General features: G+C 63.3%; 34 protein-coding genes and 1 tRNA gene. 7 read left to right on the plus strand and 28 right to left on the minus strand.

What is annotated here, in order from left to right:
• The 8 genes from EBBID32_RS19725 to EBBID32_RS19760 form a co-directional block, all read right to left on the minus strand.
• The coding region (locus EBBID32_RS19725) for a UvrD-helicase domain-containing protein (protein WP_037492072.1) at positions 1-2,789 on the minus strand (2,789 nt) is incomplete at its 3' end.
• On the minus strand, positions 2,770-5,739 hold the full coding sequence (addB, locus tag EBBID32_RS19730; protein WP_006965072.1) for a double-strand break repair protein AddB: 2,970 nt from the start codon (positions 5,737-5,739) through the stop codon (positions 2,770-2,772). The genes EBBID32_RS19725 and addB, both read right to left, overlap by 20 nt.
• Complete coding sequence (locus EBBID32_RS19735; RefSeq protein ID WP_006965073.1) at positions 5,732-6,442, minus strand: nucleotidyltransferase family protein; 711 nt, start codon at positions 6,440-6,442, stop codon at positions 5,732-5,734. Before EBBID32_RS19735 ends, addB begins: the two co-directional genes overlap by 8 nt.
• A complete protein-coding gene (locus tag EBBID32_RS19740; protein ID WP_006965083.1) occupies positions 6,439-7,425 on the minus strand; it encodes an aminoglycoside phosphotransferase family protein in 987 nt (328 codons plus the stop codon). The genes EBBID32_RS19735 and EBBID32_RS19740 overlap by 4 nt, the downstream gene beginning before the upstream one ends.
• Complete coding sequence (gene tsaE, locus EBBID32_RS19745; RefSeq protein WP_006965088.1) at positions 7,422-7,880, minus strand: tRNA (adenosine(37)-N6)-threonylcarbamoyltransferase complex ATPase subunit type 1 TsaE; 459 nt, start codon at positions 7,878-7,880, stop codon at positions 7,422-7,424. The genes EBBID32_RS19740 and tsaE overlap by 4 nt, the downstream gene beginning before the upstream one ends.
• Positions 7,873-10,218, minus strand: a complete 2,346-nt coding sequence (locus tag EBBID32_RS19750) for a sensor histidine kinase (protein ID WP_006965089.1) — start codon at positions 10,216-10,218, stop codon at positions 7,873-7,875. Before EBBID32_RS19750 ends, tsaE begins: the two co-directional genes overlap by 8 nt.
• Before the next feature lie 169 nt (positions 10,219-10,387).
• Positions 10,388-11,806 carry an adenosylhomocysteinase gene (ahcY, locus tag EBBID32_RS19755; RefSeq protein ID WP_006965090.1) on the minus strand — a complete coding sequence of 473 codons (1,419 nt, stop codon included), beginning with the start codon at positions 11,804-11,806 and terminating at the stop codon, positions 10,388-10,390.
• Positions 11,807-11,959: 153 nt separating this feature from the next.
• On the minus strand, positions 11,960-12,520 hold the full coding sequence (locus EBBID32_RS19760; RefSeq protein ID WP_037492081.1) for a YqgE/AlgH family protein: 561 nt from the start codon (positions 12,518-12,520) through the stop codon (positions 11,960-11,962).
• 120 nt (positions 12,521-12,640) lie between these two features.
• Between EBBID32_RS19760 and EBBID32_RS19765 the strand changes: the two genes are divergently transcribed.
• A complete protein-coding gene (locus EBBID32_RS19765) occupies positions 12,641-13,123 on the plus strand; it encodes a peroxiredoxin (protein ID WP_037492083.1) in 483 nt (160 codons plus the stop codon).
• Between the two features lie 73 nt (positions 13,124-13,196).
• Positions 13,197-14,651: an AMP nucleosidase gene (locus EBBID32_RS19770; RefSeq protein ID WP_006965095.1), complete on the plus strand. Its 1,455-nt coding sequence runs from the start codon at positions 13,197-13,199 to the stop codon at positions 14,649-14,651.
• Here the strand turns inward: EBBID32_RS19770 and EBBID32_RS19775 are convergent, their stop codons facing one another.
• The 7 genes from EBBID32_RS19775 to EBBID32_RS19805 all read right to left on the minus strand — a co-directional run bounded on the left by EBBID32_RS19775 (position 14,652) and on the right by EBBID32_RS19805 (position 22,811).
• Positions 14,652-15,803: a GGDEF domain-containing protein gene (locus tag EBBID32_RS19775; protein ID WP_006965097.1), complete on the minus strand. Its 1,152-nt coding sequence runs from the start codon at positions 15,801-15,803 to the stop codon at positions 14,652-14,654.
• A gap of 31 nt (positions 15,804-15,834) precedes the next feature.
• On the minus strand, positions 15,835-17,712 hold the full coding sequence (locus EBBID32_RS19780; RefSeq protein WP_006965099.1) for a M2 family metallopeptidase: 1,878 nt from the start codon (positions 17,710-17,712) through the stop codon (positions 15,835-15,837).
• Positions 17,713-17,766: 54 nt separating this feature from the next.
• Complete coding sequence (locus tag EBBID32_RS19785; RefSeq protein ID WP_006965101.1) at positions 17,767-18,528, minus strand: alpha/beta fold hydrolase; 762 nt, start codon at positions 18,526-18,528, stop codon at positions 17,767-17,769.
• Between the two features lie 44 nt (positions 18,529-18,572).
• Positions 18,573-19,211 carry a DUF2238 domain-containing protein gene (locus EBBID32_RS19790; RefSeq protein ID WP_006965103.1) on the minus strand — a complete coding sequence of 213 codons (639 nt, stop codon included), beginning with the start codon at positions 19,209-19,211 and terminating at the stop codon, positions 18,573-18,575.
• Positions 19,212-19,218: 7 nt separating this feature from the next.
• On the minus strand, positions 19,219-20,244 hold the full coding sequence (locus EBBID32_RS19795) for an aspartate-semialdehyde dehydrogenase (RefSeq protein WP_006965105.1): 1,026 nt from the start codon (positions 20,242-20,244) through the stop codon (positions 19,219-19,221).
• Positions 20,245-20,389: 145 nt separating this feature from the next.
• Positions 20,390-22,618 (minus strand): S9 family peptidase, encoded by a 2,229-nt coding sequence (locus EBBID32_RS19800; protein ID WP_006965107.1) that lies wholly within the window; start codon positions 22,616-22,618, stop codon positions 20,390-20,392.
• Between the two features lie 118 nt (positions 22,619-22,736).
• Positions 22,737-22,811: transfer RNA gene (locus tag EBBID32_RS19805), tRNA-Val, on the minus strand.
• Positions 22,812-22,949: 138 nt separating this feature from the next.
• Between EBBID32_RS19805 and EBBID32_RS19810 the strand changes: the two genes are divergently transcribed.
• A complete protein-coding gene (locus tag EBBID32_RS19810; protein ID WP_006965112.1) occupies positions 22,950-23,066 on the plus strand; it encodes an entericidin A/B family lipoprotein in 117 nt (38 codons plus the stop codon).
• A 15-nt stretch (positions 23,067-23,081) separates the two neighbouring features.
• Here the strand turns inward: EBBID32_RS19810 and EBBID32_RS19815 are convergent, their stop codons facing one another.
• On the minus strand, positions 23,082-23,273 hold the full coding sequence (locus tag EBBID32_RS19815; RefSeq protein ID WP_006965114.1) for a hypothetical protein: 192 nt from the start codon (positions 23,271-23,273) through the stop codon (positions 23,082-23,084).
• A gap of 172 nt (positions 23,274-23,445) precedes the next feature.
• On the opposite strand from EBBID32_RS19815, the gene hslV reads away from it, so the two are divergent.
• Complete coding sequence (gene hslV, locus EBBID32_RS19820; RefSeq protein WP_037492075.1) at positions 23,446-24,012, plus strand: ATP-dependent protease subunit HslV; 567 nt, start codon at positions 23,446-23,448, stop codon at positions 24,010-24,012.
• Positions 24,013-24,117: 105 nt separating this feature from the next.
• Entirely contained in the window at positions 24,118-25,419 is a 1,302-nt protein-coding gene (gene hslU / locus EBBID32_RS19825; protein ID WP_006965118.1) for an ATP-dependent protease ATPase subunit HslU, read from the plus strand.
• Positions 25,420-25,525: 106 nt separating this feature from the next.
• Here the strand turns inward: hslU and proS are convergent, their stop codons facing one another.
• From proS to phaR, 3 genes are all read right to left on the minus strand, one after another.
• Complete coding sequence (gene proS / locus EBBID32_RS19830) at positions 25,526-27,052, minus strand: proline--tRNA ligase (protein WP_037492077.1); 1,527 nt, start codon at positions 27,050-27,052, stop codon at positions 25,526-25,528.
• A gap of 86 nt (positions 27,053-27,138) precedes the next feature.
• Complete coding sequence (locus EBBID32_RS19835) at positions 27,139-27,483, minus strand: hypothetical protein (protein ID WP_006965121.1); 345 nt, start codon at positions 27,481-27,483, stop codon at positions 27,139-27,141.
• Positions 27,484-27,487: 4 nt separating this feature from the next.
• Positions 27,488-28,060 (minus strand): polyhydroxyalkanoate synthesis repressor PhaR, encoded by a 573-nt coding sequence (gene phaR, locus EBBID32_RS19840; RefSeq protein WP_037492079.1) that lies wholly within the window; start codon positions 28,058-28,060, stop codon positions 27,488-27,490.
• On the opposite strand from phaR, the gene EBBID32_RS19845 reads away from it, so the two are divergent.
• The gene (locus tag EBBID32_RS19845; protein WP_006965125.1) at positions 28,059-29,147 is read left to right on the plus strand and encodes an alpha/beta hydrolase; all 1,089 of its coding nucleotides are present in this window, start codon (positions 28,059-28,061) and stop codon (positions 29,145-29,147) included. The genes phaR and EBBID32_RS19845 overlap by 2 nt on opposite strands.
• A gap of 49 nt (positions 29,148-29,196) precedes the next feature.
• Entirely contained in the window at positions 29,197-30,369 is a 1,173-nt protein-coding gene (locus tag EBBID32_RS19850) for an acetyl-CoA C-acetyltransferase (RefSeq protein WP_006965127.1), read from the plus strand.
• Positions 30,370-30,425: 56 nt separating this feature from the next.
• On the opposite strand, the gene EBBID32_RS23810 is transcribed toward EBBID32_RS19850, so the two are convergent.
• The 9 genes from EBBID32_RS23810 to EBBID32_RS19885 all read right to left on the minus strand — a co-directional run bounded on the left by EBBID32_RS23810 (position 30,426) and on the right by EBBID32_RS19885 (position 41,136).
• Positions 30,426-30,575: a DUF2256 domain-containing protein gene (locus tag EBBID32_RS23810; RefSeq protein WP_006965129.1), complete on the minus strand. Its 150-nt coding sequence runs from the start codon at positions 30,573-30,575 to the stop codon at positions 30,426-30,428.
• 18 nt (positions 30,576-30,593) lie between these two features.
• Positions 30,594-32,183: an MFS transporter gene (locus EBBID32_RS19855; protein WP_006965131.1), complete on the minus strand. Its 1,590-nt coding sequence runs from the start codon at positions 32,181-32,183 to the stop codon at positions 30,594-30,596.
• A 167-nt stretch (positions 32,184-32,350) separates the two neighbouring features.
• The gene (locus EBBID32_RS19860; protein WP_006965133.1) at positions 32,351-33,040 is read right to left on the minus strand and encodes a DUF2490 domain-containing protein; all 690 of its coding nucleotides are present in this window, start codon (positions 33,038-33,040) and stop codon (positions 32,351-32,353) included.
• A 206-nt stretch (positions 33,041-33,246) separates the two neighbouring features.
• A complete protein-coding gene (locus EBBID32_RS19865; protein ID WP_006965135.1) occupies positions 33,247-35,247 on the minus strand; it encodes an acetyl-CoA carboxylase biotin carboxylase subunit in 2,001 nt (666 codons plus the stop codon).
• A gap of 224 nt (positions 35,248-35,471) precedes the next feature.
• Complete coding sequence (locus EBBID32_RS24305) at positions 35,472-35,723, minus strand: hypothetical protein (protein ID WP_156022629.1); 252 nt, start codon at positions 35,721-35,723, stop codon at positions 35,472-35,474.
• Positions 35,720-36,721 (minus strand): biotin synthase BioB, encoded by a 1,002-nt coding sequence (bioB, locus tag EBBID32_RS19870; RefSeq protein ID WP_006965137.1) that lies wholly within the window; start codon positions 36,719-36,721, stop codon positions 35,720-35,722. Before bioB ends, EBBID32_RS24305 begins: the two co-directional genes overlap by 4 nt.
• On the minus strand, positions 36,721-38,874 hold the full coding sequence (gene scpA / locus EBBID32_RS19875) for a methylmalonyl-CoA mutase (RefSeq protein WP_006965139.1): 2,154 nt from the start codon (positions 38,872-38,874) through the stop codon (positions 36,721-36,723). The genes bioB and scpA overlap by 1 nt, the downstream gene beginning before the upstream one ends.
• Before the next feature lie 189 nt (positions 38,875-39,063).
• Positions 39,064-39,501, minus strand: coding sequence for a methylmalonyl-CoA epimerase (mce, locus tag EBBID32_RS19880; RefSeq protein WP_006965141.1), 438 nt, complete (start codon positions 39,499-39,501; stop codon positions 39,064-39,066).
• A 102-nt stretch (positions 39,502-39,603) separates the two neighbouring features.
• Positions 39,604-41,136 carry an acyl-CoA carboxylase subunit beta gene (locus EBBID32_RS19885; protein ID WP_006965143.1) on the minus strand — a complete coding sequence of 511 codons (1,533 nt, stop codon included), beginning with the start codon at positions 41,134-41,136 and terminating at the stop codon, positions 39,604-39,606.
• Between the last annotated feature and the right edge of the window lie 149 nt (positions 41,137-41,285).

Here is a 41,285-nt window from a genome sequence, read left to right on the forward strand (position 1 = left end):
GGGGCGGGCCGGCGCAGCCAGTCTGGCATGTCCGCCGCCGTGCGTTCCTCTACCGTTTCCGGCTCCGTCTTCCTGGACGGTAAATCCTCGGTCCCGCGCCAGCGCCGGGTCGCGCCCCAGATCGGATCGGCTTCCCATTCCGCGCCCAGCGATACCATCGCCCCATCGACCGCCGCGAACCAGCTTTCGGGCTTCACCTCGCCCCTAGCCCTTGGTCCCAGCGATCCGGCGACGATCAACTTCTCCTCCGCGCGGGTGAGTGCGACATAGAGCAGTCGCCAATGCTCCTCCCGCTCGATCGCGGCGACCTCTTCCGCGACCTTGCCAATCGGTCCCTGCCGCTCCGGCTTGCGCGGGGCCAGGATCGGCAGGCCGTTCCACAACAGCGAATCCGCGCGATTGCCCGCATCGGGATCAAGGCAGGCGTCGGCCAATATAACGATCGGGGCCTGCAACCCCTTGGCCCCATGCACCGTCAGCAGCCGCAGCATGTCGCCCTGCGCCGCGGCATCGCGGACTATGTCGACTTCGCCCCGGTCGAACCAGTCGATGAAGCGCTGGAGCGAGGGATGGTCGTCACTCTCGAACGCCAGCGCGGCGTTGAGCAATTCCTCGATCGGATCGACCGCTTCCGCCCCCAGTCGCTCGATCAGGCGGCGACGGCCATCCATCGGGCCGGACAGGATCGCCTCCAGATAGCGATAGGGCGTCGTGAAATCCGCCACCGCCAGCAGATCATGAAGGGGTTTGAGTGTCGCATCGTCCAATGTCTGTTTCAGATGCTGCCAAAGCCCGGTCTTGCGCCCGATCAGCCGGTGCATCAGCTCGTCCTGGGTCCATCCAATCAGCGGGGAAACCAGCAGCGATGCCATGTTCAACTCATCGTCGGGTTGCACCGCAAAGCGCAGCGCGGCGAGCAAATCGCGCACCGCCAGCGGCGCGTTGAGCCGCAGCCGGTCGATCCCGGCGACCGCCACCTTCTCCTCATAGAGCCGCGCCACGATCAGCCGCGCCAGTTCGCTGCGGCGACGGACCAGGATCATGATGTCGCCTGCCCGCACCGGCCGCCCCCGGCTTTCGAGCATCACACCGTCGTCGATCCATTGTTTGATCTGTTGCGCGATTTTCTGCGCCAGCACCCGCTCCTGATTGGCGATCCAATCCTCCTCGCCCTCGGCATCCTCGGACAGGTTGGCTACGACCGGTTTCCACAATTGCACTTCGCCGGGATGCCGGTTGGCGCTGATATGATGGACGTCGCCCGCCTCCAGCCCCAACCGCTCGGCGCGCAGGGTCGAAATGGTGCGGTCCACCACGTCCAGCACCGCCGGGGTAGACCGGAAACTGCGGTCGAGCGATAGATCATGAAAATCATGCCCGCTATTGTCCGCGTCCCGCTGGAACAGGATTTGCGCGGCGGCGAAATTGGCCGGACTCGTCCCCTGAAATCCAAAGATCGCCTGTTTGAAATCGCCCACCGTGAAGATGGTTCGCACCTTGTCGCCCGGCTGCCACTCGGCGGCAAAAAATTCCTCCGCCAGCGTTCGCACGATCCGCCATTGCGCCGCATTGGTATCCTGCGCCTCATCCACCAATATATGGTCGATGCGCTGGTCCAGCTTGTAGCGGATCCATTCGGCGATTCCGTCCTGCTCCAGCAGGGCTGCGGCGCGGGCGATCAGATCATCGAAATCCACCGCACCCGCCAGCCGCTTGGCCTGCGCATAGGCACGCGCATAAGCCCGTCCGGCGTGGAGCGCCTGCCCCAGCAGTGCGGCATAATCGGCGCGCAGTTTCATAGCGATCAGCGCGTTGGTGCAATCATAGAGCCGCGTCGCCATCTCGGCATAGCCGTCCATCGACGGGACATAGCCCTTGGTCAGCAGGATATCACCGTCCGCCTTCGCCCATGCACGATGCAGGTCGGTGAGGGTAGCGGCGCGTCCAACCGGATCGAGCGCACGCCATGCGGCAATCCGGTCGCACCGTTCCAGCCCGCGCCCCTTGCCCCATTGGACATTGGCCTGCACGATCCGATCGAGCATCCGCATGTCGAACACAGCATCGTCACACTGATCGGCCAGCCATTGGTCAATGTCGCCCTCAGGCAACCCCAACTCCGCCATGATCCACGGCATAATCGCATCCGGCAAGGCGTCGAGCGCTTCAGCCTTTGCAGCACAGCGCAGCAGATAGCTCTCCGCCCCGCCCTCGCCCAACCGCAGGCTGAGCGCCTGCAACGCCGCGAACAGCGCTTCGTCGCCCGTCTCATGCGCCCGCACCACCATGTCCGCCAGCGTCTGCCGGGCAAGGTTGGTCTGCTCGCGCTGATCGAGCGGACTGAAACCGGGGGTTAGCTCCGCCTCCAGCGGAAAGGCGGTCAGCAATTGCTGGCAAAAGCCGTGGATCGTCTGGATCCGCAGCCCGCCGCCGGTCGATTCCAGCACTTCGGCAAACAGCCGCCGGGCAAAATCGCGCGCATCCGGCCCGGACTCTTCGCCCAGCGCCTCCAGATCAGCGAACAGCCCCTTGTCATCCATCTGCACCCAGGCGGCGAGCCGGTCATGGATACGGTCGGCCATTTCCGCCGCGCCCGCCTTGGTAAAGGTCAGGCACAAGATATTCTCCGGCCGCACCCCTTGGAGCAGCAGGCGAAACACCCGCGCGGTCAGCACATGGGTCTTGCCGGTCCCCGCCGACGCCGAAAGCCAGACATGGGCGTCGGGCGCAGCGGCGCGGGCCTGATTACCCAGCAAGGGTTGCAGCCCCTTAGCCATCGTCGCGGCCATACCATTCCTCCAGCCGCATCAGCTGGTCATAATCACCATAATTGGCGACTTCGGGGTTGATCTCCGCTCGGAAGGGCGTGGTGCCGAGCAGGAACGCCTGCGCCAGCTCCTCAAACTGCGCATAGACGTCCATCGTGAAGTCGGCGGTGACGATCTTGTCGCGCTTGCCCAGCGGATCGACCGGGCTTTCGCGATAGCCGAACTGGTCGCCCTTCTTGGCCAGCGACCAATATTCAAAGCCGCCCGCGACTTTCTTGCCCTCGACCCCTTCAAACCCGCCATGTTCCGCAATCACCCCCAGCAGGCCCAATTGCAGCGCAAAGCCGGCCTTGACCTGCCGCGCGCTCGGTGGCTTGCCCGTCTTGTAATCGATGATGCCCAGCGTGCCGTCTGGCAGCCGGTCGATCCGGTCAGCCTTGCCCATCAGCGTGACGTCGGCAATCTCCGCCCGCCCTTCCTTCTCGACAGCAAGGATAGTGCGCCCCTCCACCTTGTCCCGCACCACTTCGGCGGCAATCCAGCGGATCGCCTCGATCAGGCGCGGTTGCCACAGGGCGCGCAGCAGGGGATGGACTTCGGGCCGGTCGAACATGGCGCGGGCGCGCGCTTCCAGATCATCGGGGTCGAGTGTCCCGGCCACCGCCCAATGCTGGAGAATGTCATGCACCGCCGTCCCGCGCCACGCTGGCCCGGCATCGGCATCGACCGGATCAAGCCGCGCCAGCCGCAACACGCGCCGGGCGTAGAAGGCGTAAGGGTCCGCCTTCAACCGGTCGACATCGGTAACAGGAATGACGGTCGGACGCGCCGAAACCGGTGGCGCGGGCGCGGGGCGACTGGCGGGGGTGTGCATGGCAGGCGTGTCCAGCGCCCGTGCGAGGGCAGCATAGCGATCCGCCACCTTCCATTGCGGCCCGGCCATCGCCTTCAATCGCAACCAGAGACGCGACGCGACCGCCGGGCCGCCGCTCCCGCGTTTGGCGCGGGTGATCAGCACATGCGGCGCGCCCAGCGCACTGGCAAAGTCATGCGCGGCAAGCCCGATCCGCGTCTCCACCCTCGGCAACCCCAATTCCCGCCGGATGCGCGGCGCCAGCCATGGGTCGGGCGCTGGCAGGCCTGGCCATGTGCCTTCGTTGAGGCCGCCCAATATCATCAGGTCCGCCTGCACCAGCCGCGCCTCGATCAGCCCCAATATTGCGATGCGTGGATGGCCGCCCTGTGGCGGACGCACCGACACGCCGCCCAACATATGGTCGAGCAGCACCGGCAGCGCGCGAATGTCCGCCTGACTCGGGCCTTCGTCCGCTGCGGCCTCCATCTCGGCAAACAGGTCAGCGGCGGCATGGCCCTGATGCCCGGCCCACACGGCATCGCCGGTCAGCGCCCCCGCCTGCTCCCGGATCGCGGCCAGTTGCCCGGCCAGATCAGTCGCGACCGCAAAGGCCCGTTCCAATGGTTCCAGCAGCGCGCGGGCGGCTGGCCACCAGTCGCGCACCTGATCGCGCAGGACGCGCTGCCGGTCATCCTCAAACGGGATCAGCAGCATGTCGATGCCCACCAGCCCCGCCTGCGGACGCGGCCGACGCAACAGAAGGTCGAGCGCCCGCACGCCATCCAGCCACGCCAACCGACCCGCCCCGCGCATCACCAGCGGATGCTTGAGCAGGGTCAGCAACGGCACCGGTGCAAACCGTTCCGCCACCGCCTGCGCCATCGCGATCAGCAAAGTACCGGGCGGCAGGCGCGACAGCGGCAGGCCCGCCGAATCGTCCGCCTCGATACCCCAGCGTTTCAGATGTGCCGACACCCGCGTCGCCAGTTGCCGGTCCGGTGTCACCAGCGCGGCGGTCCGTTTCTCCGTCTCCAGCGCCTCGCGCAGCGCAATGGCTATGGCCTGCGCCTCCTCGCCCGGCGTCGCTACCTCCAGCGCGGCAACGCCCGCCAGCGAACGGTCCGCCGTCTTGAGGTCGCGCCATCGGCTGGTAAGCTTCGGCGGCAATATCGCGTTGGAAATATTGCGCCCACGCACCGCCCGCGCATCATGCTCGCTGCCCCAGCGCCATTGCGCCACATCGTCGCGCGTCGCACTCATGGCGTGGAGCAGGCGTTTCAGCGCATATTGCGGATGGCTCTCATGACCGGAGGGGGCATGGCCGGTGACCGGATCAGGATCGAACGGCCCGATCGCGTCCCACGCCTCATCGTCCATATGCTGGTCCAGCCCGGCGAACACCACCATGCCGCCGGGCATTTCGCCGATCCGCCGCAGCAGGCCCGCGACGGCTGGCGCGGTGGTGGAAATGCCCGCCGCCACGACGAACCCGCCAGGCGGATGGTCCCGCCAGCGCGCCGCCAGCCGGTCGAACAGCCGGTTGCGCCGCTCGGTCAGGTCCATGCAGCCCAGCCGCGCCAGTTCGTCCGGCCAGCGGGCGATAACGATCTCGAACAGATGCAGCGACGTCTGCCAGTGCCGCGACAGTTCGTCGGACAAGGTCAGATCACGCAAGGCCGACACCGGCACCCGCTCCACCTGCATCTGGTCCAGCACCGCGCCCAGCGCCTGCCCCAGTTGCAGCGCCTGCCCCGCGTCAATGTCGCCCTTCACCTGCTGCACCATGCGCGCAAGGATCATCTGGCGACGCATCGGCGCAATCGCAGGGGGCAGCGCTTCCCCCTCCCCCAGCGGATCGAGCGCGCTACCGACCTGCTCGCCAATGTCGGGGTCGCCGATCGCAACCAGCCGGGGCAACAGCAATCCGCCGCCCGACGCCCGCACAAACGCATCGCTGACCGCCCGCACCGCACGGTTGCTGGGCAGCAGGATCATGCCCTGCGCCAGCGCCATCGGATCGCCGCCATGGCGCGCCAGCAGGCCCGCAACCAGCGCGTCGGAAAAGGCGCGATGCGCCGGAATGGAAAACAGCGCGGGGCGTTTGCGATCACCCATGGGTGATCATGGATTCCACGACAGGGATGGCTTTGGGCGTGCCGACATCGAACCACAGCCCCTGATGCGAGACGCCGTAAAGGCGGCCCGCCTCGATCGCGCGGTTCCAGAAGATATTGGTCGAAAACACGTCACCGGGCGGATCGCACAATAGCGAAGGCGCCATGATCTGCACACCGGTGAACACAAAGGGCGCGACATAAGCGGTCTTGCGCCGGGTCAGGCCACCAGCCGCGTCCATATGGAAATCGCCCGGTCCGGTATGGCAATGGGCGCGGGCCAGCGGCACGAGCAGCAGCAGTGCATCCATCCTGTCCGGATTCCAGATGCGCTGCATCATGCCCAGCGTTTCCTGCGGCCCGTCGATCCACAGATTGTCGCTATTGGCGCAGAAAAAAGGCTTGTCGCCCAGCAAAGGCGCGGCGTGGATCAGGCCGCCGCCCGTCTCCAGCAACTTCGCCCGCTCGTCGGACACGACAAAGTCCATACCGCCCTTGCGCGTGCGCAGATGCGCCTCGACCGTGTCGGCGAGATAGTGGACGTTGACCACTACCTTGCGTATGCCACCCGCCTCCAGCCGATCCAGCGCATGGTCCATCAGCGGCTTGCCTGCCACCTTGACCAGTGGCTTGGGTCGTGTGGCGGTCAGCGGACGCATCCGTTTGCCAAGGCCAGCGGCCATCAGCATCGCGGTATCGATCATGCCGGGTTAAACTCCGCAAGCGCATCATGACGCTGATCGGCGGGAATGTTCGCGGCAAACCACAGCGCCACCGGGGCCAGCGCCGGATGGGCCAGGTCCCGCTCCAACAGCCCCCACATGCGCGGCAGGAAGCTCAGATAGCGCGGCTTGCCGTCGCGCTGCCACAGGCGGGTGAAGATGCCGATGATCTTGGCGTTACGCTGCGCCCCCAGCACCGCATAGGCGGCGTCGAAATCGGCGGGCGGACTGGCAATCGCCTTATAGCGCGCCAGCATCGCAGCCTCGACCTGAGGCGGCACGTCGCGGCGGGCATCCTGCAACAGCGATACCAGATCATAGGCGGGATGCCCGGCCAGCGCGTCCTGAAAATCGAGCAGGCCAAGCCCGTGGGATGTCGCCCGGTCGATCAGCATGATATTCTCAGCATGATAGTCGCGCAGCACAGTGACGGTCGGGCTGGCGGATTGCTCCACGATCGGCAGCACCGCGTCCCACGCCGCGACATAGGCGTCCTCATCCACAGGCAGGCCGATCGCCCGGCAATACCATTGCGTCAACAACCCGACTTCGCGCTGATAGACTGCGCGATCATAGGGCGGCACCGGCGCGGCGGGCAGGCGGTGCAGGTCGGCCAGCAGGTCGATGGCGCGGCCATAGACCGCCAGTTCCGCATCCGGCTGATCGTCAACATGTTCCTTGACCCGCAGGTCGCCGAAATCCTCGATCAGGACCAGCCCCTGCTCCAGATCGCGCGCCAAAATCTGCGGCGCGGCAAAACCGTCCGCCAGCAAATGTTCGGCAATGGCAATGAACGGTCGGGGATCTTCATGCGGCGGCGGCGCGTCCATCAGTACCGCGCGGCGTCCGCCGTCGATGACGCGAAAATAGCGGCGGAAGGATGCGTCTCCGGCCAGCGGCACGATGGCGGCATCGCCCCATCCGGCTTGGCCAAGGAAAGCGGGCGCGGCGGCGGGGGGGATCATATCTGTGACCATCGATCCGTCCAAGCGTCGGGCACGTCCGCTGTCAAGCGCCGAGCGCCATCCGCCTCCATCGCGATGCTCAAACGCAACGCATGGGACCAGAGCCGCGATCCCAGCCGGTCGGGCCATTCGACGATCAGCAAACTGTCCATCAGATAGTCCCCCAGCGCCAGTTCCTCGGTATCCTGCGGCGTATCGAGCCGGTAGAGATCGACATGGGCCACTGGCAGCCGCACTTCGGGCACGTCATAGGGCTGGACGATGGCAAAGCTCGGACTGGGCGCCTCGCCCGCCAGCCCCAGCGCTTCCAATATGCCGCGCGCCAGCGTCGTCTTGCCCGCACCAAGCCCGCCTTCCAGCGCGATCACATCGCCGATTCGCACATGGCCGGCGATCGACTTGCCAAGGTCCAGCATCGCCGCTTCATCGGCCAGATGCACCGTTGCCTCAGCCACGGGGCAGCTCAATCACCACCATCGTCCCCTGCCCGGTCTGCGATACCAGTTCCAGCGTGCCGCCATGCGCCTGCGCCAGTTGGCGGGCCAGAGGCAGGCCGATCCCGGCCTTGCCCCCGGTACGCGCCTGTCCGGCGCGTGCGGCGGGATCGAACAGCAGTTTCTGCTGGGCGGCGGGGATGCCCGGCCCATTGTCGGAAATGACGATCCGCGCCCGATCCGCCCCGCCGTCGCCATGCAGCAGGACGCGCGCGCTCTTGCCGCAATAGCGGACCGCATTTTCCAGCAAATGGTCGATCGCCTGGCCGATCCGGCGGGCGTCGCCCTGCACCTGACCCAGACTGGCCTCTATCGTCACCGCCAGATCGATCCCCTTCGCGTTCGCATCGGCGCGGACGCGATCGGCGCTCGCGCGGGCGACGGCCGCCAGGTCGACAGGCGCACGGTCGATGGGCAAGGTTCCGGCCTCGCCCTGCGTCAGGTCCAGCACATTGTCGATCAGCATCGACAGGCGACCGGTGCTTTGCAGGATGCCGTCGACATACTCCTTGGCCGAAGCGCTCAATTCCCCGGCATAGCCTGCGCTCATCATCTCGGCGAAGCCGGCGATCGTGGTCAGCGGAGTGCGCAATTCATAGCTCATATTGGTCACGAAGGCGGTCTTGACCTCATCGGCTTGCTCCAGCGCCACATTGCGGTCCCGCAGCACCTGTTCCACCCGGCGACTGTCGGTGACGTCGAGCATGGTGAACAGCGCATTGCCATCGGGCAGCGGAATAGCGGCAAATTCAAAGATGCGCCCGTCGGCAAAACCGACATGACCGATCCGCTGCTTGCGCTCCACCGTCGCAGCGCGCACCAGTTCGCGCACCAGATTGGATTGTTGCGGCTTGGCCAGCCGCTCCTGCACCGCGCGCATCAGATCGTCGATACGCGGATGGGTCGCCAGCATTTCCTCATCCGCGCCCCAGACGGTTCGGAACCGGCTGTTCCACATTTGAAGTCGGCCGTCGGAGGAAAAGACACCGATTGACTCGAACAAATTGTCGAACGTCGCCGTCCGCACCCGCAGCAGCGTGTCACGCGCGCTCGATAGCTGTACCTGCTCGGTACGATCCTCGAAAATCAGCAGCAACCCGCCATCGGGCAGCGGTTGGGCATAGACGCGCAAATGAGTGCCGTCCTGCAACAGCCAGTTTTCCTCGACCGGATCGGGTGACAGGAACCAGTCGCGCCGTTCCCCGCGCCAGGCGGGAAAGTCGCGATGTTCGGGCAGGCGGCGGGCGTCGCGCATTTCATCCAGCACCCGCTCGAACAATGGGGCGTCGGCCAGTTGCTCCTGATGCAGGGCAAACAGGCTGATGAAAGGCTGGTTCCAGAAACGCAGCGCCCGGTCGGGACCAAATCGGGCGACACCAGCGGACAGGCGATCGAGCAGGTCGCGCTGGGCGGCCTCCAGGCGGCGATGCTCGACCCGCGCCTGTTCCAGTTCATGCTGGTCGACAGCGTAGCCCGCCACCCCGGCCTCCCCCAGCGGCACATCGACCACGCGCATGGTGCGGCGTTCGCCGTCGATCGTGGCAGGCACCATACGCTCGACCGGTTCGCCGCGCGCCAACGCATCGGCAGCGGCAGCTTGCGGCGTCAGGCCACTGACCGGCTCGACCAGTTCGACCCCGCTGCCGATCACTTCGCGCGCATCCGTGCCATCCACCGCGCGGACATAGGCGCTATTGACCAGGCTCAGGCGCAGGTCGGGGGTGCGGTGCCACATCGGGAAGGGCGCGGCCTCGACCAGCCCCGCCAAAGCCTCCAGCGCGTCGCGCAACTGGTCGACCTGGCCTTTGAGCGCCTGTATTTCAGACTGGCTGTCGGTCGCGTCGAAAATCCACAGCACGACGCCGCCGTTGGATGCCAGACCGGGCGCGGCGGGCGCGCCGCGTACCAGCAACAGGCGCGACGATCCGACACCGCGCACCGGCAGGGCAAAGCTCTTGCCCGCCTTTTGCGCCGACGCGATCTCGCGCGCCAGCGTGGCGGCATCTTCCGGTTCCAGTCCCCCATCGGCGGCGGTCAGTTCAGACGAAAAGGTAGGGACGCGAGGCTTACCCAGCCATTTGGCAAGGCGGTCGGCGGCCTCCAGTCTGCCATCAGGATGGATCACCACCGGCGCGGCAGGCGCCGAGGCGAGCAACATGGCAAGGCGATCAAGCTTGCCCTGCGCTTGCATCCCTTCGCGGCGCATCCGTTGACCGGTGACAAGCGCCCACACGGCTCCACCGAGCCACAGGGCCAGCAAGATACCCAATATGATCGCGGCGATGGGGGTCAGCGTCATTGCGCCCTCTGCTCCCATTTCAGCCGAACCTGCCTGTCGCTGTCCATAATCGCACCCGGACTAACGCAAGTCGGGCGCAGCGGGAAGCGGGCGATGCAAAGAATTGCCCTTGCCGATGAAGAGGATCAACGGAAAAGGGGGAAGGCAGCGCCCTCCCCCTCTTGCCAGATCAGTAGCGGTAATGGTCGGGTTTGAACGGACCTTCGACCGGAACGCCGATATAATCGGCTTGGCGCTGGCTCAGCTTGGTGAGCTTCACGCCCAGCTTTTCCAGATGCAGTTCGGCGACCTTCTCGTCCAGATGCTTGGGCAGGACATAGACGTCGTTACCATATTGCTCGCTCTTGGTCCAAAGTTCGATCTGTGCCAGCGTCTGGTTGGTGAAGCTGGCCGACATGACGAAGCTGGGGTGGCCAGTGGCGTTCCCCAGATTGACCAGACGGCCCTTCGACAGGACGATGATCTTCTTGCCGTCGGGGAACTCAACCTCGTCCACCTGCGGCTTGATCTCGGTCCACTTCATGTTGGCCAGGCCAGCAATTTCGATCTCGCTGTCGAAATGGCCGATGTTCGACACGATCGCCATATTCTTCATCGCGCGCATATGATCGACGGTCAGCACGCCTTCATTGCCGGTCGCGGTGACGAAAATGTCGGCGCGCGGCGCGGCCTCTTCCATCGTTACGACTTCATAGCCTTCCATCGCCGCCTGCAACGCGCAGATCGGATCGACTTCGGTCACCAGCACGCGCGCGCCGCCATTGCGGAGCGAAGCGGCAGACCCCTTGCCGACGTCACCAAAACCGGCGACGCAGGCGACCTTGCCGGCCAGCATCACGTCGGTGCCGCGACGGATCGCGTCCACCAGCGATTCCTTGCAGCCATAAAGATTGTCGAACTTCGACTTGGTGACGCTGTCGTTCACGTTGATCGCGGGGAAAGGCAGCTTGCCCTTCTTGGCCAGCTCATACAGGCGATGAACGCCGGTGGTGGTTTCTTCCGACACGCCCTTGATTGCTGCGACCGTCTTGGTCAGGAAACCGGGACGTTCGGCCAGTACGCGCCTGAGCACCGAACAGAAGATTTCCTCTTCCTCGTTCGAGGGCGTGAACAATTCTTCACCGGCCTCGACCCGCGCGCCCCACAGCGCGAACATGGTGGCGTCGCCACCATCGTCCAGGATCATGTTGCAGACGCCTGACGGATCATTGTGCCAGTCGAAGATGCGCTCGACATAGTCCCAATATTCCTGGAGCGTCTCGCCCTTGATGGCAAATACCGGTACACCGGATGCGGCGATGGCGGCGGCGGCATGGTCCTGCGTGGAATAGATGTTGCAGGTCGCCCAGCGGACCTGTGCGCCCAGTGCAGTCAGCGTTTCGATCAGCACGGCGGTCTGGATCGTCATGTGGAGCGATCCGGTGATGCGCGCGCCTTTCAACGGCTGCGACGGGCCGAATTCCGCGCGCAGGGCCATCAGGCCCGGCATTTCGGTTTCGGCGATATCCATTTCCTTGCGGCCGAAATCGGCCAGGGCGATATCGGCGATCACATAATCCTGCGCCAGGGTGGCGGAAGCGGTGGCCACGGTCGTGTCTCCGTAAACTTGAAATTATGCCTGTACCGCTGGAAAAGTCCGGGCGGCGGCGATGGCAAGCGCTTTACCAACCGTCGCCGCCCGTGGCAACTCAATATAAAGATTTCTTTATGTACTAGCCCTGATGGCCGATCGAAACCTGCGTCAGGCCGATCCTGCCCCAGGTACCAGATGGGACGAATCTACGCCGGCTGCCGCATAGGACGCTGCCCATTTGCGGTTGGTCGGCACATCGAACAGCAGATCGGCATTGCCCGGTGCCAGGAACCAACTGTCGCCCGTCATCTCCCGCTCCAGCTGCCCTGCGCCCCATCCGGCATAGCCCAGCGCTACGAGGTAGCGGCTTGGCCCGCGCCCCTTCGCAATCGCCTTCAAAATGTCGAGCGAGCCGGACAAACCCCATTGCCCGCCCACCTGCACCATATCCTGACCCGACCAGTCGAGCGAATGGAGTACGAACCCACGCCTCGGCTCGACCGGACCACCGCGCAGCACGGGCCGGTCGGGAATCGCGCTGCCGTCAATGTCGAAGCTGTCGAGCAGGCCATGCAGGCTCACCCCCTCCATCTCCTCCCCTACCGCAATGCCCATCGCCCCTTCGGCATCGTGGACGCATAGCGCGACTACGCTATGATCGAAGCGCAGGTCAGCCATGCCGGGAAGCGCGAGCAGGAAATGCCCGCCAAAGAATGTCGTCTGGTCCATCATCGGAATATAGACAAACACTGGATGATGCCAAGGATCACGCGGCATATTCCGTCCCGGCTCTTGACAGTGCGTCCGGCAGCAACGACCTGCGCCATCGTCAGTTTCAGGAGAATGATGATGACCATTGCCAAGGGCGACCGCCTTCCCAGCACGACGTTCACGAAAATGACCGAGGACGGCCCGCAGGCCGTGGCGTCGGAGGAATATTTCGCTGGTCGGACGATTGCGGTTTTTTCCGTTCCCGGCGCATTCACGCCGACCTGCTCGGCCAAGCATCTGCCCGGCTTCATCGACAAGGCCGATGCGCTCAAGGACAAGGGCGTCGATGAAATCGCCTGCACCGCCGTCAACGACGCATTCGTCATGGGCGCATGGGGCAAATCGGCGGGTGCCGATGGCAAGGTGACGATGCTGGCCGATGGCAATGGCGATTTCGCGCAGGCCGTGGGCCTGACCATGGACGGCAGTAAATTTGGCCTTGGCCAGCGCGGCCAGCGTTTCTCGATGATCGTTAAGGACGGCGTCGTTACCGAACTGAATGTCGAAGCCCCCGGCGACTTCAAGCTGTCGTCGGCCGACCATATGCTGGGCCAGCTCTGATTGAAAAGTACGGCGCGCGCTTTTGATCGCGCGCCGACTTTCCTCCGTCATGCAACTGCGTTAACAGGGGGCGATGACACAAAGCATCGGCAGCGCAACGGTCGCGCAACTGGACCGCCTCTATCAGACATCCATCGACACATTACGCGACGCCATGCGCGCCTATGGCCGCGATGGCAGCATACCGCCGCCGCAAGCGCGGCAGGACCAGCGCTTCTGCTATCCCGAATTACGCATCATCTATCATGGGGACAGCGCCGCGCCGCCGCCCGGTCGTTCCTTCGCCCGCCTGTCCAAGCCCGGCCGCTACGTCACCACCGTCACCCGACCCGCGATGTTCGGCGACTATCTCGCAGAACAGATCGACCTGCTCGTCCGCGATTATGGGGTGGAGGTCGAAACCGGGCTGAGCCATCAGCAAATCCCATTCCCCTATGTGCTGGACGGTCTGGACATGGGGGCGCTCGACGGCACACCGCCGACCGAACTGGCGCGATACTTCCCCGCCACAGAACTGGCCGAGATTGGCGACGAGATTGCCGATGGCCTCTTCATGCCCGATGCGGATGGTGAGCGGCCGCTGGCGCTGTTCGACGGGCTGCGCACGGACTTTTCGCTCGCGCGCCTCAAACATTATACCGGTACGCCAGCCGAGCATGTGCAAAGCTACATCCTGTTCACCAACTATCACCGCTATGTGGATGAATTTGTCGCCTGGGCCTGCGCGGAATTGCAGCGGGAGGGCAGCCGCTTCACTGCCCTGTCGGGTGCTGGCGGCGTCTATGTGACCCCCGAAACCGCCGATCCTGCGCGCATGATAGCGGACAGCGCCTGGCGCAGGCATCAGATGCCGGCCTATCATCTGATTGCGCCCGACGGCAGCGGCATCACGCTAGTCAATATCGGTGTCGGCCCATCCAATGCCAAGACGATCTGCGATCATCTGGCGGTCCTGCGCCCCGAAGCCTGGCTGATGATCGGCCATTGCGGCGGCCTGCGGCCCAGCCAGCGGATCGGCGACTATGTGCTGGCCCACGCCTATCTGCGCGATGACAAGGTGCTGGACGCCATGCTCCCGCCCGAAATCCCGGTCCCGGCAATCGCCGAAGTGCAGGTGGCGATGGCGCAGGCGGCCGAAGCCGTGCTGGGCGGCCGTGACCCGGAGGATTTCAAGCGTCGCCTGCGCACCGGCACCGTGGTCACCACCGACGATCGCAACTGGGAATTGCGCTATTCCAGTTCCGCCCTGCGCTTCAGCCTGTCGCGCGCGGTCGGGATCGACATGGAATCAGCGACCATCGCGGCGCAGGGCTATCGGTTCCGCGTTCCCTACGGCACATTGCTGTGCGTGTCCGACAAGCCTATTCATGGCGAACTGAAACTGCCGGGCCAGGCCAACCGCTTCTATGAGGAAGCGATTGCCAGCCATTTGCGCGTCGGGCTGATGACCTGCGAATTGCTGCGTGAAGGGGGCGCGAAACTGCATAGTCGCAAGCTGCGCGCGTTCAACGAACCCCCATTCAGATAATCAGGCAGCGTTGCGCCAGATAGCGACCCGGTCCTTGCCGTCGCGCTTGGCGTCGTAAAGGGCAGCGTCAGCGCGGGCGACCAGATCATCAAGTTGTTCGTCGCCCGCCTGCAATTCCGCCACACCAAAGCTGGCGCGCAGGTGCGCGCGCGGGGCGCTGGGCAGGATCAGGCAGCCAATCTCCGCGCGCACCCGCTCCATCACGTCAGCGGCGGCAGCCGCGTTCGTCTCGACCAGCAACAGGCCGAACTCGTCGCCGCCCATGCGCGCCACAATGTCGCCGCGGCGCACCGCGCTGGTCAGCAACTGGGCAAAGCCGCGCAATGCGGCGTCCCCGGTGATATGGCCATGGCCGTCATTCAGCGCCTTGAACCCGTCAAGATCGCACACCACCAGCGCCAGCGGCCGATCGTAGCGGCGGGCATTGGCGATGGCGCGCACTGCCGCCTCATCCAGCCCGCGTCGGTTGAGAACATTGGTCAGCGGATCATGCCGCATCTGCCGTCGCAACTGGTGCGCCAGATCACCCGCCACCACCATGACGGCCGCTACGCCCGTGCCGACATAGATGGACGGCAGGCCCAGGCCCAATATGGCGCGATAGGCCACCAGTCCCGCCCCCGGTGCCCGCCCCAGATCGGCAGCGGCGCTGATCGCCAGCGACGACTGGAACAGCGCGAACATCAGGAACATGATGAAAAATGCCATTTCCGGCGCGTTGAACCGCCGTTCGCGCGGCCAGAGCGAAGCAGCCGAACAGAGCATCAATATGCCGACATAGCCGGGCACGATCATGCCCTGAAGGGACCGGTCTTGGATCATGGCCGCATAGATGCCGCCGACGGCCACAACCGATCCTGCGGCGATCATCAATCGCCATGGCACGCTTTGCCCCGACCGCTGACGCACGCCTACGACCACCAATGTACCGCTGACGACGATGCAACTCGCGGCGAGCGCCATCAACGGGCCGCTTTTCAAGACAATACCACCGGCATTGGCGATCCATTGCATCATCGCAGCACTATAGGAGAGCGCCCAGCTCAACACATGACGCTGGCGTCCAAAGTGTAACCACGCCACCCCCATCGCCAGCGCCATGATGACGCTGGTGAAGAAGAGCAAAGCAATAATGATGATCGCCGGGTCCATGCGCCGGGCCTTTAGTAAATTTACTTGACGATTACCAGCCGCATGACTTGCCCTTATTCTGCTGGACCAGCCATTTCTGCAACGGCGCGAAATAGGCGGTCATCGCCTTGCCCGAAATCTCGCGCGTGCCAGTGAAGGCCTGCAATGCATCGGGCCAGGGTTTGGATGCGCCCATTTCCAGCATAGCGTTAAGTTTCGCCCCTACCGCTTTGTTTCCATAGAAAGAACAGCGATGCAGCGGCCCCTTCCAGCCCGATTGCTTGCAGGCCGCTTCATAGAATTGCTGTTGCAAAATGCCCGCCAGGAAATAGCGGGTATAGGGCGTATTGCCCGGAATATGGAACTTGGCGCCTGCGTCGAACTTCGTTTCATCACGGGACACGGGCGGGACGATGCCCTGATACTGGCGGCGCAGGTCGGTCCAGCCCTTTTCATACTGACTCTGGGGAATAGTGCCGTTGAACACCCCCCAGCGCCACTTGTCGACCAGTAGGCCGAACGGCAGGAAAGCCACCTTGTCCATCGCCTGCCGCAGCAGCAGGCCGATATCCTTGTCCGGTCCCGGCACCTTGGCGGCGTCGAGCAGGCCGATCTTCACCAAATAGTCGGGCGTGATCGACAGCGCGACGAAATCGCCGATCGCTTCGTGGAACCCGTCATTTGCCCCGTCCAGATACAGCGGCTTCTGTTTCTGGTAGGCGCGCTGATAATAATTATGGCCCAGCTCATGATGGATAGTCACGAAGTCGTCGCTATTGACCTTCGTGCACATCTTGACCCGTATGTCGTCCTTATTGTCCAGATCCCAGGCCGACGCATGGCAGACGACTTCGCGGTCGAGCGGCTTGATGAACTGGGTGCGATCCCAGAAGGTCGCCGGCAGCGGCGCAAAGCCAAGCGAGGAATAAAAGCCCTCACCAATCTTGAACATCTGCTTTTCCCAATAGCCGCGTCGCTGCTGTTCGGGGGTATCGGGCGTATCGACCTGACCGGGGCGGGTTTCGACATAGCCCTTGGCCTTCAATAATTCGCCAACATCATAACCCAGATCGCCCGCGCCCTTGGGGGCCACGACATCATAGATATTGCCCCAGGATTGCGCCCACATATTGCCCAGCAGATCGGCGCGGATCGGGCCGGATGCAGGCTGCACCGCGTCGCCATATTTTTCATTCAGCTTGGCGCGGGTATAGCAATGAAGCTGGTCGTAGAGCGGCTTGACCTCTGCCCAGATCTTGTCGGTCAGCTTGGCGAAATCATCGGCGGGCATGTCATATTTGGACCGCCACATAGCGCCTGTATCGGCAAAACCCAGCTCCTTGGCCCCGGCATTGGCAATGTCGACCAGCTTGGCATAATCGCCGCGCATCGGCGCGCCCACATTGTCGTGCCAGCTGACCCACATTTCCTTCAGCTCTTCGGGGTTGCGGTTATTGCCCATCTGCTCTTCAATGTCGCTGCCATTGATCGGCTGACCTTTCAGCGTCCCCTTGCCCTTGCCATAGGCCGACTGGAGCCGGGTCGCGAGATCATTCAGTTCCTGCGCCGCGCCCGGCGCAGTCGGCGCGGGCAAGGTCAGCGCCGTGCGCAGCAGATCCAGTCGACGCTTCGTTTCAACGGACAGGCCCGTCGCGGTGGCATATTTGGCCGCTTCCAGCGCATAATCGACATTCATCGACGTGCGGATTGCGCCGAAATAGGCGGCGACCGCATCGCTATCATCGCTCAGATAGGTCGAGTTGACCCAGTCGGCGCGGCTGGAGATCAACGAATGATCAAACATCGCCTTTTCCGCCTTGGCAAGGAAGGCTTCGGCCTCCGTTACGGTTGGCGCTGGCGTCTGCTGGGCAAGGACGGGCGATGCAATGAGCGCGGCCGCAAGCGCAGCGAGCGAGATGGCGATTTTCATGGGAACTCCCCTCATAGGCTTATGAAGGGAAGGTGACTTGGCCGGGCGATACAGTCAAGCCGTCAGGAAATCGACCATCGCCTGCCCCAATTCCTTGCGCGTGACGGCATTCATATGATTGCCCGGTATCTCGACATAGCGGCCATTGGGCAGCAGGTCGGCCAATTCCTGCGCCACGCCATTATCCCGGTCATCCGCGCCGCAGATGATCTCGGTCGGCTGCTGGATCGCGGCGATCGTGTCGCGCGGCGTATCGACGAAGGTGTTGAGGATGTGCAGCATGGCCACCGGATCGCCCTTGGTGGTCTTGAGGAAGGCCTCCGTCATCCATTCCGACGTGCCGCGCTCGAACGTGCCGAGGTTGGTCAGCACATTGCGGTAATAGCCGCCATTGTCGAGCGTCTGTACCAGTCCGCGCAAGCCCATGCCCGCCAGGATCACCCGCCTTGGGCTGGCTCCGCGCGCGAGCATCCGCATCGTCGTCCGCGCGCCAAGCGAATAGCCACCCAGATCATAGTCGTTCAGCCCCATTTGCTTGATCAGCGCCAGCCCGTCATCGGTCAGCGCATCGGGCGGATAGGCGGCGATATCGTGTGGCTTCCCGCTTTCCCCATGGCCGCGCAGGTCGGGCATGATCAGGCGGAAACCAGCCTCCACCAGCCGCGCGGCATGGCCATAGCGTATCCAGTTGGTGAAGGCGTTGGAGAAATAGCCATGGATCAGCACCAGATCCCGACCTTCCCCCACCACATGCACCGCGATCGGCAGGCCATCGAAACCTTTGATCTCATGGCGTTCGATCGGCAGGTCGGTCATGGGCGCAAATCCTTTCACAGCGGAGGCCGCTAGCCGATATGGCGTCAGCGGCGATGGCGCAAGAGTGCGATCATGGCGATCAGGCTGCCCAGCTGCGCGGCGGCCATATCCTTTTGCGCGTCCCAGACGTCGCCCTGCTGACCATTATAATAGTCCGCCGTCTCGCCCGCCGCCAGAAGCGTCAGCAGCCACTCGAATATTTCGTAGAGCGCGCTGCCAAGCCCGACGGCAGCCAAGGCGAAGGCAAGGCTCCAGCCATGGCGCAATCCCCCGAAGCGATGCGCGCTCTGCGCCAGCGGCATCGTCAGCAAAGCGCCGAAAGCGAAATGGACCAGCCGGTCATAGCCATTGCGCGATGTGCCGAGAAGCCAGGACAGGTCATGTCCGACCAGCGCCCGCGCCCAATCATCATAAGGCACATAGGAATATATCCATCGTGCGCCCAGCGTATGGAGCAAAAGGAAAAGCCAGATGCAGCCTGTCGCGCCGTTGGAAAGTGGCCAGCGCCGCAACAGCCATGGCGCAGCGATCAGCAACGCGATGGTCGGCCCATGTTGCAGCGGGGCCAGGTCGGGATAGGGCTGCGCGATATTGGCAAGGCCGATCGCAACGGCCAGAGACAGGATCATCCGGCGCTGCAGCACTGGAAGAGCGTTCCAGACAGCGGCAGCGCCGGAAATCATCGGGCCATCAGCCCTTCTTGAGGTGGCGACGGCCCAGCAGTTCGGCGATCTGCACCGCGTTCAGCGCTGCGCCCTTGCGCAGATTGTCGCTGACGCACCAGAGTGAGATGCCGCTGTCGACGGTCGGGTCCTCACGCACGCGGCTGATGAAGGTCGCGAAGTCGCCGACGCATTCGATGGGGGTGATGTAACCGCCATCCTCGCGCTTATCGACCAGCATGATGCCGGGGGCTTCACGCAGGATGTCCTGCGCTTCCTTGGCGCTGATTTCCTTCTCGAACTCGATGTTGATCGCTTCGCTATGGCCCACGAACACCGGCACGCGCACGCAGGTCGCGGTCAGCTTGATCTTGGGATCGAGGATCTTCTTGGTTTCCGCGACCATCTTCCATTCTTCCTTGGTCGAACCATCGTCCAGGAAAACGTCGATGTGCGGGATCACGTTGAAGGCGATCTGCTTGGTGAACTTCTTCGCTTCGGCCGGATCGCCCACGAAGATGTTGCGCGACTGCTCGAAAAGCTCGTCCATCCCCGCCTTGCCCGCGCCGGACACCGACTGATAGGTGGCGACGACGACGCGCTTGATGATCGCGGCGTCATGCAGCGGCTTCAACGCGACGACCATCTGCGCGGTCGAGCAGTTGGGGTTGGCGATGATGTTCTTCTTTGTGTAGCCGTCGATCGCGTCCGGGTTCACTTCGGGCACGATCAACGGCACGTCCGGGTCCATGCGATAGAGCGAGCTGTTGTCGATCACGACGCAGCCGGCCGCCGCCGCCTTGGGCGCATATTCAGCCGTCGGGCCGCTGCCCGCAGCGAACAGGGCGATGTCCCAGCCGGTAAAGTCGAAATGTTCGATGCTCTGGCATTTGATCGTCTTGCCGGTTTCACCGAAATCAACGGTCAGCCCCTGCGAGCGCGACGATGCGACCGCGGCGATCTCGTCAATCGGGAACTCGCGCTCGGCGAGAATGGTCAGCATTTCGCGGCCCACATTCCCGGTGGCACCTACGACGACGACCCTGTAACCCATGACTGAACACTCCACTCCGATGCAGATATTGCGGAGTGCGCGCCATAGCGGCGTTGCGCCATTTGTCCAGTGGCAAGCCCTTTGTTGCGCAAAAGTCCAGCTTTTGACGCTGGACGTTGCCAGAATGCGGCAACGCCCTTGTCGCTTATGGCGTGGCTGCGTCGGGCGACACCCCGCGCCGCGCCAGGAAGTCCTCGATCGTGCGCCACAGATGGACACTGATCCCCGGACCGCCGACGCGGTGGGTCTGACCCGGATAGGCCATCATCTCGAACGGCACCGCCCCGCCTTGCATCTTCGCCATCAGCGCGGTGGCATTGTCGAACACGACATTATCGTCGGACATGCCATGAACCAGCAGCAACGGATCGCTGATCTTCACCGCCTCCTCGATCGCACCCGATGCCGGATAGGCGCTGGGCTTGTCCTGTGGCTGTCCCAGATAGCGTTCGGTATAATGGGTGTCGTACAATTCCCACTTGGTCACCGGCGCACCCGCAACCGCCGCCGCGAATATGCCCGGTGCCTTCTCCAGCAGCTTCAATGACATATAGCCACCATAGGACCAGCCATAGGTCGCGATCCGCTGGGGATCGACGAAAGGCTGGGCTTTCAGCCAATCGACGCCCGCCAACTGGTCCTCCACCTCGACAGTCCCCATGGCACGATAGAGATGATCCTCGAACGCCTTGCCACGATCGGGCGTTCCGCGATTGTCCACCGCAAAGACGATCCAGCCCCGGTCGACCAGATATTGGTTGAGCGCGCCGGACCATGTGTTGGTGACCTGCCGCCCGCCACCCGGCCCACCATAATGGATCATGAACACTGGATAGCGTTTGCCCGGCTCGATCGGCGGGGTCATGATCCTGCTATAAAGCGTCGTGCCGTCCTTCGCCTGGATCGTGCCGAAGCGGGTTTTGACATGGCTCGCCAGATAGGGCGCATAGGGATGATCGCCCTTCAGCGCGTTTTCCGACAGCCATTGCAACTGCTTGCCCGCACTGTCGGCCAGATAGACCTGCTTGGGCTGATCGCTATTCTGGCGGGTGATGACGATACGGCTGGCCGCGCCATCCATCACCGCATCATTCCACCAGCCGCTGGTCGTGATCTGGCGCGGCGCGGCAGGGCGGGTGATCGGCGCGCTGTAGAGTTGCTGCTCCAGCGGCGTTTCGCGATTGCCGGTGAAATAGGCCAGCCCCGCTTTTTCATCGACTGCCACCAGCGTCTTGACCTCCCAGTCGCCGCTGGTCAGCGCCGTCCACTTGTCGCCATGCACCCGGTAGAGATGGCCATGACCGCTCTTTTCCGACCACCAGAGGAAATCGCCGCCCGACAAGGGGTGGAAATTGTCGCTGAGGTTGATCCAGCTTTTGGCTGTTTCGCTCAGGACCAGTTTCGCCTTGCCGGTCGCGGGATCGACCGCCAGCAGATCGAGCCGCTTCTGGTCGCGCATCTCGCGCTGGACATAGAGCGTGCGGCCATCCTTCGCCCAGTCGACCCGCGCCAGATAGATGTCGCTGTCCGGTCCCAGATCGACCTTCACCTGTCCCGACCCGTCCGGTTTCATGACGTAAAGGTCAACGATGGCGTTGGGCGTCCCGGCGGCGGGATAGCGCTGCTGATAGACCTTCGTTCCCTCCCCGCCGATCGCGGTGCGAGTGACGATACCGACCGGGCTTTCATCCACCCGCGCGACCGCGATCAGGGCGTCATCGGGCGACCACCAATAGCCGGTGCGCCGGTCCATTTCTTCCTGCGCGACAAATTCCGCCACGCCCCAGCTTATTGTATCGCTGGCCCCCTGCGTTACTTGCCGTTCCGCGCCACCGATCGGCTGCACGAACAAATTACCGCCGCGCACGAAGGACACGAAGCCGCCCTTGGGACTGACCACGCCGTTGAGTTCACCATCGGGCGTGTCGGTCAGCCGCCGCACCTTGCCGTCCAGCGCGGCGAGATAGAGGTCGCCATCGACCGGCACCAGGATGGACTTGCCATCGGGCGACCAGTCATAGCTGGTAATGCCGCTGCTGCCCGCGACGGACCGGTCGCGCTCGCGCTGCATCTTTTCCGCTTCGGACAGGGCCGCACCACTGCCTGTCTTGCGCGAATCGACCAGCATCCGCTGCTGGCCGGTGCGCGTGTCGATCGCCCACAGGTCGAGCCGTTCCTTCTCGTCCGCGCGCGGCTTGAGCAGGGTGACGAGCGATCCGTCCGGCGACAATTTGAGCGCGCGCGGCTGCGGTCCGGCAAGGTCGGGACTGGCGAAAACCCGTTCGAGCGTCAGCTTCTCCTGCGCCATGACAGGCAGAGCAGACAGCGCAAGCAGCGCGCCAAGGGCTGCGCCGGATTTCAGATAGGGAGGCATCGATATCCTTTCAGGCCAGCGACCGCACGCGACGCCGGATCAAGGCCAAATCTTAGCGCGATGAGACTGAAAAGATCAATGGAGGGAAATAATCTGTCCTGACCATGGCGCCAAGCCATGGTGGGCGCGGCAGGGATTGAACCTGCGACCCCACCCGTGTGAAGGGTGTGCTCTACCACTGAGCTACGCGCCCCCTTAAGGAGGAGGCGGCCATTGGCATCGCTGGCGCGCGCTGTCAAGCGTGGGGGAACGCCGTCCCGGAAATTGCCCCTTTGCACCTGCGTGCCGGCGGGCTTAAAAGCGGTCGCCGCATATATGGAGTGAGGGATTAATGCGAAAAGCGCTGTTTCTGATGATATTGGCTACGCTGGCCGCCTGCAACACGGTGCAGGGCGTGGGCCGCGATATCGAATCTGTCGGCCGCGCCGGGAAAGACGCGATGCGCTGACCAACTATTGGTGAATTATTGCAACACGCGCCCGATGGCTGTTGCATTTTTCCGCAGTCGAACGCCGTCACATTCCGGTTCGCCACAGTTGCAGGCTTCGATCGTATAGCGCACGCCGCACATCACCAGCACGTCATCATGATCGAAACTATAGTTGGATATGCCCGCGCGCTCGACCTTTTCCTGTGCCCTGGCCTTGAGAGTCATGCGAGTCCTCCCCGTAAATTCGGACGCTCATGATTGGTGGTGCAATGCACAATGTCAATTGATCGACATTTGTTCATGAACAGATTGTCAGAATATTGTCGCCAAAATGCAACGCTTCATCGTTTGCCGAGCCGACTTGCGCCAAGCGGCACAGCGTCCCATATGCCGCCCCATGAACGACCATAACAGCAGCGCCATGCCGGTCTGGCATGGCACCACCATCATGTCTGTGCGCAAGAATGGAAAGGTCGTCGTTGCCGGCGACGGTCAGGTTTCCATGGGCCAGACGGTGATGAAGCCCAACGCCCGCAAGGTCCGCCGCCTGCATGACGGCAGCGTCATCGGCGGCTTTGCCGGAGCCACCGCCGACGCCTTCACCCTGTTCGAGCGGCTGGAGGCCAAGCTTGAACGTCATAATGGCCAGCTGATGCGCTCGGCGGTCGAACTGGCCAAGGATTGGCGCACCGACAAATATCTGCGCAATCTGGAAGCGATGATGATTGTCGCGGACAAGGATGTCACATTGATCCTGACCGGCAATGGCGATGTGCTGGAGCCGGTGAACGGCGTGGCCGCGATCGGTTCCGGTGGTAACTTCGCCCTCGCCGCCGCCCGCGCGCTGATGGATTATGAGAGCGACGCGGAGACTTTGGCGCGCAAGGCCATGGCCGTGGCGGCGGACATCTGCGTTTACACCAACGATCAGCTGACCATCGAAACGCTGGACAGCGCTGCTTAAAATTCCCCTCCCGCTTGCGGGAGGGGTTAGGGGAGGGCCTGTGAGGGCGATCCCGTAACAGCCCCTCCCCCGACCCCTCCCTGAAGGGAGGGGAGAAGGACCAACATGAATGACAATCTGACCCCCAAAGCCATCGTCGCCGCGCTCGACGCCCACATCATCGGCCAGCATGACGCCAAGCGCGCCGTTGCCGTGGCCCTGCGCAACCGCTGGCGGCGGCAGCATCTGCCCGACGACCTGCGGGATGAGGTGACGCCCAAGAATATCCTGATGATCGGGCCGACCGGCTGCGGCAAGACAGAGATCAGCCGTCGTCTGGCGAAACTCGCCGACGCGCCCTTCGTCAAGGTCGAAGCCACCAAATTCACCGAAGTCGGCTATGTCGGCCGCGACGTCGAACAGATCGTCCGCGATCTGGTCGAGGAAGCCGTACGGCTGGAAAAGGACCGCCGCCGCGAAGCCGTGCGCGAAGCGGCATCCGAAGCCGCTATGGCCCGCCTGCTCGACGCGCTCACCGGCAAGGAGGCGAGCGAGGCCACCCGGCTGTCCTTCCGCCAGAAGATCGAGCAGCATCAGATGAACGAGGTCGAGGTCGAGGTGGAAGTCGCCGACAGCCCCTCCATGCCGATGGAAATCCCCGGCATGGGCGGTCAGGTCGGCATGATCAACCTGTCTGACATGATGTCCAAGGCGTTCGGCCAGCAACAGAAGAAGCGCCGCAAGATGCGCGTCGCCGATGCATGGGACAAGCTGGTCGAGGAAGAGCAGGACAAGCGCCTGGATCAGGACGATGTCGCCCGCGTCGCCATCACCAGCGCCGAGCAGAATGGCATCGTATTCCTGGACGAGATCGACAAGATTGCTGTCAGTGACGTGCGCGGCGGATCGGTCAGCCGCGAAGGCGTGCAGCGCGACCTGCTGCCATTGATTGAGGGCACCACGGTGTCCACCAAATATGGCCCGCTCAAGACCGACCATATCCTCTTCATCGCGTCCGGTGCCTTCCACGTCGCCAAGCCCAGCGACCTGCTGCCCGAACTTCAGGGCCGCCTGCCGATCCGTGTCGAACTGAAGGCGCTGACCGAGGAGGATTTCGTCGCGATCCTCTCCGACACCAAGGCCAGCCTTGTGGCGCAATATCGCGCCCTGCTGGCGACCGAGGAAGTGACGATCGACCTGACCACCGACGGCATCCGCGCGGTTGCGCGCATCGCCGCCGAAGTGAATAGCGAAGTCGAAAATATCGGTGCTCGCCGTCTCCAGACGGTCATGGAAAAGCTACTGGAGGATGTGAGCTTCGAGGCAGAGGACCGCCGCGGCGAAACGCTGGTGATCGACCGCACCTATGTCGAGAAGCAGCTCAGCGCGATCGCCCACGACACGGATCTGAGCAAATATGTGTTGTAACTTAACTTCCTCCCCTCCCTTCACGGAGGGGTCGGGGGAGGGCATGTAAGGGTGGAGATCGCTTTACATCCCCTCCCCTAACCCCGCCCCCAAGCGGGAGGGTGATTTAATAACTCCGCCCCACCAGCACCCGCTCTACCGCCTTCTCTCCCGTAAACACACACGTTCCGTCAGCGGCCTCCGCATCGTTGGGCACATTGCGCAGCGTCAGCTTCTCGCCCTTGAGCCACTGCACCACCTTCTCCAGCGCCTCGCCGGTCGGCTTGGCCCATTGCACCAGCGCCCAGCCGGGCTTGGCGCTGGCGTTGAAATAGGTTTTCAGCGCATCTATGTCGGTGATCGACTTGTCGATGCGGCCGTCTAGCCGCGCCTTGGCGTCCGCGAATAGCGACGCCTGCACATCCTCCAGCATCGCCGTCGCCCCGGCGACGAAATCGCCCTTGGCCACCACCTGACTGTCAAGCTTGCCGTCGGCCCGATAGAGCCGGTCGCGACGGATGACCGACACATTGCCGCCCGCGACATCGCGCCCGCCGACTTCAATCACGATCGGCGCACCCTTCTTGACCCAACCCCAACGCTTGGTCGCCGCCTTGGCCGGGCGACGATCGAGCAACGCCCGCACCGGTTCACGAAACACGTCGAGCGCGTTGAGCTGGCTCACCAGATCGGCGCAGTAATCGACGATCGCCGCATCCTCTTCGGTATCGCGCAGCATTGGCACCACGACCACCTGATAGGGCGCAACGCGCGGCGGCACGCGCAGACCGTCATCATCGCCATGGACCATGATCAGGCCACCGATCATCCGGGTGGACATGCCCCAGCTTGTCGTCTGCGCCAGCTCCTGTTGCCCTTCGGCATTCTGATATTTGATATTCTGCGCCTGGCTGAAAGTCGTACCCAAAAAATGCGACGTGCCCGCCTGCAACGCCTTGCCGTCCTGCATGATCGCTTCGATCGAGTAAGTGGCGACCGCGCCGGGGAAGCGTTCATTCTCCGGCTTCTCGCCAGCCACCACCGGCATGGCAACGCAATCTTCGGCAAAGCTGCGATAGACTTCCAGCATCTTCATCGTCTCTTCCATCGCCTCATCGACGGTGGCGTGGGCGGTATGGCCTTCCTGCCAGAGAAATTCGGTGGTGCGCAGGAACATGCGGGTGCGCATTTCCCAGCGCACGACATTGGCCCACTGGTTGATCAGCACGGGCAGGTCGCGCCACGACTGGACCCAGCGGCTGAACGCCGCGCCGATCACCGTTTCCGACGTCGGGCGCACGACCAGCGGTTCCTCCAGCTTCGCTTCGGGATCGGGGACCAGCTTGCCGTCCTTCTGGATCAGCCGGTGATGGGTGACGACCGCCATTTCCTTGGCAAAGCCGTCGACATGCTCGGCTTCCTTCTCGAAATAGCTCAGCGGAATGAACAGCGGGAAATAGCAATTTTCATGTCCCGTCGCCTTGATCCGCGCGTCGAGCAGGGTCTGGATACGTTCCCAGATGCCATAGCCCCACGGCCGGATGACCATGCAGCCGCGCACGCCGCTTTCTTCGGCCAGGTCAGCCTCCGAAATGACGGCCTGATACCAAGCGGAGAAATCCTGCTCGCGGGTGACGGAAAGGGCGTGTTTCACGGGAATGGCTTGCCTGCTGTAGGGAATGGATGGCGCGCAATAGGCCAAGCGCGCCGTCCCCGTCCACCCCCGACGCACATTGGCGTTCAGCCGACGGCAACGCCCAGTTTTTCAAGCCAGGCGCGGGCCTGCTTCGGTTCGCCCGGCGCGTCGGACGCCACCGGGCCGCGCGCCGCAAGGAAGGACTGGTGCAGCGCAAATGGCTCCAGCCCCAATTGATCGCGCAAAGCATCGATATCGGCTGCCAGTTCAGCCAGCGCCGCAACGACTGGTGCCGCCTTGGCGCGGGCCTGCCGGTCGGGCTTGTGGTCGAACAGCCCCCACACCCCGCCAGCAGTGGTGTGCAACGCCGCGATCAGCGCCGCGTCATATTCGGCTTCCAGCTCGGCCCGCCTTACGTCCAGTCGTTCGAGTCGGTCGGCCTTCGCCATTGGGTCAGCCCAGCTTGTCTATCTTGGCGTTGAGCGCGGCAAGTTGCGCCTTCAACACGGCAATCTCGTCATCCTTCTCCGCCTCAGCCGGAGTCGCCATGCCCGGAACGTTCGGCATCAGGCCACCTGCGCCCTTGAACGCGCTGGTCGCTGCCTCGAACATCTGCATGTTGCGCTTTGCGATCTCGGCCAGCGGGCCGCCACCGAACGCACCCTGCATCGCTTCCTGAAACTGCAACTGGTTCTTGCGGAAAGCGTCCATCGACGCTTCTAGATATTGCGGCACCATCGACTGCATCGAATCGCCATACATGGAGATCAGCTGGCGCAAGAAATTGACCGGCAGCATATTTTCGCCGCGCTGTTCTTCTTCCATGATGATCTGGGTCAGGACATTATGGGTGATGTCCTCACCGCTCTTGGCATCGACGACCGTGAATTCGCGGCCCTCGCGCGTCATCTGCGACAACAGATCAAGAGTGATGTAACTGGAGGTTTCGGTGTTATAAAGCCGCCGGTTAGCGTATTTCTTGATAACCACCGGCTCCGATTCATTAGCCGTTTTAGATTTGGCCATGGACACCTCTCCCGCATCTGCACAATCCTCATTAGCACAGGGCGTTGCCGCACCGCAACATGGGCCACGGCCTTTACCCCTTTTTCTCAACATTTTATGGCGCGAAACGGAGGGGGATGCTGACCTACGCAAACGCGCCTTCATCGGCCTGCGTCGTTATCAACAGGCGCAGCGCCCCGCCCCGCCACCGGCCCCCGCCAGCATGGCACAGGCAGGCAGCGCCCGGCTGCTGCGCTATGGCGTTGATAATGGCCGCGCACCGGTCGTTTTCGTGCCCTCGCTCATCAATCCGCCCCAAGTGCTGGACCTGTCCGAACGCCGGTCTTTGCTGCGCCATATGGCCGCAGCAGGGCATGACGCCTGCCTGGTGGACTGGGGCAGTCCGTCCACGCTGGATGCCAAGATGGGATTGGATGGTCATATAGCGGACCGCCTCTTGCCGTTGATCGCTGCGCTGCCACGCCCCCCCATTTTGGTGGGCTATTGCCTGGGCGGGACGCTGGCGCTGGGTGCGGCGATGCTGCACCCGATGCAGGCGGTGGCGACCATCGCGTCGCCCTGGCGCTTCGATGGCTTCGCGGACGCAGATCGACAGGAAATCAGCGCCTTGTGGCGCGGCGCAAAGCCGGTGTGCGAACGATTGGGCTATGTGCCGATGGAGGTGCTGCAATCTGGTTTCTGGGCGATGGACCCGGCCCGGACGATTCGCAAATTCGCCGCCTTTGCCGATGTCGCGGCGGGATCGGACGGCGAACGCGCCTTCATGGCGGTGGAGGATTGGGCCAATGGCGGGCCTCCGCTAACCTTTGCAGCGGGACGCGACCTGTTCGATCATCTCTATGGCGACAATATAAGCGGACAAGGGCGCTGGACCGTCGGCGGGCGGACGGTCGATCCGCACGCAATCGCCTGCCCTACCCTTTCGATCCGCTCCAACACTGACCGGATCGTCCCTGCCGCCGCATCACCCGAATTGGCTACAGACTGGCGATTGCAACTGGGCCATGTCGGCATGGTCGTGGGCGGACGGGCGCGCGAAACTCTGTGGTTTCCGTTGTCCCGGTGGCTTTCCAGCCATGGTGGATGATGCTATGTGCGCCTGCGAAAAGAAACCGCAATAATAGAGGATAGAGCCTTTGTCAGATATCGTCATCACCGCCGCCAAGCGCACTGCCGTCGGCAGCTTCATGGGTGCGTTCGGTTCGACTCCGGCGCATGAACTGGGGCGCCAGGCGATCATCGCTGCGCTGGCGCAGGCGGGCGTTGCGCCCGATGAAGTGGATGAGGTGATATTGGGCCAGGTGCTGAGCGCCGGTCAGGGTCAAAATCCGGCCCGTCAGGCCGCCGTCAATGCCGGTATTCCGGTGGAGCGCACGGCGATCGGCCTCAACCAGCTCTGCGGCTCCGGCCTTCGCGCGGTCGCATTGGCGGCCCAGGCGATCCGCGCGGGCGACGCGAACATCATGGTGGCTGGCGGGCAGGAAAGCATGTCGCTTGCCCCCCATGCGCAATATCTGCGCGCGGGCACGAAGATGGGACCGCTGACGCTGCTCGACACGATGACGCATGACGGCCTGACCGATGCCTTCAACAATTATCACATGGGCGTGACCGCCGAAAATCTGGCCGAAAAGTACCAGATCAGCCGCGAAGCGCAGGACGCCTTTGCCGTCGCCAGCCAGAACAAGGCCGAAGCCGCGCGCGCTTCGGGCCGCTTCGCCGATGAGATCGTGCCGATCACGATCAAGGGCCGCAAGGGCGACACCATTGTCGATGCCGACGAATATATCCGCGCTGGCGCGACGATCGAGGCGATGCAGGCGCTGCGTCCTGCGTTCAAGAAGGATGGCAGCGTCACCGCCGGTAACGCCAGCGGCCTGAATGATGGTGCCGCCGCACTGGTGCTGATGACCGCCGACGCCGCCGCCAAGCGCGGCGCGAGCATCCTGGGCCGGATCGCGGGTTTTGCGACCTGCGGCGTCGATCCCTCGATCATGGGCATCGGCCCGGCCCCGGCCAGCCGCAAGGCGCTGGAGAAGGCGGGCTGGTCGCTGGCCGATCTCGATCTGATCGAAGCCAATGAAGCGTTCGCGGCGCAGGCGCTGTCTGTGGGGCAGGAACTGGGCTGGGATGCGTCCAAGGTCAACGTCAATGGCGGCGCGATCGCCATCGGCCACCCGATCGGCGCATCGGGCGCGCGGGTGCTGACCACCCTGCTCTACGAAATGGCCAAGCGCGACGCGAAAAAGGGTCTGGCAACCCTGTGCATCGGCGGCGGCATGGGCGTGGCGATGTGCATCGAACGCTGACCGTCTGAGAGATTGTGAAGGTCGTCGCTCCCAACGGAGCGGCGGCCTTTTTTGTGTCAGCCGTTGTGCGGGGCAGTCCGGCAGCGATCGGAACAATAGACGACATTGTCCCAGTCGCGTTCCCACTTCTTGCGCCAGGCAAAGGGGCGATTGCAGACCGGGCAGGTCTTGGTCGGCAGATCCCGCTTGGCGACACCGCGTGGCATGGGCAATTCCCGGCTATATCAGGCGTCGAGCGGGCGATCCTTCGTTTCGGGCAGCGCGACGAGGCAAGTGATAAGCGCCAACGCCACCACGGCCAATGTGTACCAAAGCCCGGCATAGGGATCACCCGTCCGTGCGACGATATATTGGCTGACCAGCGGCAGAAATCCGCCGAAATAGCCGGTGCCGATATGATAGGGGATCGACAGCGACGAATAGCGGATACGCGCGGGAAAATATTCCGACAGCAAAGCCGCCACCGGCCCATAGGTCGCGCCCGAAAGGGTCCAGAGCAGCAGCAAGGCACCAAACAGCATCATCGCACGGGGCCAGTCCGGCGTCACCGTGCCGGTAGGATAGCCGCCTGCTTTCAATGCCGCGTCAAGGCCATCGACGCTCAGGTCCGTGACCACCATGCCACCTACCTGCACCGCAGGCGTGGGTGCTGCCTGCTTGTCATAGGGGATGCCGCGCTTGGAAAAATGGTCGAGCAATTTGCCGCAGGTGGTCGGCTGGACCTTGGCGAAGGGATCGAACTGGCAGTCCGGACCACGCACGACAACGGGGGCGCGTTCCCCCGCCTCGACCAGCGCCGGGTTCGCGGTCGCACCCATAAACTGGTAGAGCGGCATCAGCAGCAGCAGCACCAGCGCATAGCTGATAACGATCGGCTTCTTGCGCCCCACCCGGTCGGACAGGTGGCCGAAAAAGATGAATGCCCCCATGCCCGCAAAGGCGCTGCCGCCGACCAGCAATTGGGCGATGCCGGGCGACACATGCAGCCCGTTCTGGAGGAAATAGAGCGCCTGGAACATCACCGTATAGGCAATGACGGTAAAGCCCGCCGCGATACCGATCATCGCGACCAGCATCCGCTTTTTGTTGCCGGGATAGGTGAAGGCTTCCTTGATCGGATTTTTCGACTGGGTGCCCGCCTTCTTCATCGCGGTGAACACCGGGCTTTCGCGCAGCATCAGCCGCATCCACAGCGAAATGCCAAGCAAGGCGAGCGAGAAGAGGAAGGGCAGCCGCCAGCCCCAGGCGGCCCAAATCTCCGGCCCGACGATTGCCTGCGTGCCGACCACGACGATCAGCGACAGGATGAAACCGCCGATCACGCCCGCCTGGATGAAGCTGGTATAGAAGCCACGCCTTCCGGGCGGCGCATGTTCGGCGACGTAGATGGCCGCGCCGCCATATTCGCCCCCCAGCGCCAGCCCCTGCGCGATCCGCAGCGTAATCAGTATGATCGGCGCGGCGATGCCGATACTGGCGGCAGACGGGGTAAGGCCAACCCCAGCCGTCGCGACGCCCATCAGGATGATGGTGGCGAGAAACGTATATTTGCGCCCCAGTCTGTCGCCCAGATAGCCGAACAGCGCCGCGCCGATCGGACGGAACGCAAAGCCGATCGCGAAGCCTGCCAGCGTATAGAGCAGTTCGACGGTAGGATTGTCAGTCGGGAAGAAGGTGCGCCCGATGATGGGAGCCAGGACGCCATAGATATAGAAATCATACCATTCAAACACGGTGCCGAGCGCTGAGGCGGTAATCACCAACCGGTCGCGCTTGACGTCCATCACATAGTCGCTGCCGACCGCTCCGTTCATCCCCTGCCCCCTTAACTTCGCACTTTTCCCGGCAATTGTGAAATTCCGTTACCGCGTCTGGTAATTAAATTTCCAACACTGCCTTGCGCAACCGCCATCGTCGGTGCCCGAAACAAGGGGCGATATCGCATGAAGCGGAGGCAGTAGGACAGACTAAAAAGAGTCTCTCAATGTCGCAGTTGCAATGTCAGCAGCAGGACATGATCGACATCATCGGCCCGACCGCGATTTTTCACATATTGGTTGAGATAGCCAAGCTCGATCGTCGACTTGCCCGCCACAGGCACTTCCAGCCCGGCAAAGCTGCGCAGCCGGTCGAACCCTTTGCGTGCGCCCCAGTCGGTATCGTTCAGGGCAACGAACCCCTCCGCATAAGCGAGCGCCGAGACGCCGCCGGTATTGCCGCTCAACGGCACCGCCAGCCGCAGCATCTGGCGCAGCCGCCAGGCCATATCGTCGCCATTAGACAGCCAGCGCTGCTCCATCCGCGTGCGCGACGAGAGCGGCCCGCCCGCCAGCTTGCCCAGCGACCAGTTGATCTGCTGAAAACCGCGATGCTCGCGCGTCTCGCCACCGCCCGGCTGGGGCGTGCGGACATAGGCATAGCCCTGATAGATGGTCAGCCGGTCGGACAGTTTCACGCCGATGGCTGGGCGCAGCAGCATCTGGTCCAGCCCGTCCATATGCGTGCCAAAGCGCGACTGGACTTCGGCAAAATAGACGATGTCGCCCGAAATCGGTCCCTGCGCGATGGTCTGGAGCCAGAATTGCTGATCTTCGGCGGCGTGGGCCGGTAGCGCGATCAGGCTCAAGGCGATGGCGGAAAGGCGAAGGATCGTCGGTCGGAGGCTGTTCATGCGGAGGCTGCTAAGGGAAAGGCCGGGGCCGGGGCAAGCCGCGACAGGCGGGCGAAACATAAAATAACAAAGGCCGCTCTTCCCCCCCTCTGCGGGGAGGGGGAACGAGGCGAAGCCGAGCGTCCACGCCTGCGTCGGTACACCCCCACCCAACCTCCCCCCTCAAGGGGGAGGGCTTCTACGGATCAGGTCATCGCGCCGTGCGCCTATTCCATTTCCAGGATCACCGCATCCACCGCCAGGCTGTCACCCTGCGCGGCCGATACGCTCTTGACCACGCCCGCCTTTTGCGCGCGCAGAATATTTTCCATCTTCATCGCCTCGATCACGGCGAGCGGCTGCCCGGCTTCGACCTTGTCGCCCTCGCCCACATGCAGCGCGACCAGCAGGCCCGGCATCGGGCAGATCAGGTAGCGCGACAGGTCTGGCGGGATTTTTTCGATCATGTGCGCAGCATAGGGTGCAGCATGGGCGGGCAGGATACGCAGCTTGTGGCTGGCCCCATGGCAGGTCAGCACAAAGCCCGACCGCACCGGTGCGATGCGGACGGCCAGTTCCTCGTCGCCAAACTCCGCCTCGATCAGGCGATCGCCCGGCGTATATTCCAGCGCCATGTCGAGTGTTTCGCCATCGACCATCACTTCGTCCCCGTCGATTTCGACGTCATGGACCGCGTCACCGATCTTGACCTGCCAGCCGGTCGGCGGGGCCAGGCGCTTGCCGAGCTGCCCGTCGATCCGGCGGGCGCGGTCGGCCTGCGCCATCGCCGCGAACGCGCCGATCGCCGACAGACGCACGAGCAGTTCGGGCGAAGCGGGCGCGCCATGGAACCCGTCGGGATATTCCTCCGCGATGAAGCCGGTGGTGATATTGCCCGACCGGAACCGCTCATGCTGCATCAGCGCCGACACGAAATCGATATTATGGCCCGGCCCTTCTATCTCGAACTTGTCGAGCGCCTCGATCTGCTTGTCGATGGCTTCCAGGCGCGTGGGCGCCCAGGTGATCAGCTTGGCGATCATCGGATCGTAGAACATGGAGACTTCGCCGCCCTCCTCCACGCCGTCATCGACACGGATCAGTGCGCCACTCTCATCCGCGCCGGTTTCGGGTGGGTTGTAGCGGATCAGGCGACCGGTCGAGGGCAGGAAGCCGCGATAGGGATCTTCGGCATAGACGCGGTTTTCGATCGCCCAGCCGTTGATCTTCACATCGTCCTGCGTGAAGCTGAGCGCCTCGCCATTCGCGACGCGGATCATCTGTTCGACCAGATCGACGCCGGTGATTTCCTCGGTGACGGGATGTTCGACCTGGAGCCGGGTGTTCATTTCCAGGAAGTAGAAACCGTCGCCGGTCTTGTCCTCGCCCGACACGATCAATTCGACCGTGCCTGCGCTGAAATAGCCGACCGCGCGGGCCAGGGCAACGCATTGCTCGCCCATCTTCTTGCGCATTTCGGGCGATACGAAGGGCGACGGCGCTTCCTCGACCACCTTCTGGTGGCGACGCTGGATCGAACATTCGCGTTCGTTGAGATAGATAATATTGCCGTGCTGATCGCCGATCAGCTGGATTTCAATATGGCGCGGGCTTTCAATGAACTTCTCGATGAACACGCGGTCATCGCCGAAGCTGGCAAGGCCTTCGCGCTTGGTCGCCTCAAAGCCTTCGCGGACATCCTGCTCGCTATAAGCCAGCCGCATCCCCTTGCCGCCGCCGCCCGCCGACGCCTTCATCATCACCGGATAGCCGATCTCGTTGGAGATGCGGACCGCATGTTCGGTATCGTCGATCACGCCGACGAAGCCGGGCACCACATTGACGCCCGCTTCCAGCGCCAGCTTCTTGGACTCGATCTTGTCGCCCATCGCGGCGATGGCGTTAGCGGGCGGGCCAACGAAGATGATGCCCTCTGCATCCAGCGCCTTGCGGAAGCTTTCGCGTTCCGAGAGGAAGCCGTAGCCCGGATGCACCGCGTCCGCGCCGGTCGCCTTGCACGCCGCGATGATCTTGTCGGCGATCAGATAGGATTGGGCCGCAGGCGACGGGCCGATATGCACGGCCTCATCCGCCATCAACACATGCGGCGCACGCGCATCGGCATCGGAATAGACCGCGACGGTCTTGATACCCATCTTCTTGGCCGTGCGCATGACACGACACGCAATTTCGCCACGGTTCGCGATCAGGATCTTGGTGATTGCCATATTATTCCCTGTCCCAGTCCTATATCCAATTCGTCACCCCGGACTTGATCCGGGGTCCAGGGTGGCAGGCGTTGTGCTTGCCCCTCTGGATGCCGGATCAAGTCCGGCATGACGGTTATTTCCTCTCAACCCGTTCGGGCTGAGCCTGTCGAAGCCCCGTTCTTCCTCGCGAAGCGAAGTGCAGCCCTTCGACAAGCTCAGGGCGAACGGTCAAACTAAAATGGTCATCGTGGTGGAATGATCGCTCGTCGCAAATTCCAGATGGAGTTTACGCCAAGGACCACGAAAGCAATAAGCGCTACGACTAAACCACGAACCATGGCCAATCGTACGAAATCAAAGCTTGGCCAGCGCCAGCCGCAATCGAACAAATATCCAATCGCCATCGCAGTTAAACATGCACCAAACGCAGCGATTGCTCCACAAGCACCGATACGACCTGCATCAAACCAAATGTGGCGATTGATCGACTTCACTCCGCCGCCTCCATCGCAACCTTCACCTCGGCCTGCATCGGCACCACGCCCAGCTTCGCGAACAGCGCCGCATCGGCATTGTCGCCTGCGTTGGCGGTGGTCAGCAACTTGTCGCCGGTGAAGATGCTGTTCGCGCCCGCCATGAAGCACAAAGCCTGGCAGGCGTCCGACATGCTTTCACGCCCGGCGCTCAGCCGCACCATGCTTTCCGGCATCACGATCCGCGCGACCGCGACGGTGCGCACAAACTCGATCTCGTCGATCTTGGCGAGCGGGGTGTCGGCCAGCATATTGCCCAGCACCGTGCCCTTGACCGGCACCAGCGCGTTGATCGGCACGCTCTGCGGATGGGTCGGCAGCACGGCCAGCGCGTGCAGGAAGCCGACGCGGTCCTCGCGCGTCTCGCCCATGCCCACGATCCCGCCGGAACAGACGTTGATCCCGGAATTACGCACATTTTCCAGCGTTTCCAGCCGATCATCGAAGGTCCGGGTGGTGATGACCTTCTCATAATGCTCAGGCGAGGTGTCGATATTATGGTTGTAATAATCGAGGCCCGCGTCAGCCAGCACCTTGGCCTGCCCTTCGCTCAGCATCCCCAGCGTCATGCAGGTTTCCATGCCCATCTGGCGCACGCCCTTCACCATCTCGACGATGGCGGGCATGTCCCGCTCCTTGGGATTGCGCCAGGCCGCGCCCATGCAGAAGCGCGAGCTGCCCGCATCCTTCGCCTGCGCCGCCGCCTGCATCACCGCCTGCACGCTCATCAGTTTCTCGGCCTTCAGGCCGCTTTCCGCCGATGCCGACTGGTTGCAATAACCGCAATCTTCCGGGCAGCCGCCGGTCTTGATCGACAGCAAAGTGGACAACTGCACTTCATTGCGCGGAAAATTCGCGCGATGGATCGACTGCGCCTCGAACATCAGGTCGTTAAACGGCAGGTCGAACAGCGCGGCGATCTCTTCGCGGGTCCAGTCGGTGCGGGCGGTACTATTCATTACGCGGCGTCCTCCAGCCCCGCAGGGGGCATGTTGTGGCCGAGGAGGCGCAGCACGTCGGCGGCGCATTCCACGACATTGGAGCCCGGTCCATAAATGCCCTGGACGCCCGCGTCACGGAGGAAGTCATAATCCTGTGGCGGGATGACCCCGCCTGCGATCACCTTGATGTCGGTGCGGCCCGCTTCGCGCAGCTTGGCGATCAGGTCGGGGATCAGCGTCTTGTGCCCCGCCGCCAGCGATGATGCGCCGACCACATCGACATCGCTTTCCAGCGCCAGCACCACCGTCTCATCGGGCGTCTGGAACAGCGGTCCTGACACGACGTCGAACCCCATGTCGCCGAACGCGGATGCGATCACGTTGGCGCCCCGGTCGTGGCCGTCCTGCCCCATCTTGGCGACGAGGAGTTTCGGCTTTCGACCGAGGCGCCGCTCAACGGCCTGCACGCCGTCAAGTACCTGTTGCCAGCGATTGTCGCCCTCATAAGGCGCGCTGTAGACGCCCTTTACCGGCGTCGGCTGGGTGCCGTAGCGGTTGAAGCTTTCCTCCATGGCGGAGGAGATTTCGCCCAGCGTCGCGCGGGCGCGGGCCGCGTCCACGGCGAGGGCGAGGAGGTTGTTGTCGAGGCTGGACGGCCTGGCCGCGCCGTCGCGCAGTGCCTGCAATGCCGCTTCGCATCTCGCGCTGTCGCGCTCCGCCTTCACCCGGTTGATCCGGGCGATCTGGCCTTCGCGAACCTTGGCATTGTCGATGTCGAGGGTTTCGAGCAGATCCTCGCTCGCGAGGCGATATTTGTTGACGCCCACGATGACGTCATCGCCGCGATCGACCCGCGCCTGCCGCGCGGCCGCCGCCGTTTCGATCATCGCCTTGGGCCATCCTGCCGCCACGGCCTTGGCCATGCCGCCATCGGCCTGCACCTTCTCGATGATCGCCCAGGCTTCATCGACCAGCTGCTGGGTCAGTGCCTCGACATAATAGGAGCCGCCCAGCGGATCGACCACCTTGGTCATGCCGGTTTCTTCCTGGATCACGATCTGCGTGTTGCGCGCGATCCGGGCGGAGAAGTCGGTGGGCAGCGCGATCGCCTCGTCCAGCGCGTTGGTGTGCAGCGACTGGGTGCCACCAAGCATCGCGGCCATCGCCTCGATCGTGGTGCGCATGACGTTGTTGTACGGGTCCTGCTCGGTCAGCGAGACGCCCGATGTCTGGCAATGGGTGCGCAACATCTTGCTGCGCTCGTCCTTCGCGCCCAGTTCCGTCATCGCCCGATGCCACAGGACACGGGCGGCGCGCAGCTTGGCGATCTCCATGAAGAAGTTCATGCCGATGGCGAAGAAGAAGCTCAGGCGGCCTGCGAATTTGTCGATGTCCAGCCCCGACGCCACGCCATATTTCACATATTCCATGCCGTCGGCGATGGTGAAGGCCAGCTCCTGCACCTGCGTCGCGCCAGCTTCCTGCATATGATAGCCGGAAATGGAGATGCTGTTGAACTTGGGCATCTCGCGCGAAGTGTAACCGAAAATGTCGCTGATGATCCGCATCGAGGGTTCGGGCGGGTAGATATAGGTGTTGCGGACCATGAACTCCTTCAGAATGTCGTTCTGAATGGTCCCGTCGAGCAATTTGCGGTCGACGCCCTGTTCCTCGCCCGCGACGATGAAGAAGGCCAGGATCGGGATGACCGCGCCGTTCATCGTCATGCTGACCGACATCTGGTCGAGCGGGATGCCGTCGAACAGGATCTTCATATCCTCGATCGTGTCGATCGCCACCCCAGCTTTGCCAACGTCGCCGGTGACGCGCGGATGGTCGCTGTCATAACCGCGATGGGTGGCGAGGTCGAAGGCCACCGACAGCCCCTTCTGCCCGGCGGCCAGGTTCCGGCGGTAGAAAGCGTTGGAGTCCTCGGCGGTCGAAAAGCCCGCATATTGACGGATGGTCCAGGGCCGCCCCGCATACATGGACGCGCGCACCCCGCGCGTGAAGGGCGCAAAGCCCGGCAAGCCCGGATCGACGGTCACATCGTCGGCCGTGTAGAGCGGCTTGACCGCGATCCCTTCCGGGGTCGCCCAGGTCAGATCCTTGCCCTTCACTTCCTTTGCGGCTGCGGCTGCCCATTGATCCAGTGTCGGCTTGTCGGTCATCGTTCAATCTACCCTGCTCCCTCCCCCTTGAGGGGGAGGATACGAAGGCTTGGCAGCTTGTCTGCCTAGCCGAAGTTGGAGAGGGTGGCCGACCCATCGGGCGTCCCGCCGCCTCTCCGCTGCGACCAAGGGTCTGCTGCGCATCCCCCAAGTCTCGCTGCCTCCCCCCGTGGGGGGAGGGCTAAAACCTCAATGCGCTTCCTTGGGCGTCTCCATAATCTCGGTCAGCACCCCGTTCATATCCTTGGGATGCACGAAGAAGATCAGCGTGCCATGCGCCCCGATCCGCGGCTCGCCCAGCACCCGCGCGCCCTTCGCCTCGAACCACGCCTTGGCTTCGTGGATGTCGGGCACTTCATAACACATATGATGTTGCCCCCCGGCCGGGTTCTTGGCGATGAAGGCAGTGATTGGCGACGTCTCGTCAAACGGCTCGATCAGTTCGATCTGCGTCCCCGCCGTGCCATTCTCGCCCGGCGTATCGACGAAACAGACCTTCACCCCCTGCGCAGGCAGGTCGAACGGTTCATGAATCTTCGTCGCGCCCATCACATCGCGATAATAAGCGATGCTCCTTTCGAGGCTGGGCGTGGCGACACCGATATGGTTGAGACGGCCGAGTTTCATATCACTTTCCTGTTCCGTCACCCCAGCGAAGGCTGGGGTCTCAGGCCTCGAAAGGCCGGTCAAGCCGCATGAGATGCCAGCCTTCGCTGGCATGACGTCATATTAAAGCGGAATATTGTCATGCTTCTTCCACGGATTTTCCAGCGCCTTGTTGCGCAGTTTCCGCAGGCCCAGCGCGATCCGCCGCCGCGTCGAATGCGGCTGGATCACCTCGTCGATGAAGCCCTTTGAGGCCGCCACGAACGGGTTGGCGAAGCGCGCTTCATATTCCGCCGTCCGCTCGGCAATTTCGTCCGCCGTCTTGCCGCGGAAGATGATTTCCACCGCGCCCTTGGCCCCCATCACCGCGATTTCGGCGGTCGGCCAGGCATAGTTCAAATCACCGCGCAGATGCTTGGACGCCATCACGTCATAGGCACCGCCATAGGCCTTGCGGGTGATGATGGTGATCTTGGGCACGGTCGCTTCGGCATAGGCGAACAGCAATTTCGCGCCATGCTTGATGATGCCATTATGCTCCTGCGCGGTCCCCGGCAGGAAGCCCGGCACGTCCACCAAAGTCACGATCGGTATCTCGAACGCATCGCAGAAGCGCACGAAGCGGCCCGCCTTCTTCGATGAATTGATATCCAGCACGCCCGCCAGCACGAAGGGCTGGTTGGCGACGATGCCGACAGTCCGCCCCTCGACCCGGCCAAAACCGCAGATGATGTTGCCTGCGTGGGCGGGCTGCACCTCAAAGAAATCGCCCTCATCCACGATCTTCCTGATCAGCTCGTGCATGTCATAGGGCTGGTTCGCATTGGCGGGGATCAGCGTGTCGAGGCTCGGCTCGATCCGGTCCCACGGGTCGGCGCTCGGCCGTTCCGGCACCGGTTCCTTGTTCGACGCGGGCAGGAAGTCCACGAAATCGCGCACCGCCAGCAGCGCCTCTATGTCGTTCTCGAACGCAACGTCCGCCACGCCGGACTTGGTCGTGTGCGTCACCGCGCCGCCCAGTTCTTCCTGCGTCACGACCTCGTTCGTCACCGTCTTGACCACATCGGGGCCGGTCACGAACATGAAGCTTGAATCCTTCACCATGAAGATGAAATCGGTCATCGCGGGTGAATAGACCGCGCCGCCCGCGCATGGCCCCATGATGACGCTGATCTGCGGCACCACGCCCGACGCCAGCACGTTGCGCTGGAAAATCTCGGCATAACCGGCGAGCGACGCGACGCCTTCCTGAATCCGCGCGCCACCGCTGTCATTCAGGCCGATGACGGGCGCGCCGACTTTCAGCGCCATGTCCATGATCTTGCAGATCTTCATCGCGTGCCGTTCCGACACCGCGCCGCCGTAAACCGTGAAATCCTGGCTGAACAGGAACACCAGTCGCCCGTTGATCGTGCCGGAACCGGTGACCACGCCGTCGCCGGGAATATGCTGCTCGTCCATGCCGAAATCGGTGCAATTATGCTCCACATACATGTCCAGCTCTTCAAAGCTGCCCTCGTCCAGCAACACCTCGATCCGCTCACGCGCGGTCAGCTTGCCCTTGCCATGCTGCGCGTCGATGCGGCGCTGCCCGCCACCCATGCGCGCACCTTCGCGCTTGGCTTCCAGCTGTTCGATAATGGCGAGTTTCGACATAGGCATATCTCTCCGGTCAGGGTGCGGACCTGTTATGACGCCCTTTTCCCGTCTTTGTGATTTTTCGCAAATGCAAATTTGCTAATTTGCAAATCACGACTTCGCAAATTAGTGTCGAATACACCACCACCGTTCGTTTCGAGCGAAGT

Source organism: Sphingobium indicum BiD32, from assembly GCF_000382885.1.
In the GTDB taxonomy this organism is placed as follows: domain Bacteria; phylum Pseudomonadota; class Alphaproteobacteria; order Sphingomonadales; family Sphingomonadaceae; genus Sphingobium; species Sphingobium japonicum_C.

Coding starts and splice junctions, on each gene's coding strand:
- EBBID32_RS19885 (WP_006965143.1), bottom strand. CDS start 41,136: ATGTCGAAACTCGCCATTATCGAACAGCTGGAAGCCAAGCGCGAAGGT.
- EBBID32_RS19845 (WP_006965125.1), top strand. CDS start 28,059: ATGGACACCTCTCCCGCATCTGCACAATCCTCATTAGCACAGGGCGTT.
- EBBID32_RS19790 (WP_006965103.1), bottom strand. CDS start 19,211: ATGATTTCCGGCGCTGCCGCTGTCTGGAACGCTCTTCCAGTGCTGCAG.
- EBBID32_RS19750 (WP_006965089.1), bottom strand. CDS start 10,218: ATGACGCTGACCCCCATCGCCGCGATCATATTGGGTATCTTGCTGGCC.
- EBBID32_RS23810 (WP_006965129.1), bottom strand. CDS start 30,575: ATGCCACGCGGTGTCGCCAAGCGGGATCTGCCGACCAAGACCTGCCCG.
- EBBID32_RS19800 (WP_006965107.1), bottom strand. CDS start 22,618: ATGCCTCCCTATCTGAAATCCGGCGCAGCCCTTGGCGCGCTGCTTGCG.
- EBBID32_RS19780 (WP_006965099.1), bottom strand. CDS start 17,712: ATGAAAATCGCCATCTCGCTCGCTGCGCTTGCGGCCGCGCTCATTGCA.
- EBBID32_RS19835 (WP_006965121.1), bottom strand. CDS start 27,483: ATGGCGAAGGCCGACCGACTCGAACGACTGGACGTAAGGCGGGCCGAG.
- EBBID32_RS19860 (WP_006965133.1), bottom strand. CDS start 33,040: ATGAACAGCCTCCGACCGACGATCCTTCGCCTTTCCGCCATCGCCTTG.
- mce (WP_006965141.1), bottom strand. CDS start 39,501: ATGAAACTCGGCCGTCTCAACCATATCGGTGTCGCCACGCCCAGCCTC.
- phaR (WP_037492079.1), bottom strand. CDS start 28,060: ATGGCCAAATCTAAAACGGCTAATGAATCGGAGCCGGTGGTTATCAAG.
- EBBID32_RS19735 (WP_006965073.1), bottom strand. CDS start 6,442: ATGATCGATACCGCGATGCTGATGGCCGCTGGCCTTGGCAAACGGATG.
- hslV (WP_037492075.1), top strand. CDS start 23,446: ATGAACGACCATAACAGCAGCGCCATGCCGGTCTGGCATGGCACCACC.
- EBBID32_RS19795 (WP_006965105.1), bottom strand. CDS start 20,244: ATGGGTTACAGGGTCGTCGTCGTAGGTGCCACCGGGAATGTGGGCCGC.
- EBBID32_RS19865 (WP_006965135.1), bottom strand. CDS start 35,247: ATGGCAATCACCAAGATCCTGATCGCGAACCGTGGCGAAATTGCGTGT.
- bioB (WP_006965137.1), bottom strand. CDS start 36,721: ATGAATAGTACCGCCCGCACCGACTGGACCCGCGAAGAGATCGCCGCG.
- EBBID32_RS19760 (WP_037492081.1), bottom strand. CDS start 12,520: ATGGACCAGACGACATTCTTTGGCGGGCATTTCCTGCTCGCGCTTCCC.
- EBBID32_RS19770 (WP_006965095.1), top strand. CDS start 13,197: ATGACACAAAGCATCGGCAGCGCAACGGTCGCGCAACTGGACCGCCTC.
- EBBID32_RS19740 (WP_006965083.1), bottom strand. CDS start 7,425: ATGATCCCCCCCGCCGCCGCGCCCGCTTTCCTTGGCCAAGCCGGATGG.
- addB (WP_006965072.1), bottom strand. CDS start 5,739: ATGGGTGATCGCAAACGCCCCGCGCTGTTTTCCATTCCGGCGCATCGC.
- EBBID32_RS19775 (WP_006965097.1), bottom strand. CDS start 15,803: ATGGACCCGGCGATCATCATTATTGCTTTGCTCTTCTTCACCAGCGTC.
- hslU (WP_006965118.1), top strand. CDS start 24,118: ATGAATGACAATCTGACCCCCAAAGCCATCGTCGCCGCGCTCGACGCC.
- scpA (WP_006965139.1), bottom strand. CDS start 38,874: ATGACCGACAAGCCGACACTGGATCAATGGGCAGCCGCAGCCGCAAAG.
- EBBID32_RS19765 (WP_037492083.1), top strand. CDS start 12,641: ATGACCATTGCCAAGGGCGACCGCCTTCCCAGCACGACGTTCACGAAA.
- EBBID32_RS19855 (WP_006965131.1), bottom strand. CDS start 32,183: ATGAACGGAGCGGTCGGCAGCGACTATGTGATGGACGTCAAGCGCGAC.
- EBBID32_RS19815 (WP_006965114.1), bottom strand. CDS start 23,273: ATGACTCTCAAGGCCAGGGCACAGGAAAAGGTCGAGCGCGCGGGCATA.
- EBBID32_RS19785 (WP_006965101.1), bottom strand. CDS start 18,528: ATGACCGACCTGCCGATCGAACGCCATGAGATCAAAGGTTTCGATGGC.
- EBBID32_RS19810 (WP_006965112.1), top strand. CDS start 22,950: ATGCGAAAAGCGCTGTTTCTGATGATATTGGCTACGCTGGCCGCCTGC.